The organism is uncultured Nostoc sp. (genome assembly GCF_964247315.1).
Lineage (GTDB): Bacteria > Cyanobacteriota > Cyanobacteriia > Cyanobacteriales > Nostocaceae > Nostoc.
In genome coordinates, this window is record NZ_CAXTTT010000033.1 from 1 (window position 1) to 57671 (window position 57671).

The following is a 57671-nucleotide window of genomic DNA, read 5'->3' on the forward strand; positions in this document are numbered from 1 at the left end:
GGGTGCAGGGGGCAAAGGGGAAAGCTCTTCTCCCTTGCTCCCTGCTCCCTGCTCTCCACCCTTAAGCCGTTCTCACTGCCCCAGAATAAATCAAACCCCGTTGCAGATCCAGCGTTATAATCGCCCCATCTCGAATCACCTGCGTTGCCTGCTTCACGCCCACAATCACTGGTACACCGAGACGTAAGCCAATCACTGCTGCGTGACTTGTGAGACTTTCTTCTTCAGTAATAATCCCGGCAGATTTCCGAATTGCCTCCACAAAATCGGCACTAGTACGGGGTGCAACCAATATGTCTCCGGGATTAAAGTTACTCACATCCATGCCAGTACTTGCCACCCGTGCGCGACCACTCACTGAACCTTGTCCCAGTCCAATTCCGTGACCTAATACTGCCGTTACTACCTCTACCTTAATCAAATCTGTAGAGCCAGAAATCCCCTGAAGTGTGCCAGCAGTCATCACTACTAAATCTCCTTGGGACAGTAACTGAAGTTCCTGAGCCACGTTAATTGCAGCTTGAAATGTCTGACCAGTGGAAGGTAATCCTAGCACCAAGAGCGGTTTGACTCCCCACACCATCTGTAGCTGCCGCGCCACATTTACATGCGGTGTCACTGCCAAAATCGGTGTGTGAGGACGGAACTTAGAGACATTGCGAGCTGTTGCCCCTGTTTGGGTTAGGGTCATGATTGCCGCTGCGCCTAGTTGTTCGGCAATTTGACCAACAGCTTGACTAATCGCATTGGGAATGGAGCGGCGGGTATCTTTCAAGGAACGTAAGTTTAAGTGTTGGGCTTCTTCCTGCTCCATACGTTCGGCAATTCGCGCCATCGTCGCCACTGCTTCTACAGGGAAGCTACCCACGGCGGTTTCGTTGGAGAGCATCACCGCGTCCGTGCCGTCTAAAATCGCGTTTGCCACATCCGATACTTCAGCGCGAGTGGGACGGGGATTGCTCACCATACTATCTAACATCTGAGTAGCGGTGATGATCGGAATCCCCAAGCGATTTGCTGTCGCAATTAGCCGTTTTTGGAGTACTGGAACATCTTCTGCTGGCAATTCCACCCCTAAGTCGCCTCTGGCAACCATTACGCCATCACACAAAGCCAGAACCGCTTCCATTTGTTCAATGGCTTCATGCTTTTCAATTTTGGCAACCACTGGCACTTGCTTGCCTGTACTGGAAATTAGTTCTTTAATTTCGATCATGTCCTGCGGATTGCGGACAAAGGAAAGTGCCACCCAATCGACACCCTGATCTAGACCAAACATTAGATCCTCTCGGTCTTTGTCGGTCATTGCCTTAATTGACAGGTAAACGCCGGGAAAGTTTACGCCTTTATTGTTAGAAAGTTTACCAGGCACGGTGATGCGACAATGCAAATCACCTTTGTCCCGGTTAATTTCCTCCACCAGCATTTCTACTCGTCCATCATCAAGGAGGATTTTTGCCCCAACTGGGACTTCTTCGGCTAAATAATCGTAGGTGACACAGCTAATTTCTTGTGTACCGATCACCGGACGATTTGTCAAGGTGAAGCGATCGCCTTTTGCCAAAACTATAGACCCGTTGTCAAACTTTCCCAAGCGAATTTTTGGGCCCTGCAAGTCTTGGAGAATAGCCACTGGCTGATTTAGTTCAAAAGCGGTTTGCCGAATTAAGCGAATACTACGCTGATGATCGGCATGAGTTCCGTGGGAGAAGTTTAGCCGCAGCGTCGTGGCTCCCGCTTCAATAATCGCCTTAAGCATTTCAGGACTGCTAGTGGCGGGGCCAATAGTAGCGACAATTTTTGTCCGGCGCAGAGAATCTCTTAATTGCATAGGGGCTGAAGTTAGGGAGCTATCTGGGAAGTCATCGTAACTTAAGTGGCATCTCCTTTTCAGTCACTGCTATATCAATAAAATATAAGCAGTTAGAGAGGGTTTATGGGAGAGTAGGGGCTGTGGGATAGACTAGATATAGTACATCAATCTTGTATCCATCCTCCCAACGAAGGAGTTTATTCCATTAACTTCTTGCCGATTGTCATACCCCACTTATCAGTAAAGACTAGGCTTCGTCTGGAATCATAGCGTTATTCATCTGCTGATATGCAAAGCTGTGGATAAATCTTGCCATACAAAACTTTGCAAAACTTTATTATTCACTAATATTTATCGTATATTCGTAATGTCTGCTTAAGAAGGAGTCAATCTTAAAGATGATCGCATCGGAGGCACAAAAGCCACTGACAATCCCACCCAAGGAATTTTTAGCGCCTCCTGGTGATTTCAATCCGACGCTGCTGTTGTTTTCTGTAGCTGTGGCCATGCTGGTGTTATCCAACTTTGGTTACTGGCTTTGGGAATGGCCGCACTGGCTATGCTTTTGCGTGAACACGATTGCCTTGCATTGTGCTGGAACGGTAATTCATGATGCTTGTCACCAATCTGCCCATCGCAACCGGGTGATGAATGCGATGTTAGGGCATGGCAGTGCGTTGATGCTAGCTTTCGCTTTTCCAGTATTTACGCGGGTGCATTTACAGCATCACGGTCATGTCAATCATCCTAAAGACGACCCAGATCATTATGTCTCTACGGGTGGGCCGCTGTGGCTGATTGCAGTGCGGTTCTTGTACCACGAGGTGTTTTTCTTTCAACGGCGACTGTGGCGTAAATATGAGCTATTAGAATGGTTTATCAGCCGCTTAATTATCGGTGTAATTGTTTATATCTCAGTGCAATACCACTTTTTGGGTTACATTCTCAATTTCTGGTTTATACCGGCTTTTGTGGTGGGGATAGCACTAGGCTTATTTTTTGACTATTTACCCCATCGTCCTTTTGCAGAGCGCGATCGCTGGAAAAATGCTCGCGTTTATCCTAACGCGATTCTCAATATCCTGATTATGGGACAGAATTACCACTTAATTCATCATTTGTGGCCTTCTATTCCTTGGTATAATTACCAGCCTGCGTATTATCTGATGAAGCCCTTGTTAGATGAAAAAGGATGTTATCAAACTTCAGGATTGTTGCAGAAAAAGGACTTTTTTGAGTTTGTTTATGACATTTTTTTAGGGATTAGATTTCATCATCAAAAAGAATAGAATTATTCCATAAAGCGATCGCTTGCTCACGTTTGACACTGGGAAGTGAGCTAAAAACTCATCCAGTGAGTCACCCGCTTCTAGGTAATCGAGCAAGGTTTTTAGCGGTACACGAGTACCAATAAAAACAGGGGTTCCTCCCAATATATCGGGGTCGCTATGAACAACACGTGATGTGGATGTCATATAGTTAGCTTGTCTGCGACAGACTACTTTCAGATCCTAGCTCTCATCGTCTAGGATGTATAACACCCATTTCACTGTAATATCTATTTTTGTAGCAAACTGCGATCGCTATTTTTCTAACGATTTATCCCTCAAGGTACAACTTCAAAAGACTGATTACCACGAAATCGATAGATGTAGAAATCTCGATCAAGAGTAAAAATTCGTCTCTGATTTAAGGTTTCAGCAGTGGCTACCAATGAAGCATCTGCTAAATCCATTGGGATATCTCGATATTGCTCCATCAGCGATCGCATTCTTTCCTGTTCCTCTACATTATTATTGTGGTGCAACAAAAGAATTTGATCGGCAATATAGCCCCATAGTTCCTGCTGTGCAGACCATCCACCATAGCGACCTAACAAATACATGGCTTCTGTAAAACAAGACCAAGTTGTTAGTAAAAAGGCTAGTAGCTGAGGTAATATATGAACACAACGTTGGTGATTGGCATCGCTATGGTTAATTAAAGCAATCAGGGCAGTCCCGATGAAACAAGTTTCACAGCCAAGCATGAAAATGCGATGTAAGACTGATCTATATAGATACTCATCGAAGGAGCATTTTCAAGTCAGTATTGGATTTGATTGATTGAACCTGAAACCTGGTGAAGTGTGGCTAGCCGATTTTCCAGACAAACTTTAAGCGCCTAATCTGTTTCTCTAGCATTGCTGTAAGACTTGGATAGTTAGGAGAACTTGTATCAAAGTCAGCTTCATCAGTAACATAGAGTGTTGCAAGCTCTTGCTGCGTTTCTGGTAGAACAGTCCAGTAATATGTGCCCTCAAATCCAAATAAAGGCAGCACATGAACTATTGGAGTAAAATCTTGTTCCCATTCTTCTCCTAATTTCAGAGCGCTTGCCAGTGAGTAGAATTCTTGCTCGTCATAACCTGACTCTGCTGACGGGAACAGAGAACCATAACCTGTGCCATTGCGCCATTGGTAAAGTTCAATGATTTCTGTCGGCAGTGTGAAGGATTTGCCCTCAAGATAGCTCTGAATTTGTTCGAGAGTTAATCCACGATCTAAATTAACTTTGTGCAGTTCTTTTGAGTTGTACTGCTGCACCCATTCAACGATTTGATTTAGAAGCTCAGTCACTCTAGGCATGATTGACAAGGTTAAAATTTGAGATTTTTTCAGTTTTATGTGTTCTTTATCAACAGCTTGAGTTGCAAAAATCATTGGTCACAACTACTCAACTCAATACTGGCACAACACAATAACTTGAGCGCTAACTAGTTATTAGACTTAGACATAAATAATTTACACTTTTGACTTAACTGTTGGCTGTGATGTTTGTAAAGACTGGGGTAAACTCCAGTCGGGACGCAAGCTAGCGGCGTTGTGTAAATAAATATGATGAACCGAGGCGGAAGGTGGCAGATAAGCGTGGATAAAGAACCGAATACAGCGCTGTAAGCTTCCTTCGACATGCATTTGCTGCACATCCAACATGGCCACATTATCCCAACCAGGACGCCATCTTGCGATCGCATCTGGAAAAATAGCATTCAAATCGCGTGTCACTGAAAAAGTCACCCTAATCATGTCCGTCGGCTGAAATTAATTCTCAACAAAAAGAATAGAGTTGTTGCATAAAGCGATCGCATCAACATATCCTTTGCTAATTCTAGAGTGGCGCTCGCTTGTGCCTTTAAGTTAAATATTTAGTTAGAAGTTCAGAAATCAACGAGTTTTTAGTTGGGATCGAGCCTTAGTGGTTGGTAAAGAATTTTCGGGCAAAGTTTGACAGGTTGTCTTTTGACGCAACTATTCTTTTAAAATTATCGTTTCTAAATACTAGTGGAAAAATAGCATTAAAAATCTTTTAATTCTCCTTTAATTGCTTTTCCCCAGTTAGCTCGGTCTACTTCGCTTACTCTTAGAAACTCTATGTTCTACTTTACCCTAGAAAAGAATTTAGGATGGCTATTATTAATTTCGGTTCTGATTGCCACACCAGTTAATGCCCATACTGAAAAGGTATCACAAGATGTAGGCGGGATGCTGCATATTGAACCCAATGACAATCCTCAAGCTGGTAAAACTACTCATGCTTGGATTGTCCTCACCCGTAAAGGCGGGCAACTAATCCCCTTGACACAATGTAACTGTCAGTTGGCTATCTACCCTCAACCTCACAGTGAAACTGATATCCCATTGCTGAAACCAAGTTTACATAATGTATCAACCAAGCAATATAAAAGCATTCCCGGAGCCGAGATCGTATTTCCCAAAGTAGGAGCTTATGATTTGGAGTTAAGCGGTACTCCAAAATCTGGAGCTAGTTTCAAGCCTTTTATGTTATCTTACACTGTTACTGTCGGCTCATAAAAGCTTTGTAATTGCAGTGCGATCGCCTCCAAAGCGATAGCGATGCCCAATGCCCCATTCCCAATTCCCAATTCCCATAATTTAAAATCCTGCCAAACGATGTGAAGGGTTCAAACTCAGGGATGATGAGTAATTAGCAATTAAATTGACAAAATCACACTATAAAGAGTGATATTAAGCGATAGATAGCGCTTGTAAAGGACTAACGGGCATGATTAAATCTTGGATGGTGATTGGGGGCGTGGCTTTCTTGGTTGCTTTAGCAGCGAACGCGATTACGCCTAGCGATCGCCAATGGTTCAAGCGTTTACAACGACCAAGATGGCTAACTTTTGAGGGTGCAATTCCGATTATTTGGACTGTAATATTTATTTGCGGTGCTTGGTCAGCTTATATTGTCTGGGAAAAAGACCCAGGAAGCACCTCAACCTGGTTAATCATGGGTTTATATCTGCTATTAGAAATTGTTACCATTGCCTATACGCCTGTAATGTTTAAGCTTCGCAGTCTGAAAGTGGGCACAATTCTCGGTGGCACAGGTTTGATCATTAGTGCTTTATTAATACTTGCAGTCTTAGGGTTTTCTGGTTGGGCAGCACTATTACTAGTTCCTTATTTGCTCTGGAGTCCCATTGGTACTTATACCACTTGGCAGATGATCCGTCTCAATCCTCAAGATGCCTAGTACCGCAGGGCGGAAGTCAAAAGTTAAAAGTCAAAAGTCAAAAGTATTATGGAATTGCTTCTCTATTTGGATTTTGTGAATCTATTGGTCACAATTATTTTCAGATTGGTCTAAGAATCGCACCAGAGAATGATTAAACATCTAGTCTAAATTGTCAAACTTGCAGTATATGACTTGACAAAATATACAAAACCTGAGTGCATTATGATTCCATCTTGGATAATAATTGGGGCTGTAACTTTCTTCATCGCCCTTGGTAGTTTCTTGATTACGCCACGTGATGTTAAATGGTTTGCACGATTAAGTCGCCCTCGCTGGCTAGTTTTTGAACCGCTGATTCCGGTTATCTGGACTGTGATTTTTATCAGTGGTGCAGCTTCAGCTACTATTGTCTGGCAAAAAAATCCCGGAAGCCTAATTTCTTGGCTATTAATGGCTTTGTATCTCGTGGTAGAAATTATCACCGTCGCCTACATACCTCTAATGTTGAGATTTCGCAGTCTCAAAATCGGGGAAATTCTGGGGCTAATCGGTTTGATTTTAGCCGTTGTTCTGGCAATCTGCGTTTTACCGATTTCTCTAATGGCGGCGCTGTTACTCCTTCCCTATCTAGTTTGGACTCCTATTGGTACTTACACCACCGACGAGTTAAGAGAGTTAAATCCTCAAGATGCATAACGCATCTATGGAAGACGCCCATAACGTGCGGTGACAGGATTGGCTGGATTAGATTGATTATTCAGCCAAGCCCACATTTGATCGCCGATAGAAAAATGCCACCACTCTCTAGGATTGCGTTGAAAGCCGGTTTTTAACATTACATCTTGCAATAGCTGACGGTGAGCATGATACTTTTGCGTTTGTGAACGATCGCTATTGGCATAATAATCTGGGTGCGAGCGCTCTGACATTTCATCAATTGGCGAACCCATATTCACTATTTGCCCTGTATCATCTACTAGCGTTACATCCACCGCCCCACCCGTACTGTGAGGAGGCGGAGTTTTTTCATCCAAACTAGGTGCAGCCCAAATTGCATAAACCGCTTCCCAAATTTCTTGGCGTTGGTTTGGTGATAACTCCACCTCAGCCAGTCCTCTATCCTGCACTGCTTGGGCGAAGCTGTAATCTACCATAAACTGCTGAACTGCGATCGGTCGATAGGCATCAAAAATTTGGATATGCCAGTTAGGATGCAGGAGATTAAGATAATTTTGCGCTTGGAGTAAATTTTCGATAACGCTTTGACGGAGATAATAAGGGGAGCGATCGCCATAAGGCGCACCTAATTTTTCATAAGGATGGGGAGATTCCACCGCAAATAATTCTAAAGGAATTTTGATTAGCGGTTCACTACACTCAAAAATCGGGATTTGATGATAAGGTCTCATCTAGTCAGCTACACAGGATTTACGCATTTTAACGCAAGCATAGCATTGTGCGTAACGATTCTCTTCTTCCTCTGTGTCCTTTGCGCCTCTGCGTGCAATACCAATTTTTCTTAAATTAATCGTGCTGGAAAAATGTAACAATACCATATACCTTATTCCGATTATTTAGAAAGATACTTGCACGAAAAATTAATAGAAAAAAATGAAGTATGGCAGATAAAACCAAAATTATTTCCTTTCAACTTTCTGACGGCAAAATAATTAAAGTAGAGGTTACGCCTATAGGGGAACAACCCGTTTCTGATGAAACTAGAATTTTTAAACAAGCCACAGAAATTATTAAATCCATTGCTGAAGATGTCGCAGGTACATTAAAAGATATTAGCGAGACAGTCAAACCAGATAAATTTAGTGTCAAACTAGGTTTACAAATTGGAGTTGAGTCAGTAAAAATTTAGGCAATTGCCAAATCATAATGTAAAACTAAAATTTCATCTGAACTCAAAGTCGCCATTGCATATTCACAGCCTTGAGTATCAGCAAACTCGACTAAATAATGATATTCTTCTTGCTCATACACTTCTACAATTGTTCCAACTTGTCCACTGGGTAAGCTTTTAATAGAAGTATAATCTTCTTGCACTAGTTGTAATCTCTCAATGGGAATCGGCTTAAGTGTAGCAATAGTATCCAAAAGTTTAATTTTGTTCATTTAACTTCAAGAATGCAGTAATCAAACGTGGATAGGGGTTATTAGCGGTAGTTTCCCAGATTGTCCGCAGCCTGATTCCGTCTGTATCAGGTACTATCCAATCTACCTTAAACTGTTGACCAAATTGTGTAGTACTTTGCTGAACAACTTCACCTGCAACTGCTGCTGTTTGAATAAGTTCACGCAAAACATCGGCGTTTTCTAGTGTGATTCCTAGAATTGATGCAAAAACTCTGGCTTTATGTTTCCCACTTGGATGTTCTGGGTTTAGACAATAACCTATGAGCTTTTGCACAGAAATCTCTGCTTGCTCGCCGTTGGGTAATTTCATGGTCAATGAATATGCCCTAACAAACTTAGAATTCTATCATTAACGGTTTGTTTTATTTAAATGCTCAATCAAAACCAAACGCCTTTATTAGATGCCTTAAAAGCCAATGCAGCAAGACCTCATGCGCCTTTTTACACCCCAGGACATAAACAAGGTGAGGGAATTTCTCAACCCTTGGCTGATTTACTTGGTACAAAAATCTTTCGCGCTGATTTAACCGAATTAGCAGATTTAGATAATCTCTTTGCACCCCAAAGCGTTATTCAAGAAGCACAACAACTAGCAGCAGCAGCTTTTGGCGCTTCGCAAACATGGTTCCTTGTCAATGGTTCTACCTGTGGTATTGAAGCGGCAATTCTCGCTACCTGTGGCACAGGCGATAAAATCATTCTGCCTCGCAATGTGCATTCTTCGGCGATCGCTGGTTTAATTCTCTCCGGTGCTATACCAATTTTTCTCAATCCTGAATACGATCCAGTTTTAGATATTGCCCATAGTATCACACCTAATGCTGTACAATCTGCACTCCAACAACATCCTGATGCTAAAGCAGTATTGACAGTTTATCCAACATATTACGGCGTTTGTGGAGATTTGAGTGCGATCGCCAACATCACACATCAATATAATATCCCTCTACTCGTAGATGAGGCACACGGCGCACACTTTACCTTTCATCCCGAATTACCCACTCCAGCTTTAGCCGCAGGTGCAGATTTAACTGTACAATCTATCCACAAAGTACTAGGTGCAATGACACAGGCATCGATGTTGCACGTTCAAGGTAACAGGATTGATTGCGATCACATCAGTAAAGCTTTGCAACTCGTACAATCTACCAGTCCTAGTTATTTACTTTTAGCTTCTTTAGATGCAGCGCGTCAGCAAATGGCACTCCACGGAAAAATGTTGATGTCTCGCACTTTACAACTTGCTGATGAAGCTAGAACAAAAATTAGTCAAATTCCTGGATTATCAGTTTTGGAAATGCCTTGGTTGGAAGGATCTGCCGGCTTTGTAGCTTTAGACAAAACGCGACTAACTGTCACTGTTTCTGGTTTAAGTTTAACTGGATTTGAAGCAGATGAGATTCTCGATGAAAAATTAGGTGTTACTGCTGAATTCGCCTCACTACAACATCTCACTTTTATTATTAGTTTGGGCAACACCCTAGCCGATATTGAACAATTAGTGCAAGGTTTCACCACCCTCGCCAAAGAATATCGCCGAAGCAACTTGACTCTTAAAAACCAGGTTTGGCAAAATTTAGACAAAACACTAGATTATGCTTTACAACTTTCTCCCCGTGAAGCTTTTTTTGCTGTCAGTGAAATACTACCTTTGACACAAACCAATAAACGCATCTGTGCTGAAATCGTCTGTCCCTATCCCCCAGGAATTCCTGTTTTAATGCCGGGAGAAGTCATCACCAAATCTGTCCTTGAATACCTACAACAAATCCAGGTGCTAGGGGGATTTATTAGCGGTTGCAATGATATTAGCCTCAAAACTTTGAAGGTTGTGAAATAACGTTATAACTACTAAGTTCTTTTTCATAAAATTTTAATTGATGAAGTCAATAGTAAATGTGCGGTTTTTCGGATGATTTTGGGAAAAACATACAGTAGTTATACCAGTGTGAAACTTCAATAAAAATAGCGAGTAGACTAGTGCAATCTTTAATTTATACCCATAGGATAATGTTGATGATTGATAAACTAGAAGATGAAATCAAAAACATATTATAGGGTGCTAGTAACAGCTCCGATTGTAGTCACTCTAGCGCTGGGTTTCTCAGCAAGAGCGAATGCAGTTGAGTTAGGCGCTGCCTCTGATTACAATGTATTTGTTTTGGGAGATATCTCTCAAAAATATACAGATATCGAAGGCAAAGTTGCTGCTGGCGGTAACATAAATTTCGTCGGCGGACTTGGAAGCAGACTTTCTGATAATAGCGGTAACGTAGTCGTCGCTGGACAGAATTTAACTCTGAGCAACGGTCAAGTCTACCACGGTAATGCTGTCTATGGAGGCAGTGCCAATGTATCTAGCAATGTGGGATTTCCCCAAGGAACTCTTAGCAAGAGCACTCCCATCGACTTCAATGAAGCAGGGAAAGAACTGCGAGGGCTATCTGAATATTTGGCAACCTTAACTCCTACTGGTAACACAACAGTTCAACCTTGGGGTGCTATTAACCTTAGTGGCAGTGGTACTGCTTTCAATGTTTTTAATCTTGCAGGCTCATCTGTCTCCAAGACAAACTATTTTGAAATTAAGGGGGATGCAAATTCAACTATCGTTGTCAATATCAGCGGTAAGGATGTCTCGCTGCAAAACTTTGGGTTTAATATCATTGGCGCAGATAAACAAAAGGTAATTTACAACTTTTATGAAGCAACAAACCTAACTGCTAGTGGAATTGGTATCCAAGGTAGTATTCTTGCACCTTTGGCTAATTTCAATTTCAATAACGGTCAAGTTAACGGCAATGTAGTAGTAGCTTCTTTGACGGGAAATGGCGAATCTCACAACTATCTATTTAATGGCGATCTGCCAAATGTCCCAACTAAGTACTACACTCCGCCTCAGCCTCCGACTCATACTCAGGTTCCAGAGCCTGCAAATCTTCCAGGTTTAGGATTAATTGCTGTAGTATTTGGTTTGTTTCGCTACAAACGCAATCAACCAACTTGTTTAGAATAATTAAAAATTTTTGGCAGCATAGCGCATGACGCGAACTTATTTACAGATTTTCGCTCATGCGCTATTTCCTTGCTTTATACCTTCTACAATAAGGATAGACTTTATTGAGATTTGTATAGTTGGGGATCGGCTGTCATGGCTCCCGCCGTTTTCATTCAAAATTTGCAAAAGCGCTACGGCACAGTGGTTGCCGTCCAAGATGTTTCCTTTCAGGTAGAACCAGGAGAAATTTTTGGTTTACTTGGCCCTAACGGTGCTGGTAAAACTACAACCTTGCGTGCTTTGTGTACGCTGACCACACCGGATGCTGGCAAAATCGAAGTATCTGGCATCTCTGTGTTAGATAATCCGAAAGTGGCAAGACAACGACTAGGCTACGTAGCTCAGGAAGTCGCTATAGATAAGGTGTTGACTGGAAAAGAACTGCTGCAATTGCAAGCAGCACTTTATCACCTCCCAGGCGCAGTAGCCAAACAGCGTATTGAAACGGTATTAGATTTACTCGGTTTGCAAGAATACGCCAACAAAAAGACAGGAACTTACTCAGGCGGTTTACGCAAGCGCCTAGACTTGGCTGCTGGATTGCTCCATGCACCGGATGTTTTGGTGTTGGATGAGCCAACTGTAGGACTTGACATAGAAACCCGTTTTGTGGTGTGGGATTTCCTCAGAAAATTACGCGCCTCTGGGACGACGGTAGTAATTACCAGCCATTACTTAGAAGAAATTGACGCTTTAGCCGATCGCGTGGCAATTATAGATCGCGGCGTTGTAATTGCAAGTGGTACACCTTCACAATTAAAAGATCAAGTAGGGGGCGATCGCATCACCTTGCGAATCCGCGAGTTTTCCCCGATTGAGGAAGCTGAAAAAGCCAAAAACCTCCTGAAACCTTTGCCCTTTGTCCAAGAAGTCATCATCAACAGCGCTCAAGGTAATTCGCTCAACCTGGTAGTGACACCTGAGAATGATGTTCTGATTAACATACAGCAAGCGCTGAATACTGCTGGCTTGCCCATATTTGGCATCGCCCAATCTCGCCCTAGCCTCGATGACGTTTATCTCGCTGCCACAGGACGCACCTTATTGGATGCAGAACTGGCAGCCGTCGCCACCCGCGATCCCAAAGCTGAGAAAAAGCAGAATATGAGATAAGGGGCATAGCGAATGGGGCATGGGGCATGGAAATAATTACAATGCCCAATGCCCAATGCCCAATTCCCAATTCCCAATTCCCAATGCCCAATGCCCAATTAATCCAAAATTGCTATGAGTGTTACTCCTAAATCTGATATCAATTGGCAGCCGCTAGCATCACCACAAGCAGATGCTAATGCTGCACCTAACTTTTTCGGCGAATTGGTACAAGAGACGTTGGCTTTAACTCGTCGCTTGTTCATTCAGTTGCAACGCCGTCCCTCATCTTTAGTTGCTGGAATTATTCAGCCAGTAATGTGGTTAGTCCTATTTGGTGCTTTGTTCCAAAATGCTCCCAAAGGTATATTTGGCAATACAACAAATTACGGTCAATTTTTGGCGGCTGGCATCATTGTATTTACAGCTTTTGCTGGGGCGCTGAATGCTGGTTTACCGGTAATGTTTGACCGCGAGTTCGGCTTTTTAAATCGTTTGCTGGTAGCACCGTTAGCATCGCGGTTTTCCATTGTTTTTGCTTCGGCAATTTTCATCATTAGCCAAAGTTTGTTGCAAGCAGCCGTAATCGTTGCAGCAGCAGCATTTTTGGGCGCTGGACTACCAAATATAGCGGGTTTAAGTGCGATCGCTCTAATTGTCTTACTGTTAGCTTTGGGTGTAACAGCCATTTCTCTCGGTTTAGCTTTCGCTCTACCCGGACATATTGAATTGATTGCAGTGATTTTCGTCACTAATCTACCATTATTGTTTGCTAGCACTGCTTTAGCACCTCTATCCTTCATGCCTCAGTGGTTACAGGTTGTGGCTACCCTAAATCCTCTCAGCTATGCGATCGAACCAATCCGCTATCTCTATTTCCACAGTAGCTGGGAATTAGGTAGTGTAGTGATGCAGGCTCCTTGGGGCAATGTTACCTTTGGGGGAGCGTTGCTGGTGTTGTTTGGCTTTGCCCTAGTCGCCTTAGTGAGTATTCAACCCCAACTGCGGCGGACTCTGGCTTAAAGAGATAAAATAGATAAATTTTAGGTAGGGTCAAAACCCCATGAAAAAACCATTTTTACAAATTACTAGACTCTTTGCAGCTACGGCAGCAGGAATTAGCTTTGCTTCCTTGCTCATGGCTCAACCCAGTTCCGCTCAAATCAGCAGTCCAACGGATGCTTTCCCCAGTAATAGTACAACAGACCAAAATACCGATCCTTTCTCCCGTTCCAACTCAGACAATTTCAATATGTTTGATCTGATTCATCGGGCAAATTTCGGGACTCTCAACTGGGATTCTAACCAACAGAACCAAGAACTAGACTCAGCAGCAGCAGCCTTTAAAGCAAGGCAACAAAGACTAATTCAAGGTCAACAACAGCAACCAACCCCCAATTTGCCAACGATTACACTACCATCAGTTACATCGCCATCGGTGACACCACCATCAGGTAACTGAATTCAAATAAAGAACCCCAAGCCTTTAAGACTTGGGGTTGAGACTATTGAAAAAATCTTGAATTATCAGCTAAAAAACTACAGTCCAAGTGTAGCTAAAATATCGCTAGCATGGTTGCTGGTATTTACATTAGCGTCAACATGGGTAATTTTGCCGCTGGGGTCAATTACGTAGGTGACGCGCTTGGCATAACCGCCGCCATCCACATCAAAAGCTTTGATAAGGGATTTATCGCTGTCAGCCAGTAGGGGAAAATTCAAATTATATTTTTGGGTGAATGCTTGATGGGAAACTTCATCATCTGCACTCACTCCCAAGATTGCAATATCTTTACCTTGATATTGAGACTGGGCATCCCGGAAACTACAGGCTTGTTTGGTGCAGCCTGGCGTGTCATCTTTGGGGTAAAAATACAAAACAACCGTCTTTCCGGCAAAATCAGATAAGGAGACTGTGTTGCCGTTTGTATCTTTGGCGGTAAATGCAGGTGCATCCGTACCAACTGCTAGAGGCATAATAAACTTTTCCTGTTTCAGATTGTTGATGCACTTGAAATTTTACATTAATTTATAATGATTAAATAGAATTACTAAAAAATAGCCTAAATATACTTTAGGTAACTAATTTTGGTTTAATGGGGTATTTGGCACAAGAAAAAATATATTCTGAAATTAATCTTTGTTAGAAGAAAAATTTCTCCCAATACACAATGGCTGCTGTTGATTCCCAAAACCCAAATATTTTTGTCTATCCTCAAAGCACAGTAGAAAGAGCCGAGCGATCGCTAGTGTGTTCACCCTTCAATTTATCTTTATTTGAAGTGATGGGACACCAGAGTGTATCAATAACTGCGATCGCCCTAGAAAATGGACTCAAGCAGGGCTATACTAAACGCCCTTTATCAGAATTAGCCTGTGATAACGCTTTGGGCTGGTTGATTGAAGTAGGTGTATTGCGCCGAGAAGTCGATGGGCAGGGGATTACAGATAGTTTTCGTCTCACTCCCTTGGGACGCCAGTTAGTAGAACAGTACCAGGGAAAAAATTGGCGTACTCCTTCATGGCGCGATCGTTTCTCTGATGCTGTGATTCGTTGGTTGCGGATACCTTTTTAGAATAAAAAATCCAAGAGTTAGGATTAGGGAATCAAAGGGAACAATATATACGGAAACATCACATCTATTTATGAAGTCTTTACCATAACCATCTAACTGCAATTTGTGATGGTTATAGTGGGCATTGGGCATTGGGCATTGGACACAAAAGCTAGAGGTGTAAAGGGGCAGAGAGGAAAACTTACTGCTTTCTCCTCTGCTCCCCTGCTCCCCTGTTGTTCGCTCCTAAAAATTAACTCTGTATCTTGAAAAACTAAGTGATAGCAACTATGAAATCAATTATGGTAGTGGGGACAACATCCCATGCAGGGAAATCACTTTTAACTACAGCTATTTGTCGCATTCTGTCGCGGCGTGGTTGGCGAGTGGCTCCCTTTAAAGGTCAAAATATGGCTTTAAATGCTTATGTCACTGCCAGTGGTGGAGAAATTGGCTATGCCCAAGCAGTGCAAGCTTGGGCGGCGGGAGTCGTACCTTGGGTAGAAATGAACCCAATTTTACTCAAACCCCAAGGGGATATGACTTCACAAGTAATTATCAAAGGTAGGTCTGTAGGTAAAGTGAGTGCCTCAGATTACTACGAGCAATATTTTGAATTGGGGTGGCGGACAATTGAAGAATCGCTACAGCATTTAGGAACAGAATTTGACATGCTGGTTTGTGAAGGTGCTGGTAGTCCAGCAGAGATTAACCTCAAGCACCGCGACTTAACTAATATGCGGGTGGCAAAATATTTGAATGCACCAACTATGTTAGTAGTTGACATTGACCGAGGTGGTGCTTTTGCCCATGTCGTTGGCACATTAGAATTATTGGAACCAGATGAACGCGCCTTAATTAAGGGTGTAGTAATTAATAAGTTCCGAGGACAGCGATCGCTCTTAGATCCGGGGATAAAATGGTTAGAAGAACGCACAGGTATCCCCGTTATCGGTGTTATACCCTACTTACAAGAAATGTTTCCAGCAGAAGACTCCCTTGACCTGCTAGAACGTCAATCATCGTCGAATAAAGCTCATACTGACCTCAACATTGCCGTCATCCGCTTACCAAGAATTGCCAATTTCACCGACTTTGACCCACTGGAATCAGAAAGTACAGTTTCAGTGAAATACCTCAGTCCTAAGCAAGATTTGGGACATCCTGATGCCGTGATTATCCCAGGTACAAAGACCACAATTGCTGACTTGCTACTGCTGCAAAAAAGTGGTATGGCAGAAGCTATTCAAAACTACGCTGCTTCTGGGGGAACAGTTTTAGGTATCTGCGGTGGCTATCAAATGCTCGGTCAAATCATCGCCGATCCAGAAGGAATAGAGGGACAAGCTGGCAGATTTCAAGGGTTAAATCTTTTACCAATCAGAACTGTAATTACAGGACAAAAAATCGCCCGTCAGCGCCAAGTTAGCTCAAATTATCCCCAACAAGGCTTGCCAGTTAATGGCTTTGAAATCCACCAAGGGCGATCGCGCATCGAACAGCAAGGCATAGATCCTCAATCGTATCATGCCCTGTTTGACGATATTAATTTAGGGTTAGTAGATAGTTGTCAATCGGTGTGGGGAAGTTACCTCCACGGGCTTTTTGACAATGGGCCTTGGCGACGCGCTTGGTTAAATCGCCTCCGTCAACAGCGGGGTTTAAAATCTTTGCCCACCGGTGTTGCTAACTACCGAGAACAGCGAGAGCAGATTTTGGACTCTCTAGCCATTGAAGTTGAAAGCCATTTAGACTTAAGTGCGTTTTTGTCTTAAACTAAAATGCGTTGAAATATCATTAGTCATTGGTCATTTGCAAAGGACAAAGGACAACTGACAAATGACAACTCTATTAAATGCGTAACATTGATGATTGTTCGTGTCCGTTTTTTACCAGATGATGTCACAGTAGATGCCGAAGTGGGAGAAGCCCTTTTAGATGTAGCAGACCGGGCTGGGGTATTTATTCCCACCGGTTGTCTCATGGGATCTTGTCACGCTTGCACCGTCGAATTAGAGGATGGAGAGATCGTCCGCGCTTGTATTACCGGAGTACCACCACGCGAGGAATTGACAATTAATTTGTTTAGCGACCCAACTTGGTAGTTTGTAACCCTCTAAGTTCAAAATATCAGATCAGGAAGTAGAGGAGAAGAAACAAGATGAGTAAGCTTAAATACCAAATGCTTATTCAATGGTCTGAAGAAGATAATTGTTTTTGGTAGTATTTCCTGATTTTCCAGAACAACGCTGGCGGACTTATGGCAATACTTATGAGTTGGCTGTAGCAAATGGAATTGAAGCTTTAGAGTCTCTAATTATTGCTTACGAAGCTGTCGGTAATCCACTTCCAGAACCAACAGTAATTAGAGTGCATTAACGCAATTTACTAGGTGGGAACTAATGCTGCACTTAACGCACCTTAGTAGCTAGTGACTAATGCTGTACAATTTGCGCGCTGGGAGTTTATTTTGATTTCAATAGGATTTTTACGTGTTATTACTGGTTTTTTGAATTTAGAGAATTTTTATAGTTAAGGACTAGAAATTTTGTTGTAATAGCAAGTAATACTTAATATGTCAAATCCAAGAGTTGCAAACATTATAAGACGTAGAATTGCAAGAACTAAATTATCAAGAAATATACAGCAATACCAAGACTTTGTAAATAATGGCTACAACTACATCCTTAATCCAGAAAGTGGGGAATTACATCTCGTTGGTCTAAATAATTTTCGTGGTTCTCATGGGCTTGCATCGGCAAATTTAGAAGAGTTCTGGGGTATTTATAATTTAGATGATGATATCCCGATTCACTTTTTTCCAGACGGTACAGAAATCTCGCTTTACTGGTATGACACTGACGAGTTGATTGGAAATTATACACTCAAAAAGTGTAAATACTGTTTTCCAGTGTAGTGTTAACTATCAAAACTATTCAGAATTAGAGTTTACATTTACTGAGCAAAGCTACAACCAACCTATAACCCCTACCCGATCGCATCTCCTTCAAACCTTAAAAATCCATATTTTCCCTACTCAGACAGCAAGAAACTTTTACACCTTGTTTCTTACTGCCTGTTTTTACTATCTATATCAATTACCTTTAACATTCAACGCGTATTCTTTAAACCTTTCCAAATCAGCTTGAATCGTTGATTCAACTATCCGCCCCAAAAATAAGTTATCCATAATTTTGCCAAGAAGTCCGGGGATGGCATAGGAAATGGTCATTTTGACAATGCTACTATTCTGGCGATCGTAAAAGCGAATCGCTCCCTGATTCGGCAAACCATCAACCGATTCCCATTGAATAATTTGGTTGGGAATAACTTTGAGAATTCGGGATTGCCAAGTAAATTCTAGACTGCCCGTCTTTAGTTTCCAAAGAGATATATCTGGATTATCTGGCGGAATTTTCACCGAATCAATCCACTTCATCCACCGGGGCATTTGCTCCAAATCAGACCAGAGGCTCCATACTAAATCTATGGGAGCCTCTACTTCTACCTGCACAGTATGCTCTAACCAGTCTGACATTTCTTTTGTTCCTTCTCTACGAGATGCTTTGCGATCGCGTTATTTGCACTCTTTGGAGTTCGTTATTTCTTTAAACTCTCCAAAATCACTTTTGCCGCACGTCGTCCAGAAATAGTAGCACCTTCCATGCTGTCGATATAGTCTTGCTGAGTATAACTCCCGGCAAGGAAGAAATTATCTACTGGTGTTTTTTGGTTGGGACGGTACGCATCCATCCCTGGCGCTTCCCTGTAAAGAGACTGAGCAAGCTTTACAACACTGTACCAAGTCATATTTAGCTCCCGCGACGAAGGAAACAGTTCATGGACTTGCTTGAGAACATGGTGTGCGATCGCTTCATTACTTTGGGCAATAAACGGATCTCCCGGTGTCAGCACTAGCTGTAACAAAGACCCCTGTCCTGGGCGATAATAATCCGCAGGGCTAGTCAACGCTAAATCGGCAAAACAAGAAAAGTCAGCATCGGCTGTGTAAAGTAAATTATCGATTCCAGCCGCATGGTTTAGCTGTTTGCGTTGCTCTCCATCGTTCAGTTCTGTTACCCAACCATCAAAGCGTAACTGCACTGTAGCCACTGGCACTGCATCCAGTTTGTAGATATTGTCAAATTCTGACCACTTACGCCACTCCTGGGGTAGGATGCGTTGAATTCCTGGAACATCACAGGCAAAAACGTAAGCATCAGCTGCGATCGTTTCTACTGCATCACCTTGGGAAACTACTATACCAGTGACACGGGTTTGTTCGGCTGACTCAGTAAACTGAATTTCTCGAACTTGTCGGCGCGTGTAAATTTTGGTGCCTCTAGCTTCCAGATATTCCAGAATCGGCTTGTGTAAATATTCAGATGGAGAACCTTCTAGCATTCGCAAAACTGAAGCTTCAGTTCTAACTGCAAATAGCTGGAATATGGTTAACATACAACGGGCAGACATATTTTCGCAATCAATAAATCCCAATGCGTAGGCAATCGGGTTCCACATCCGCTTGATGCTGCCATTACTTCCACCATGACTGCGGAACCAATCGGCAAAGCTAACTTTATCTAAATTGCGGATAGTTTTCATCGCCCCATTAAAGTCTACTAATCCGCGAACTATCGGACTAGTACCCAAAGCGATCGCATTTTGCAACTTATCCTGCAACGATAGTTGAGAAGTAGTGAAAAATGCCTTTAAGCCATTGAAAGGCGCACCTGTAAGAAAGCGAAAATCTAAAGCACCAGTGCGCCCCCCTTTATTAATAAAAGTGTGGGTATGTTCCTTGAGGCGTAAGTTTTCTAACACCCCCACTTTTTTCATTAAGTCAAATAGTTGGTAGTAGCACCCGAAAAATACATGCAACCCCATTTCTAGATGGTTGCCATCTCCATCAACCCAACTGCCAACTTTACCACCGACAAACGGACGAGACTCAAAAATCTCTACTTCACAACCAGCATCAGCTAGATCTACTGCGGTTGCTAGCCCAGCCAGTCCCGCACCTACGATTGCAACACGCATTCCGTCGTTCCTTTTCAGTTTCTTTACAGATTGTAACTGGGTTGGTGTCGGAATTTGCTACTTAATATCAACTCCAGCAGTATATTAAGGCTTGCCAATATCTATACTAAAACTTCTTTGATTACTTTTTTTAATTCCGGTAAATGACCAGACGCGTTTTTATCGCGTCTGTATCATCTAGACAAACTTTTGTCCATAGTGACGGACTCTCAAAAGTATCAGAGATATTTTTTTGGTGCCAAAGCAGTTTTTTGGATAAGTTGTGAAAGTAACTTCTTAGTTGTTTGCATCTTTATTGTCGTCAGAGACAGGCAAACTTCTAATCAGTTCACGAATCACGTCAGTTGCAGGTCTACCTGTTTGTTGGCAATATTTTTCTAGTTTTTCCGCTTCCTGTGTTGCAAGATTAACTGTTATGCGTTTAACGGCCCATTTTTTATTTGTCATTATCATGCTATCTGCTGTATATTTAGATGGTCGAAAGAGTCTAAATTAAAGAGGGAACCGATAAGGTTATCAGAGTTTGTCTCACGAAACAAGTAATACCATTAATATTAAAAATGTTTGTTTTGTCAAAGGATTGATCATTTTCTAAAAAAATTAAAATACTACACTTTATTTGTTACTCTTGTGACAGCATAAATAGCACATAGTTGCTTTTGAAGATAATAACCCTACTAACAGCATGAGTAAAGCCTGACAATGAAATTTTATAAAGGAATTCGAGACATCTACTGTTGACTCAATGAAGATTTCCAAAGTTATTCTCCATTGAAACCATTTGACCTTCTCTCTTCTCTCAAGTTTGTCAAACCCACTTGGGGAGAACATCTGCTAGAACACCAATAAAATAAAGCTTCAGAATCATTATCATGCTGAAATGCTCCCTTTACAGGTGGGTTAGAGTGGTGTATACAGAGCGTGAATAGTGACTTAGAAAGCGGGCAAATAAGCGATCGCTTTAAAACAAACACCCATCTCTAACCAAGAAATTAAGAGCTACTTGAACTGTTATGAATTTTGGTTTACCTGGATCAAGCTGATTGCTTTTCAGTGCCAAGATAGTAGCCACAAAAAAAGAGGACAAAACTCAGTAGACTGAGTTTAAATTGCCAAGCAATTTTGGTAAATTTTGACAGCAATACCTGTAATTTTACACAGACAAATTAACCCATCACAAATATGATGTTACTTGACTGTTGCCGATACTAATATTTTAGTTTTGTTTCATACTTTTATAATAACTTATCGTCACAATGGAATAAATTTTTGCATATTTTATCTTCCTTCCAGCGATATAACTTGCCTGAAAATCAGCATGTTTTTGCGATTTTTCCTATTCATCCATCTGGAGGTTATGTGAATCCTTTTTAGCCAAGTAGGGCACTATAATTTTGCCATAAAATATTTTCCTCATATTTAAGCCAAGATATAAAATACTGTCAATCAAATTGTAATTACAATTATTTCTTATTTGGTAAGTATACCTATAAAAAGAATCGTATATTTTAATTTTTTCGGCAGTGTGTTTATTATAGCTATTATTTACGTGCTTTAAATAATCTTCATTTAGACATTAGCAAAGCTGTTTTTTCTCCTTTATAAAAAAATTACAAAGAGAAAGATATATATCTGAACTTTTGCTTAATGATATTGATATATAACAGGATGCTAAACTCAAAAACTTGTTAAAAAAAAGCTTCCAATATCTAAGTGCATCAGTAAGTTTGATTCAAGTAGTCTTTGTAGACAATATTTTAAAGCTTTGTAGTTCTTTATACAGGAGAGCATTCGCATAAAAAGACTAGAAAACTATAAAAATACAGGTACTTCATGAAATTTAGATAAAGTTAGCTTTCAAGATTGGTACGCCTATCAGTATTGACATATACATGAATATTCATTACAAAGTGCCACGCCCTGATAGGTACGCGGATGACGAAGACTGAGTGGAACCGGAAACGCTCTGCCTCCGGTTAAAAGACTACATACAAGGGATGGGAGGGGTAAACGTTAACAGACAGACAAAGCGTTACCCTTTTCCTCTCTTAAATGCAATTTCAGTCAATATGCCAATCAAATAGACATCAACTTAATTTCTCATACCGAGAATTTTAGATTCAGGATTGCAGTAATTCATGCAATTAATCAAATTTAAGTTGGTGCATAAGTTGGAGAGTGCCAATACCTAAATTTTTTGGTGAAAGCGATCGCCCTTCAAACAAAGCCATCATATCTCGTAACTGAGGATTGCCACGGGAGGCTCCCGTTAGTCCTTTGGCAATGATTAAACCACAGTAGCCCTTAGTATTTTTACACCGCTGATTCCATTTTTTTCGGGCTTCGACATGAATCGGATCTTCATCTAAAAATTCACCGAATAGGAACAATTCGCCATTTTGAGTTTGCAATAAACCCAGGTCGTAGCGATCGCCATCAAAAGGATCAGCACCTGGATTAAAGCAAATTGCTCTCAATCCGCCTGCTGCTTCAATTCTTTCAATTACAGTCTTCGCCTTAGGCCGGGAGGTTTGAATTAAAATTACCGGCAAACCATCACCCACTTGTTTGATTTCACTAGCCTGGTGGTAGCTGACCCCCTTTCGTAGAGAATCCAACATTTCCCAGGACACTACACCTAAGCTGAGGAAGGAATCTTCTGGTATCAAGTCATCTCGCAATGATTGGAAATCAAGATTGTCAATCTCGCGATCGTCAATACCAAAGCCTGTCATTTCCTCTAATTCTGCTGCTAACTGCGGCATGGTAGAGACTGTCACAGCTACAGATTTAGTTGATTCTTCGGACTGCGGCAGAGAAATGCGATAGCGACGGCTGAGGGTAGGGAAGATGTCCTCATGAAATTGGCGACGGTGATCGCGAATAAAGCGACTCAGGCTTTCGATCGCAACCAAGATTACCAATGCTTCTTCGTCATACAAAAGAGACCGTAGTCCTTCTAAGGGGTGGATATTACCAAAAGTAGGGTCAATTTCTGATAATGGCAGATCCGCCAAATCATCTTCTTCGTCGTCATCTTCATCAGTTTCGTCAACGCTCTCAAAAGTGAGAAACAAGCAATCTTGCTTGAGGAACGCTTCTTCTAGATGCTCTGTTGATTCTTCATCTATTAGAACTGCGGCACGAAACTGTTTTAAAGACTCTTCTGAGCGATAAAACAAAATCCCATACTCCATTCCCAGCATTCCCATGACTGAGGCGTAGAGTGTGCCAACATCCCACTTATTAATTTCGATTGACAAAATTTGCTGTTCTTCCAAAAATTCCCAAGGTGCTGCTTGCCAAATTGCAAATGCTTTCTCTCGCAAGATTTGCGCGTACTGTGGGGGTAAATCGGGGGTTTGACTATCGAGGATATCAGCGAATCCACGAAATAGTTCGTCAATTAAAGGCAGTTCTGGCGCGTAGTCAATGGCGATATCTAAATCTTGTAGCACTCCCCGCAGGTAAAATTGGATCTCGCGGTCTTTGACTACAATTCTTTGGGGTCTAGCGGGTCTTGCTGGACTCTGAGGATGCTCCATTGCTTGCATTAAGGTGCGAACTATTGCTTCTGGGCCGATATCTGAAGCTACCACATCCATTCCTCGAACAACACCTTGGGAGTAATCTACCCAAAGAATGCATTCTCCCTTTGCCTCTGAATCTGACTGCTGGTTTGGTGATGACAACGGACGGCGATCGCCCTCCCATACAGAAGGAATTTGAGTTAATTTCTTCAACCGACGACTGGTAGAGCGATTAAAACTTGTCATAGAGATCAAAAGAAGCAATTTGGAAGTAAACTTTGGGGGCTAGCTAGCCTGGGATTAAATTTTTATGGCTGCACCTGAAGGGTGGTTGCTTCTCAGGCTGCCGCAAGGCTTGAATTTCAAAAATACCGAATGTATAAACACACTGAGTCTCTCAATTCTAGAATAGAAATCTTTGGCTACTTTTGACGGAGTGTTTACAATTTGGTATCTAGTAACATCTAAGCCGCTAGAATGAATACAAAAACACCAAGAGCAACCCAGAAGCATTAACAAGCCGATATAGGGTAAAGCTTATACTAATTAAGGAGTTGAAAAATCAGATGACACAAGCAATTGAGGCTCAACAACGCGGAATTCTGTTGAGCGAAGCCGCATTGCACCAGGTAAAATCCCTCCGGGACAAGCAAGGCACAGACTTGTGCTTACGGGTAGGAGTGCGTCAGGGTGGGTGTTCTGGGATGTCTTACATGATGGACTTTGAAGACACTAGCAAGATCGCCCCTCATGATGAAGTTTTTGACTATGATGGCTTCAAAATTGTCAGTGATCGCAAGAGTCTGTTATATCTCTACGGTTTGATGCTCGATTACAGCGATGCCATGATTGGCGGTGGTTTCCAATTCACTAACCCCAATGCTAATCAAACTTGTGGTTGCGGCAAGTCATTTGGGGTGTAATATTGTCAGTTGTCATTTGTCCCGGGTTATTGGACGAAAGACAAATGACAAACGACCCTTCGGGTGACGCTCGTGCCTCGCTAACGCTGCGCTAACGCCAGTTGCTCATGGGGGAAACCCCCAAGACCGCACTGACTCACCAATGACTAATGACTCATGATTAATTTACTATGACTCAAACAGTTGAATCCCTGTTTGATACAGGTTTAGAACGCTATAAAGCAGGAGAATCAGCAGAATCTTTAATCCCCGTGTTTAAAGAAGTGTGCGATCGCGCTCCTAAAACTAGTGCAGCTTGGGTTTGTTTAGCGTGGTTGTATCTACTCGATAACAAACCCAATTTGGCTTACAAAGCTGGACAGAAGGCAGTCAAGTTAAATCCACAAGATCCCCAGGCTAGAATCAATCTCGCCTTAGCAATGCTGGAAACAAAGCAAAAAGGTTTGCGCGAACACATTGACATAGCACAGCAATTGATTTTTGTCAACGAAGAATGGAGTGATGAAATAAAAAATAGTATTGAGGACGGTTTAAGTAGAAAACCAGATTGGCAAAGTTTAACAAAAGTCAAAAATTGGCTGTTTGAAAAGTAAAGGATAGGGAGTGGGGACAATAGGGACAAAGGAAAAATTATTGAATCAGTCTCTCTCTTGTGTACCTTGTTTCTTGCTAATACCAACTCCCCATTCCCAATTCCCATTCCCCAATCCCCAATCTTCCTCCATTCTCCACTCCAATCATGAAAGATAAATTGTTAAATTGGCTAAACATGGTTTTAGTCGCCGATGTTTTTTTGGTTTTGTTTGGCTTTGGCTGGTTAGCGATCGCAGCGATCGGTGATGCCGCAGGAGTAAACCTGGGTTTGGATTTGTGGCATCAACTGTGGCAACCCGTGTTTAACCCAGCAATTGGCATCCTCATGGGTGGTGCCATTCTCAGCGGTATTATCAGTTGGGTTTCCAAAAAATTTCTTTCTAATCAATAATCAAAAAATGGGACATGGGGCATTGGGCATGGGTTATTCTCCTTGTCTCCCTCATCCCCATTTCCCAGTTCCTTTTAATTAAGAATTTGTGTTAATGCCGATTGCAAATTAGGATATTTGTACTCAAAGCCAGTTTGCACGGCGCGTTTTGGGATAACTTGCTGACCTTCTAAAACTACTATCGCCCCGTCTCCTAAAAGAGCTTCTATCGCAAAACCAGGAACAGGCAACCAAGAAGGGCGATTCATCACTTGTCCCAAAGTTTGGCTTAAATCTGCCATTCTGACTGGGTTAGGGGCAGTAGCATTATATACACCTTCTATTTCCGGTTTAGTTAAAGCTTCCAGAATTAGGCTAACTAAATCGTCTACGTGAATCCATGAGAACCACTGCCTACCACTGCCAATAGGCCCGCCAGCAAAGAGTTTGAAAGGCGGAATCATTTTACCTAAAGCACCACCATTGCCCAGAACAATCCCAAAACGCAGAATTACCAGTCGCACACCAGCATCTTTTACTTTTCTCGCTTCAGCTTCCCAGGCTTGGCAGACCTGGGCAAGAAAATCGTTACCAGATAGACTGGTTTCATCAAAGGTAGCAGTTTCACTGGTACCGTAGTAGCCAATAGCCGAAGCATTAATTAACACAGAAGGGAGGCAGCGCGTTGCGGGGGTTCCCTCCGTTGTAGCGACTGCCGGTTTAGGATTAGCGTTGGCTATTGCTTCAACTATTTTTTGTGTACCTAACTTTCGGCTATTGAGGATTTGTTGTTTCCGTTCTGGTGTCCAGCGTCCTTCACCAATAGGTTCTCCTGCCAAATTAACTACGCCATCACAACTAGCGATGACCCTTTGCCAAGAACCCGATGCATTTGGTGTATAGGCAACAATTTCTACATTAGGCAAAGCTTCAGATGGAAAAACCTTTTGAGCAAAAGTGGTATTCCGAGTTAATACTACTATTTTATGACCTTCTTTGTGTAATCGTTTTACCAAACGACTACCGACAAATCCTGTTGCTCCAGTAATTGCGACTTTCATTTTCTACCTCAGCCAAACCTTTATTGTAAAGTTTTTGATCAAACTTTCAGCTTACCAAAGAAGGCAGGAGGCAGGAGGCAGGAGGCAGAAAATATATTTATTTTTTGCCCTCTGCCACTTTTTTCTAGATCGAGTAAATTTATTTATGTTCGCGGAGCGTGTCTTAGACAAGAAAGAATAAAATATATATTTCGAGCGGAAAGCGCCACAAAAAATACTGCGTCCTGATTGAAACCCCGTTCAGCTGACGCTCACGGAACGCCTAAATTTATTTATGGGGTTTACTTCCTGCCTCCTGCCTTCTGCCTCTTCATTGACTGATATCTGGTAGTACCTGCTCTCAAAAACTTTGATTTTTTAATGACTTTATATTTAGATACTTCGGTATTATAGGATGGACAGAGTGTTGCAAGGCTTGGGGCTATTATGGCTCGCTATACCTGTTCATTTATTGTTTCTGTTCCTAGTGACCATCTGTTGCCGTTACTTGTAGAACTTCTACAGGACTGTCAGTTGGATATTCAATATCACACAGCCGAATATATTATCGGTCGTGAGGTTCCTGGAAATGTTCCTTTTCCTAAATTAATAACAGTAGAAGTACTGATTGATAAATCAAAATCTACTGAAACAGAAACCCGGATGAGTATTGTGATTAAAAATGAAGAACTACCAATTCACTTAGATAATTACTGCCGACAAATGTTTGAGTTAATCAAGCAAGCTATTGAAAGTAGCCGCCATTGGCATTTGATTGAAAGTATTGCAGGATAGCTTTGGCGATTGAATTCATACTCCCACGGCTTAAAGCCGTGGAAGTGTCAGACTGTGATTGGTAGTTATAATTCACTCTCTTATTCCTCGAAATCCTCGGCCATACCGGGGTTTATTAGTGTAATGTCGTACTCACTCGAATCCGTTTGTCCTAAACGCTGAGTATTTCTTAAAAGGTAATAAATGGCACGTACTTGAGGCCCAAAAACGATCTCATCTTCATTTCTAAGCTCGTGGGCTGGTATCTTGCGTCCATTAATCATCAAGCCGTTGGAACTAGGTTTACCTTTGGCATCGCCATCTACAATCCGGTAATAGTAGCTATGACTATTATGCTCTCGTGGCAATCTCACTAATGTGGCATGGCGGCGGGAGACAAACTGCGACATTAAACGGATATTACATTCGCGGTCTCTACCAATAGAGTAGACGGGGTGCTCTAGAGAAAATTCTTTGCGACCTTGATCGTCTTCAATAATCAGTAGATGGTTTTCATTGGTTTCAGCTGCCATTGACAAATCGGTGGAACTGTAATTGATTAAAATTTGTTTTGTATCGTATCTTGCCATTTTCGCGCACCATCAGTCTGTGGTGCTAATCTAAATAAGCTTTAAAATTGCATAATACCTTGAAAGAGTAGAACATGGCCGTTCTACTCCAGTAGCTATGATAGCTTTGGTAAGTGTCTCAAAGAGCTTTATGAACTGATAAAAGTTGAATACCGACTCAGTTTAATCTACAGACGATGAGCGAATCGCCGTAATAATATTGAGTTGGTAACGACGCTAACAGAGCTAAAAGCCATTAATGCAGCAGCACCAGATGGGTTAAGCACAACACCCAGACTAGGGAATAAAACACCTGCTGCTAAAGGAATGCCAAGTGTATTATATGCAAAAGCCCAGAATAAATTTTGGCGGATTTTATTGAAGGTGGCGCGACTAAGCTGAATAGATTCGACAACATCGTTTAGGCGATCGCGCATTAGGATAATTTCAGCAGTTTCCATCGCCACATCTGTCCCGGAGTGTAAAGCAATTCCTACATCAGCTTGGGATAAAGCTGGAGCATCGTTGATTCCATCTCCAACCATTGCAACTACCGAGTGCTGAGTGCTGTTAGCGGTAGCGGGGCGTTTAGCCCGTGCTGAGTGCTGAGTTAGGAGTGAGAAGTTAGGAGTTTTCTTTATCCCCTTGTCTCCTTGTCCCCCTTGTCTCCTTGTTCCTTCTAACTGGAGAGATTGGATTGCCGCTGCTTTTTTAGCTGGGGGAACACCTGCGATTACATCAGCGCTATCTAATCCTAGTTGTTTGGCTATGGCGCTAGCTGCTTCTTTGCGATCACCACTGAGCAACATTACTCGTAAGCCCATCTGATGCAACTTGTCTACAGTGGATCGAGCATCCGATCTGAGGGTATCAGAAACACCAATTAGTCCGGCTAAAGTTCCCCCAATTGCTACACAAACGACTGTTTTACCATCTGTTGCCAAATCTTGTACTACCTGTTGTGCGGTTTCGTTAATGGCAATGCCGTGCCAACTCAACCATTCCCAGTTACCCAGCAATACAACTGTGTCCTCTACCACAGCAGATACCCCTAGCCCTGGTTCCGTGTGAAAGTCTACAGCCTCTGGAATAGATAACTGTTGCTGCTGTGCTTCTTGCTGAATCGCTTTTGCTAGGGGATGGTGAGTACCGCTTTCTACGGCTGCTGCTAGTTGGATTAGGGAGTAGGGAGAGACGCGATTAATCGCGTCTGTACTGGGGAGTTGGGAGTGGGGTTGACTACTCCCTATTCCCCATTGCCCCTTATCCCCAGAGGGGGCCCCGAGTTCCCCATTCCCCATTTCCTCAATTAACAGACAATCTGTGACGATGGGATTACCTGTGGTGAGAGTGCCAGTTTTATCAAATACTACGGTGTTTAACTGGTGTATTCTTTCTAAAACGTCGCCACCTTTGATTAACAGCCCCCGTTCTGCGCCCATAGCAGTCCCAACAAGAATGGCTGTTGGTGTGGCAAGTCCCAAAGCACAGGGACAGGCGACTACCATAACTGCGATCGCTAGTTTTAAACTTATTAATAAGGAAGAGTGGGGAGTTGGGAGTGAGGAGTGGTGAGCGTGGCTGATCATTTCCATGCCATCAGACATGGTGATATCAGTCCAGAAGTGAGTACCGAAAAAGTACCAAAAGACAAATGTCAATACAGATGCTGTTAGTACCCCATAGGTAAAGTAACCAGCTACTGTATCTGCTAATTTCTGTACTGGGGCTTTCCGAGTTTGGGCGGCTTCTACTAAGGCAACAATTTGAGCTAGAGTTGTATCACTTCCAGTCCGGGTTGCCTGGATAGCGATCGCTCCTGACTGGTTTAGCGTCCCTCCTGTCACCATATCTCCTGGTTTCTTGATTACTGGCACTGCTTCCCCAGTTAGCATTGATTCATCAACCGTTGTTTGACCAACCACTACTTCACCATCAACGGGGATTTTATCACCTGGCAGCACTTGTAAGCATTCACCGACACGCACTTGTTCAGCAGGAATCTCAACACTAGAAGAACCCATTCCGGCTTTCTCTGGGTTGGCAATCAATCGCGCTAAGAGTGGCTGGAGTGCTAGTAATTTCCTAAATGCAGCAGCCGCGCGACCTCTAGCTTGTTGCTCTAATGTCCTTCCTAAGAGAATGAAACCCAGCATCATTACTGGTTCGTCAAAGAAGCATTCCCAACCCAATTGGGGAAAAAGCAGCGCTACTAAACTAGCAATGTAGGCTGTCAGCGTTCCTAATCCCACCAGGGTATTCATGTTAGGCGCATTTCGCCGCCAGCCCAGCCAGCCATCTACTAAAATTGGGCGACCGGGTATTAACAGCGCTACTGTCGCCAGTCCACAGTGAAACCAGATGTTATTTAGCACTGGCAGCACTGAGCTACCAAGATTACCAAAATGTCCACTTCCCGACAATATCAGCAACACCGCAGCGATCGCCAACTGCCATAGAGAAGAACGCATTTCTCGGCGTTGTCGTTCTGCTGGGTTTGGTAAGGTCGATATTTCGCCTGCTACTGTGCCATTAGCTTTTCGGGGTTGAGTCGGGAATCCAACGGCTGTTAATCGCTGTGCCAGTTCATCTGCATCTACCGCACCAGTTTCTGACTCTACAACTGCTACCTCTGTGGCCAGGTTCACACAGGCACTCTTGACTCCTGGATGTTGGGTCAGTTGTCGCTCTACTGCGTTCACACACCCAGCACACTTCATACCCCCAACATCTAGAATAATCTTCTCTAGGATTGGGTCAAGTTCTTGGGCTGGCTTAGTTTTCGGGACAAGTTGCATGGCTTGTGTTTAGATTCGCTACAGAAATTCAACGCCTGACTAAAAGCGTCTCTAATTCGAGCGTAGGCGAAATATGGAACTATGACTCAATGTCAACCATATTAAAATTATTAATTTATAAGAAGAATTCAGTACGCTGAGTAATGAATATTGGTTTAAATCTTGCCCCTTGTAAGTGAAAGCGAATTCACAACCTATCGCCTTAAAACTCTATCCCATACTTACAAGACGCTGCACGAACATGGGTGAAGCAGCCAAAATTCAGAATTCTGGCTGCTTTTTCTCGTACTTTGTTGAGCATCAAGACTATCGCTGCACTTTAATTCAACGTTCCAAGTTCCCAGATTTATCTCTAGATTTCTGAATTTTGAATTTTAAATTTGGAATTTTTAATTCCCCTACAGGAGGTTGACAGTTCCAACGTCGATAAGTGACATAAATAATAGCTGCCACCTGTATTGGCGCGATCGCAATCAGATTTTTTAAGAAATAGTTGATTTCTAAATGAGACATAACACTAAAATATCCTAAGCCTAACAAGAAGAACATTCCCCAGTTAAGCTGTTTAGGTTTGAGAATGAGCATATCAATAAAAATAAATATAGGAGGTAGAAGTGCTGTATAACTTCTGCTAAAGGTAAAGGGTGAAGAGGAAGGGAAAAAGGATGTTTCTTTTGTCGCTGCCCTTTATCCCCACACTTTTGCTGCAATCCTAAGCTTGGAAGCGTGTATTCCCTCTGCTTCCAGTAAGAAGGCTATTCTTGTACTAAAACCAGCCCTGCTTATTTTCAAAATAGGTATTTACAAATCCTTCAGGGGATTTATTTAAGTAGATCATGCCTTCAATTAAACCTACAAGTTGCATAATTAACAAGGCAACCCCGTAGGTGAAAGAACCCCCAACTACAGAAATCACTAACATAATAAAGCCTTCCGAAGCGTATCCTAGAATAAACTTATGAACCCCAAACGCTCCCAGGATAATGCCACAGTAACCAGCTAGAAGTTGTTTGGTAGGGTGACTGGGGTTGAGATTTGCCATATAAGTGCTGCTCCTTAATAAGTGAGTATAAAAATAAAGTCTTTATTGTAATGGAAGCAAATACAACATTTACTTGCTTAATAAATAGATTTTTAATTTTTTCAGTACAAGTAAGTCCCAAGACGAATAACTAAAATCAGCTTCTATTCCAGAGGAGACGCCAAGATGTCTTGCAGTATATGCCGATCTGGCGCTCCTTGATGACTTTTGGTGGATTTGACGATCGCAAACCCTGATGCAGCAGTTTTGCAGATTTTTCGCTCAAGCGTTTATCTTGAGCAGAATCAATTTTAAATAATCAGCAAAAGCTGCTACATACACCACTTTTTACAAGTCCATCAGTATTATTTCCGGATTTTTTTGCATAGGCGTAGCCCGCCCTTAGAAATTGCTTCCAGCAGGCGTGAAACGCCATTGCACCGACAAGACAACTGTGTGGCTAGTGGGAATCTAGAAGAAGCGCAAAAGGCATCTTCCATATCTTTCTAACCGCTTTTTAGTTACCGATCCCACTTCCTATGAGCGCAAACCGGAATTGCATTCCAATTCATGACGGCTAAAAATGGTTCAAGAAGACAATTAATATCTCGAATAATGGCTAAAATCTATCCGAATGAGAATAAATGCTTAACTAGATAGTTTGTTGTCTACGTTAATAGCATTCTTTAATTTGCTTTTGCCATTATCTTGATTGGGTTTTCAGCTAGTATTTATGCTTGTAACCAATTATTACTAATAAATTGTCTCTACCTATGCAGATAAAATCAGATATTTTTGCTTTTGGCAACAGTACTCTAATTGTTTTAATTACTACCTAAAACAAACAAGCTTAATAGTGTACCACTATTCCAAAGACTGTGGAGGAGCATAGGAGCGAGGAGATTGCGCGATCGCGTGTAAACTACTCCTAAAACAATGCCCAATGCGGTTAGGGGGAGAATTTCTGATAAGCTGAGGTGAGCGATCGCAAATAATAAACTACTGATTAGAATCGATCCCCATACGGGTAAGTAACGAGTTAGAGAGGGTAACAAAAAACCGCGAAATAGGATTTCTTCAAAAAATGGAGCTGCGATCGCAGCTGTGGAGAAAAATATGCCTAATGCTACACCATCTTGGCTTTCCAGCGCTAGTTGCAACAGAGGATTACTCCCACCCTGTCCTTGCCATAGCTGTTGATTAATCAAAGATACCAGCACAACTACAGGTAAAGCCGTGCAATAGCCTCCCAGTCCCCACAAAAACCAGTTATCTTGAAAACGGAAGCGAAACCAGAATTCTGGTAGTGGAAAAAAGCGCTTGAGAGAGAAATACAGCACTAACAGCGCACCTAATGCTACCAAGAAGTAACTAACCAAGACAGAAAATGCCTGAAGTCGCACATCCACAATGGGACGCGGGATAGGTAGCAGTGATATTACCAAGGGCACAAAAATTTGCCCCATGAAGAAAAAGCCGATGATAAAAACCTGCAAAACCGTTTCACCACCCCAAGGCGTTGACCAAGGGATATCAGCATTTTGAGCTAATAACGAGGCTTTTCCTTTCAACAACCGTTGAGCAAATAATAAAATCAGCAGTATTAAACCAATTAAAGCTGCCAAAGTGGGAATAGTGCCAATAACCGCCAATTTCACCACTGCTTGATCAGAAGATTCTTGTTGTGCAGCTTTTACTGCTGATAACGCATCTTGTCGTTGCTGGAGTTGGTATAACTTAACCAAAACAGTAGAGCGAAACCAACCTTCTAAATTCTTTTGAATTGGTTCCTGAGCATTTGGGAGGATACGGGGAGGATTGCTCCACAGTCCAGTCAAAACAGCGGCGGTTTCCCCAAACTCTGGATTAATATCTGAGCGTTGTTGTAATTCGCTCCAAGTCTTGAAGGCTGTATCCGTCTGTCCTTGCTGTGCTTCTAAAATTCCCAAGCGCAGGTCTAATTCAGCCAGTAATTTTTGTAACTGCTTAAAAGACTGTTGTAACTGTTGCTGTCCCTGTTTAGACGTTTCAATAGTGGGAGGAGCGTCCGGTAGAGGTTTCGGAGGTGTGGGAGTTATTTCAGCTTGAGAGCGTAATTGTGCAAGTTTGTTGTTAACTTTGTCTAAATTAGCTTGAACTGATTGACGCGCCTCCTGATACTGCTTTGTAGCGCTTTCTAGGGGTTGCTCACCAAGTATTGCTTCTCTAATTCCTTGGAGTTTGTCATCACCGCTATCTTCTGATTGCCAAGCTTGAGCTTGTAAAGCAATATTTGTTTGGTATAGTTCCAAACGACTTTGAAATTGAGGTTCTTGCCAACTACCGAATAAAGCCGAAACTGCTAACAGAACTGCTATCGGCGTCATCACAAAAAATAAAACCAACCGCTTGAGTGTCATCTATCCCCCTTTGACTAACCTGTGGAGAGCGCGTCCCCCTTGGGAATTATCGCAATAAAAAGTCAGAGGTGGATAAATATCATCAATATTATAAGTTGGCGATGCCTGCGGTTTTTGCTAGCCTATGCACCCACGATGTTAAATTACAGTAGTGTTCTCCCACCTTGAGGAAGCTGATAATCTTTGTTTTGAGCAATGAATCACTGACTACGAACTAGGATTTTATTTTATGTTTAATTATGCCTACTATGCCTAGTTACTGAGTCTTACCAGTTTAACTTAATACAGCATTTCATTAATTCATAGCGAATTAAATTTGGCAATACCTTGCAATACCAATGCATCCCAATACAATGTTAATGCGTGCCTCTGCAATGCCAATGCATCCCGATACAATGTTAATGCGTGCCTCTACAATGCCATTGCATCCCGATACAATGTTAATGCGTGCCCCTACAATGCCATTGCATCCCGATACAATGTTAATGCGTGCCCCTACAATGCCATTGCATCCCCCTGCATTAAAAACGCTACGCTTTTACACAAAATTGTACTTAGAGGAATTTAGGATCGAGAAGTTGTTCTATAGTGAAAGGACACTCAAGGGGAAAAGTTTCTATTGGCTTTTGAGTCTCATTTGCTGCGTCTCTACGGGCGCGGCGATAATATTTCTGTATCCACTCCCAGTCTTCTAGAAGGTGCTGCAAACTGGGAGTATCTTCCAAGCAATCTTGAATTTGGTTTCGGCAGTTTGAGATTGTTTTAACCCAACTTTTGGTTTTTCGCTCTGGTTGATATTGGCATTTGAGTAAGTGGATTAAAAGCACCTGTAAATAACTTCCAAGTTCCTCTTGTTCGCTCCGGCCCAAAGCCTCTAGTTCCTCTACCAAATGTTCAACATCTAACTCAGCCCAGCGTCCTTTCTTCAAGCAGTCAGCTTGTTGCTGCGTCCACACCAGAAAGTCCTGATTGTAGAGTGTCGTTTTAGTCATCAACAGTTACCCCTTTGTTTTCAACGACATTTCTCATATTTTTGCTCAATGTTGACCCACGAATAATCTCACAAAAGGAATCTAGCAATTACTCCTCTCATCAGCATCGTCATCTTGCAGGTTGCGTTGGGCACAGCAACCGCTGATATCTGGGTTGAAGATAAATGCCTTTTTGAGTTGAGGTTCACCATGTACTTAATTAGGCGTGTACCCTGAATTATCGATCCAAGTTACAAATGGTTTTACGTATGGCTGATTTGCTGTCGATTTGTGTCCTTGGTTTTTATGAACAAGTGGAGTGAGCCAAGCAGGTAAATGAACAGCCTTGTCACCGAAGTAGTAGAAGTGTCGTGACATCAAAACATTTATACCGCCTAAATCTGTTTCTTGATTACTGATATCATGAACACTTGGTCGCAATAGTGGTTGTTCTCCTTGGCTGTAATCATAGATGCAATCACCAACACGATACTCAAATATTTCGCTGTTCCACTTTGGAATTTTGTGAGGACTATGAACTCGGCAATACTCGTCGTATTTTCGCAATGTCATTTTGTCCGTTACCTGCATTGCATATACAACGCAGTCGGCGATATCTCCAATTGGTGAGTTTTTAGAACCAAATCCTACAACCCAATCTCCAATGTTTGCGGCTCGTCGGATAACAGGCTTGCAAATTGCGAGAGTGCAAAGTTCCCAGAATGGGTTAGGAGCCGCGCCATCATCATAACGTAGGCAGTAAAAGAAGAGTCTCATCAGTACAAAATTACTAAAGCATCTAACTACTACACTATGGCGCACACTGCGGTTCGATACGCTTATTTATGTATTTTTTGTTACTGGAAATTCAAAAATAATGAAGAGTGAAGAATCAAAATTTTAATCCTTCACTCTACCTCATTCTATATTTCTAAGATTCTCTTCCTGATGCCCAGGTATCACGCCATTTGACAGTACCTTCTTTCGCAATCACCCAGCGGCGATTTACGAGATTTTCGCGCAGAGGCGATCGCCCTTCCCGCCACATGGCATATTTATAAGCAATCAGCTGGCCAGCACTTTCATCAAAGGGAATCTCAGCAAACCAAGTATTGGTGTTGATGTACTCTAGGGGATATGCTTTGCCAATATCCCAATTACCTAACTCTGGGCAATCTCCTGTCACTACAATAATTTCACCTGGTTGGGTTTCTACGCCATTGAGTTGGACGCGGACAATTGTCTGTGCTTTTATCCGTTCGCCAACGTGGCTGAAAACAAGCACTCCCCTTTCTTCTAGTACTAAGTCATAAATCTTGCCATCTTTCACCTCATACTTGTTACGAGTCACCACGCAGGTATGTTCTCCATCGGGCAATTCTGTTTCTACTTCTGGTAAAGTAACTTCTCCTCCTCGGTTTAAAGCGACAAAACACAGGGAGTCACGATAGCGGCGTACATAGCAGTAAACATCTGGTGTTAAGTATTTTTGCCAGTGGCTACCCAATGATACGGCTGGATTCAGTCGTCGTAAGCCAGACAGCAGCCTGATGGAACGATAAATCTCACTCTCAGTATCCCAACTTTCCATCATTGGGCGGTTATACGGGTCGTTACCGCCATCAGTGTCGTTATGCAGATACTGTTCTGTGCCGTAATATATGCAGGGAATACCGCGACAGGTCATAATTAAGGCGATCGCAACCTTCAGCATCGCTGGATCGGGGTTCAGCGATTGGAAGCGGCACATGTCATGGTTATCGATGAAGGTAACTAACTCTGTTGCCCCGTTGTAGCGATAATCTTGATCGAAAATGTATTGAATTGTTTGGAATCCGTTTTCTGAACCTTGTCCCAGTGCGGCGCGAATTGCCACGCACAACCCAAAGTCTAGAAGTGTCATACCTGAGTGGTTAACAAATTCCACTGAGAGATCGTCACTCGGATTACTATAAATCCACTCACCAAAAATAAATACATCTGGTTTGTGATTGCTCATATCGCCAGTGAATTCTTGCCAAAACCAAATCGGCATGTGCTTGACAGTATCCACCCGCAGGGCATCTACACCCCGGTCTAGCCATTGTTTAATTGCTGACTTGATATACTCTCGATATTCAGTATTATTTTCATTGAAGGTTGCTAGACCAGATAGTTCACAGTTCTGTACTTGCCAATCGTCTTCCCAGTTTTGTACTTCACCATAGTGATGATACCAATTATTAGCATCATCATTGAAGTCAGCAATTTTGACACCATCATCATACAATTCACCTTTACTACCGCTAGTATCAGGTGTACTATGGTTGCAGACAATATCCAGCACTAGCTTCATATTGCGCTTGTGCAGTTCTGTAATTAACCGATCAAAGGTTGTATTTTTTTCTTCTTGAGTAGCGTTTAAAGAAGGGTTTTCTCCGTCAGCAATGTATCGAGGATTAAGCCGTTTAAAGTCTTTTGTCCAATAGCCATGTATTGCTGCATTGCCAACAAATAACTCTTCAACCTGCTCGAACAGTGGAGTTAGCCAAAGAGCGGTAACTCCCATATTTTTGAGATAATCTAATTTATCGATGACACCTTGCAAGTCGCCACCCCAGTACTTACCCCAATCTTGTCTAGTTGAATCGTACAGTTCTGAGTTTGCACCTTCGCTGTTATCTTGATCGCCATCATAAAAGCGATCGACTACGAGAAAATAAATTGTTTCCTGACGAAATTCAATATCTCTGGTGTAAAGGAACTCTAGAGCAATCTCAATATCTAACTGTTGCGGTTCTTGTATAAGAGCTTCTACGTTTTCCTTTGCAGGATCTACTTTATATTGATCTGGTGAAAACTGAGATGGTGGGGTTTGTACCATAAAAAACTCGAAATTTCATGTAATTCACACTTGTAGAACAAACAGTACAACGTTTGAGTATTGTGTGTTACTACAAATTTCGGTATTGTGACATCCTGCCTATGGTGTATGTATCTATCGCTAGCTAGTTTATAATTCTATCGATAGATATAATTCATTTCCTGGAGGATAAAAATCAAGGGACATAGCAGTTATTTAGGATAATTGCTCGGTCACAAAAATTTACAATATTTAATTAAATTGACTTGCGGTAAATATTGAGTCTAGCTTGTGTTTAAGTGTATATTCGAGAACAGATTTTATCAGACCTCAACTCCTGGAAAATTAATTGTCAACAAGGTTTTGTTACACCCAATCAATACTGAGTCAACCACGTATAAGCTAACTTTTTCTCTTGAAGATTCGCTCCATTGGTAAACTGACCATTGTCACTTTCAATCCGTTATCACTATCAAGGAATTAATTTAGGTAGCATTTATGACCAAATATGACAAGGTTTTTAACTCACCAAAGACATCAGAGGAATCACTAAGTCCAGAGGAAGCAGTGGCGGCGATCGCAACTGTGACTGCGATCGCAGATTCATTGATTGAAGAGGTAGATGCAGAAAGTTTAGCGGGTATCCTCTGGGAATTCGAGGTTTTTGAAGAATACTCAGAAGATGAAATTGTAGAAATTGTTGATAGACTCATCTCCATTTCAGAAGAAGAGGGAATTGGGCCCCTGTTTAATGCTGCCAAAGTATCTCTCTCAGATGAATTAGTGCTAGATGGTTTTGCTGCTGGGGTAATAGTGCTTTTAGACGATGAACTGGCCATTCCCAAACCAAAACAAGCCTACCTGAAAAAGCTACAAGCAGCCTTAGAACTTGAGGATGAAGAAGCAGAGGAAATCATCAAGGAGGTAATTGCAGCTTTTAAAGAAGCAGAAGATGAAGAATATGCAGACGATGATGATGATGAAACAGTGGTCATCGAAGATTTTAGCGAACAGACATATCAATCCCCATTAGGTAATTTTACCGTGCCGATTCCGGTCGATCCGCAGCAGGGCGGTAGAATTCAAAGCCAGGAAGGAGTAGTTGGCTTTTCTGATGATACTGGTATTTTGCTGAGAATCGATTATTATCCTTTCCCCCTAGAACAGTTAGAGGAACTGGAGTCTGTTGGCCAAGAAGAATATTTACAAACAATTTTAGTAGACAAGTATGTACCCCAAGCGATTTTTGCCAATGTACCAGATGCTTCTGTAGAATATACCGAATATCTGAAAGATACTTTGCGAGGCGCTTACTACGTGTTAATCGATATGCCTAAAGGTTCCACAATTTCTAAGCAAGAAAATAATGGAACTGCAATCAGATTAGATGCGTACCGGGGCTTGCTCACCTTTATCAGTGGGGAATTTTTGTATATAGTTAGTAGTCAGCACAGCTTTATTAACGGTGAAACTCCCGATTCTGTTGAAGAAGAGGCTGAAGACATCAAGGACAGTATTTTAGAGTTTGTTGAGACTATAGAGTTCACTTAGTAAAGCTTTGCGTAAAAGCGTAGCGTTTTTAATGCAAGCCAATGCATTAACAATGCAAGCCGATGCATTAACAATGCAAACCAACGCATTAACAATGCAAACCAACGCATTAACAATGCAAACCAACGCATTAGGATTGCAGAGTATTGCAAAGTATTAATTCGCTACGAATTACAGATGCAGTGCAATATCCAAACACGCCATCGCTAAATGTCTCAAACCGATTCCGGCTCATTAATGACTTTATTGCTCTCCTTCCCAGCGCTCTGTACCATAGATAAATTGGGATTGCTCTCCCAATGCTTGACCGTGTTTCCATAGCCGCATTCCCAGCGCCAGCTGATCGCCTTCCCAAGCGGAGAGTGCTTCCGAGACATCCTGATGAGCCATGAGGGCATCGACAAGCGCGATCGCGTTTGCTGCCGCTTTTGAGGTACTCGCTGCGGTGTGCGGGCGGGGGATGAACGCTGCATCTCCCACTAAGGCAATGCGATCAAAAGTCATTTGGGGCACACCCAGATCCAAAATAGCTTGCACAAACGGTTCTTTTGTTGCTGCCACTAGCTTTTGAAATGGAGTAACTAAGACTCGATTCGCATACGATCGCATCTCTTGTTCTACAGATGGCGCGATTAGACCGGGTGGAATCGAGAAGTCTCGACGCTTGCCGTGCTTATCAGTCAAAATGTGTGGCAATTCAGTTGTTTGAGCGTAATTGACATACCACACCCAATTAAAGCGACGTTCTCCCGGCACAAGCGACTCATTCTCGCCTGGAATCACGTATTGTAAGATGTGTGAATTGGGAAACTGATAGAACACAAAGCGCTCGGTAAAAATGGCAGCCGTTTCAGGGTCTAGCTCCCATTCATCGACTAAGCCGCGATAACCGACATAGCCTGCATACTGGGGCGTGTAGCTAGGTAGCAGCAATTGACGAATGGTCGAATTCGGCCCATCGGCTCCTACCAATAAATCGCCCGTCTCACGCGTACCATCCCCAAAGATGGCTGTCACCTGATTACCGTTTTGCTCAATCTCGCTCAAGCATTTCCCTTGATGGTAATGCTCATCTGGAAACTGCCGCCGCATCAAAGCGTAGAGCAAGTTCCAGGAGGTCAAGGTTTGACGCATCGGCATTCGTTGAATGCTGCCATTCTGCTTCAAATAATAGCGCTCCTGTGCCACGACACCCAGGTTGTCCTGGGGAATGCTTGCGCGTTGAAACGCTTCAATCACATCATGCTGAAGCACAATGCCGCCGCCGCGACTGTCGAGCAGATGAGCCGATCGCTCATAAATATCGACCTGCCAACCAATCGATCGCAGCAGGGTTCCCGTAAATAGTCCCGCCAGCGATCCACCGATCACAATGGCACGATGATCAGTAGCGTTCATCTATTTTCCTCCAGATATTGATTTGAATTGTGATGGCAACGAGCGTGATTAAGCGCTGGCTAATTCATTAGACCTCTTGCACAAATGCAAAATTCACCCTCATCCCCCAACCCCTTCTCCCAAAATTAGGAGAAGGGGAGCCAATTTCAAAGTCCCTCTCCCAAGCTTGGGAGAGGGATTTAGGGTGAAAGCTCATTGATTCATACAAGAAGTGTATTCACTGCTTGTTGCAAAGCTGCCAGAAAGACTTCAACTGATTGCGCTCCAGATATGATTTCTCGACCAATGCGAATGGCCGGAACACCATGAACGCCTTGGGCAATCGCCTGTTGTTCCAAGTCTTTGACTTCTTGAATTCCTGCTTCTGACTCCAGAAACGCCTTCACTTGAGCAGCATCAATGCCGATCTCTGCTGCCAAAGTTGCTAGAGTCTCAACATCGCCAATGTTTCGACCTTCTGTGAAATAGGCATTGAGAATGCGGACAGCCATCTCAGTCGCTTTGCCCTGATTGCCTGCAAACCAAGTCAATCGATGTGCTTTCAAGGTGTTGGGTGTGACGCTCATCAAGTCGTAGCGGAAGTTAATATTATCAGCTTGTGTTGCTTGCACCGTTTTGGCGTCCAACCCTTGCGAGTATTCCCAACTGCCAAATTTGCCAGTGCGATAGGCTTTGCGATCCATTCCGGCTGCTGGCATTTGCGGATTTAGTTCAAAGGGAAACCAGAGGTACTTAATCTCAACAGCAGAATTTAGTTGCGCGATCGCTTGATTCAACCGCGTTTCTGCCACTAAACACCAAGGACAAATGAAATCAGAAGTAATTGCGATCGTCAGCGTCATCGTTGCCTCCTTTGAGACTGTTCTGCAACTGTTGATAGTTTCACTTTAATCTCATTTGAAAAGAATGTTAATCTACTAAATACGCTAAACACTTTTGCGTTTTTTGCAATAAATAGTTGAAGGAGATGCGATGGATCAACTGGCAGCAATGCGATCGTTTGTCAAAGTCGTAGAAACTGGTGGCTTTTCGGAAACTGCACGGCAGTTAGAGTTAGCCGTCTCCTCGGTGACGCGCCAAATCAATTCCCTAGAAGCGATGCTGAACACTCAGTTACTCAACCGCTCCACGCGCAGCATCACGCTCACACTACAGGGGCAGAAGTACTACGACAAAGCCGTGCAAATTCTGCAAGATGTAGAAGAAGCCAACCTTTGTGTTATGGAACAGGGTGATATTCCGCACGGCACTTTGCGAATCAGTCTGCCTGTGACGTTTGGGCGGCTGCACATTGCTCCGATTCTGAGCGATTTTCTGATTCAGTACCCAGAAGTAAAACTCGACCTCCAACTGAGCGATGGACTCGCAAACCTGGCAGAAGCCGATCTAGATTTGGTCATCCGCATTGGCAACCTCGATCGCTCCAATCCGAATCTAATGCTTCGCAAACTCGCAACCTACCATCGCCTAGTCTGCGGTAGCCCAGCCTATTTTAAGCAACAGGGTAAACCGAGTCATCCGAACGACTTAACTCAGCACAATTGTTTGCTGTTTGCTTATTCCACAAATCATCAAATCTGGCGCTTCCAGCGTGAGACAGAAGTGTGTGAAGTGAAAGTGAGTGGATCTCTAGTGGCAAACCATTCGGAGGTGCTGCGTCAAGTTTGTTTAGATGGCAGTGGTTTGGTCTTGATGCCAACCTGGTTGATCGGTGAAGATATTAAAGCGGGAAGATTGCAGGCAGTGTTGTCTGATTTTCAAATCTCTCCACAAACTGATCGAGATACAGGCGTTTATGCATTGTATTTACCCAATCGTAAGCACTCGCGACGTGTTCAAGTGTTTATGGATTTCCTGATTCAGCAATTTGGCAATCCGCCCTACTGGGAGACAAAAAGTTAGGCTTGTGGCACTTTGCACTCAGACAGTTGACCAAATAATTACTAATTCGTAATTCGTAATTCGTAATTGAAGAGGGTACAAGCCCCCACTGAATCAAAGATTTCAGTAGTCAACAATCAGGTTCTGGGTTCAATCCTGAACTGATTGCAACTACGAATTACGTTAGTGCAGCGGTAGCAAGTCCGCGTACTCTTTCAGAGAAGCAAGCTACGCTTTTAGCGTCTCGTAGAGAACGTCATTATCAATTACGAATTATGTTGACTTGAGCATCCTTGTACTTCCTCAATCATTAGCTACACCTGTTCTCAATTCAGTGTCCATAACTGTTCAACTCATGTGATGTACATTTGGAAAGGGCGATGTCTGACGACAAGCCCAGAGACGAAATGTCTCCAGTGTCTACGCTTGTAATTTTTCATGACAATAACCCTGCTGAACAATCGCTATCAAATTATCCAAGTAATCGGCGCTGGTGGGTTTGGCGAAACCTTTCTAGCAGAAGATGTCCACATGCCTTCTCGCCGTCGCTGTGTGATCAAGCAACTAAAACCGATAACCAATAATGACCCGCAAACCTACCAACTTATCCAACAACGGTTTGAACGGGAAGCTGCAACCTTAGAGTATTTGGGTGAAAGTAGTCACCAAATTCCGAAACTCTACGCCTACTTTTCTGAAAACGGACAATTTTACCTTGTCCAAGAATGGATTCACGGCCAAACCTTGACAAAAATTGTCGAAGCCAAAGGATTTGAGAGTGAAACTGCTGTTCGGCAAATTCTTTTGAGTCTGCTTTGGGTTTTAGATTATGTCCATAGCAAAGGCATTATTCACCGAGATATCAAGCCTGAGAACATCATTCTGCGTTCTGTTGATAGCAAGCCTGTTTTAATTGATTTTGGTGCAGTCAAAGAAACAATTCGTTCGGTGGTGAATTCTCCAGGATACCCCACGCGATCGCTTGTCATTGGTACGCCTGGGTATATGCCTAGCGAACAAGCCGTTGGCCGCCCAGTTTACGCCACTGATATCTACAGCTTGGGTTTAACAGCGATTTATCTGCTGACTGGTAAACACCCGCAAGAATTGCTAACCGATCTAAAAACTGGGGAAATACTTTGGCAGCAGCACGTCCCTAATGTCTCTTCCCAATTGGCGGCGGTACTCAATCAAGCAATTATGCCTCATGCTGGCGATCGCTACAGCACTGCCAGTAAAATGCTATATGCCTTGCAGTCAGCTACAAATACTTCTACAATCAGTTTTTCTCCCACTGCATCGACTCGACAAACCCAGCCATTATATTCCCCGCAAAAAAATTCTGCGATTCCAGTATCTTCCACTCCTGGAAACTGGCAAAAATCTGCTGTGATTGTTGGTAGTTTGCTGATAGGCGGCTTGATTGGTGCAGTAGCAATTCCTAGCATCATTCGTCAGCAACAACCAGAAACAACGATTGGCACAAGTCCCACCCCATCGCCAGAATCTTTTCCGACTTCTGCATCTACCGAACCGCCCGTTTTTTCCCAAACTTCTCCAGCTCCAGTTATCCCTAGCTCACCACCGCGACAACGACCAATCTTTAATCCCCCAGTACCCATACCACAGCCAGAAAAAGAGCCTGTCACTTCAGATACTCCAGCACCGATAGCAATATCCACACCACAGCCAAAACCAAAGAATGAGCCGAGTGCAGTTCCCAAACCAGAAGTTCGTTCCACACCACAAAACAGCGATCGGCCGCCTAGTAAATTAGCTACCACTAACCAAAGCGTTCCCGCATTTCCTACAGGTACATCAAGAAGTGACGTAGAAGCGACCCTCGGCAAACCAAATCAAGATTTAAGAGGTGCATGGGGTAAGACTCGTGCTGTCGTTTACAAATTAGTGCCCAACAAAATTGACCTTGGCTACTTATTCGATCGTAATTCTAAAGTGCTACGCCAAACTGAAGTATCTTTTGCCCAATCAGTAGACCCACAGGTAATGGAGACTACCTTAAATGGAATGTTAAAAGGGCAAACCACTGAAGAAATTAAGCAGGGACTCAAACAGGTACAACAGCGTCAATCTGATAATTTTAGTTTTACGAATGGCTCAGTCAAAGGTCAAATTATTCGTCAACAATGTGATTTTATTTACATCAGTATTTGGGATGTAGATTTACATGATTTTGTGAATCCATCTACAGCCAAACAATGTTAATATTCTGAGAAACATTGTTCTCAAAAGTTAGATTTTAAATCTACCTACTATCGGCCTTCATTGCATCAAAGATTGTGGCTCAAAAGCAGAATAAGTAATTTTGGATTAGTAAAGCAGGAGAAATTTGAGTGTGTTGTTTGGCAATAAAATGGCTTTTGCAAGATTTTGTATTTTATAAGACAATTCAGTATTTAATATAGTCCATAAAAAACGGGCTTTACTTGGGCTATAATCAACACAATTTCGGTATTTTAAAATACAAAAACCCAGTTTTTAGAATTAGTGTAAGTAAGTTGGCACAATAAAACCAAACTAAAACTATGTGAATAAAGAGAAACTAGGCTAAAACCCCTTTTCCTCCTACCTTCTACCTCCAGCAACAACTACCTTATCCCAACGACAAATTTTTACGCCGACCGACTTATTTGTTTTCTAGTTTTTGCAACTTAACACCCGAAAATCTATCCTTCCCATGTCCAATGCCCAATATCCATTTTTAAACTAAGTTTTAAATTCTTAATCTTCATAAAGTTATAAATACCATTATTAAGTTTTTAATAATACTTGTCTCAGCTTCTACATTCATGTCGTAAATTGCGATCGGAATTGTGTAATCTAAAGACAGCTAATAGCTCATTATTCAATCGAGGTCTGATGACTCCTACAATCATGCGTCAGCTTTGGTCAGTGGTTGAAACCGCGCAAGCCAAGCTCCTTTTACAACTGGATGATGCTAGCTTGGTGCAGTGGTTAGTGAAACAAACCGAAACGCAAGTGTTGTTAGATTCTAACGAAACTGATTTTCTTAGCCATTACATTCAATCTCGACTAGCCCTTATACGCGATCTTGCCCATGAACGTCAGTGATCGCGATGCCTACGGCGGGCTACGCCAACGCCAAATCAAGATAAATAGATCGATTGTCAAGTGTTATTACTGTTGACTATTAGCTTTTTGGGGAAAATAACCTTCCACTAAGCAGTCAGAGCCTACTACACGCCAACGAACGCGTTCTAAAGACAACGCCTCAGTCATGGTAGTAAAACCTAAATCGCCCACTGGTGTGGGAGCAATACTACCACCAATGATTTTTGGGGCAATAAATGCCAAAACTTTTTGCACTGCTCCTTGAGCGATCGCACTAGCAGCTAAGGTACCACCACACTCCCACAGCACGCTACAAAAACCTCGTTCATATAAGTACGCCATTGCCTTATCTGGTGTAAGTGATGTTAATTCCACCACCTCCACCCCAAGTTTTCGCAACAGTTCCTGGAAATCGGGATTAGCATCCTTCTGTGTCAACACCAAAGTTGGAGCATCCGCAGTTTGCCACAGATGGGCATTTTCCGGTAAGTTGAGATGGCGACTCATCACCACCCGCAGAGGATTATGTGCCTCTACCTGATGGCTGGTTAAGTAAGGATTATCTTGTCGGACTGTATTACCGCCGACAATTATCGCATCACAAGCCGCCCGCATTAGATGTACTTCACTGCGGGCTTCTTGACTTGTCACCCAAGCGCTATGACCAGAGGTAGTAGCAATTTTGCCATCTAAAGTCATGGCATATTTTAAAATTCCCAAAGGTCGCTTGTAGAGAATGCGATGCACAAAAGCTTCGTTTAACTGACGACAGGCTGCCTCTTCTACTCCTACCAATACTTCGATCCCCGCCGCTCGTAAACGGGCGATACCACCTCCAGCCACCAGTGGATTGGGGTCAACCATACCCACTATTACTTTTGCCACCCCTGCTTGGATCAATCCTTCCGAACAAGGCGGAGTGCGCCCGTAGTGGTTGCAAGGTTCGAGGCTGACATAGATTGTTGCACCACGAGAGCGATCGCCTGCTGCTTTTAAAGCAAACACTTCTGCATGAGGCTCACCTGCGCGAGGATGAAATCCTTCACCGACAATCTCGCCATCCTTGACAATCACTGCTCCCACTAACGGATTTGGCGAAGTCCGCCCTAAAGCACGGCGGGCCAGTTCCAAACACCGCAGCATCATGCGAGAGTCAAAGTCACTTCCTACCTTTTGCTTCGGTGGTGAATTCGAGCCAGCTGCTGACTCCACTATTCGTGTATTTTCCTGAGTGTAATTTGGTAAAGATGCATCTGCTTGAGCGACCACTGGGGAATTATCCATAATTTTAGGCAATACTGTAAATATTCTGCATGCGATCGCGCAGCCTCTCCACAAAAGAATCGCGCTTTGCTCCTGATAATTAAACAGTAATATCTAGGCGCTATTATTGGCTGTCTCAACTTACATGAGTCTGTAATATTCACACTTACAGTTCAGGGTAACTGAAAGTTTGAGACATTTCAAAACCCTTCATTTGGATCAAGGGTTAATAGCATCAGGTCAAAGGAATTATTTTACACAATTCCTGGAACAGTAGGTTTACGACTTTACTCATGAGCTTGCCTTGGATGTGCTTACCACCTAGCAGCTTCGGCTAAATGTCGGATTGTCGTTTGTCCGTTTTTGCGTAGCTTACCGCTGTAGGCATCGCGCTCGGTTCGCTTCATCTCTGGCACTTCGTATTCGATGACTGGCTTACCATTTACACCTAAGAATGACTCAAAAGGATAAATCCTGGTTAGTAAACGCGATCTCACTCGCAATACCTTAGCCGAACTTGTCAAATACGCTTGTGTAGCGCTTGAGGGGCGCGATTCAGGAGTAAACTGCATTCGGGCAACAAATTAACAACAGAAGTGCCGCGCATGAACTGTAAAACGCCACAATTCAGGAGTGCATTCACTGTGAACGCTGCACTTTCTCTAATTAACTTGCGGATGCTTTGAACACAACCCGCGACGGTGGCGCGATCGCAATTACGATTCATCAGGCGGGGTGATGTTGGTGAAATTAGAAATGGATTTATGGACTTCTGTTAAGAAAGACAGCAAACCATCGCGTGTAAAATTCGTGTAGTGCTATTTCAAATGTTCTAGCAGCAATAGGAATAGAATAGAAGCTAAAGTAATATTTATTCCTTACTTTTGTTTGAGTTTGATTTGTGAATTATCCGTTTGCATTAAAAGGATTTTATAAAACTATGACAATTAAAAAACACATTAATCTTAATCAAGGATGTTTCCTTCATCCTGTAAATAAACAAATAGTTGTCAATTTAGCCACTGAAGATATTTTAAATTTAATCACGCAAGAATTAAAAACTCGTTACTCCCCAGAAAATCAAAAAAACATACTTGATGAGAGTTCAAATTTATTACCTAATTTTGTATTTCAAGAATTATTACAACGCCAACAGCAGATAGTAGATATTAACCCAGATAGTTTAATTGTCGTTAGCTGTCAGATAGCAGAGGCAGAAGTCGATGATTTAGGATTTGATTTAAATGTAAAAGTATATTTTGTAGTTGGAGATACAAAAGGTCAAAACCATTTTCGGGCTAATCAAATAGTCCTTTGGTCGAATATATGGGGTGATGAAGAACAGCCTTTTGATTTAGAAGATGAACTAGGTGAACAATTCTGGACGAGTTATCAAATTCAGTTGCTTTTTGATGAAAAAGAGCAGCAACCAATTGAACTGGAACTATCACAAATAGATGATTATGCCGCGAAGTTAGAATTTTCCCCATCACTAAAAGGATTTTCACCATCCATAGTTCCCTTTACGGATAATGATTTATAAAAATTACTATCCGCACATACAGTGAATGCAAATTAATCATTTATATTCACTGAGAATTTTATTTTTTGGAAGTTCCCTTTTAAAACGATGAAATCTTCAATCCCTCTTACCTCCTCATTGTGGTTCGATAATTGAACCCATAAACAAAACGTTTCCCGTCTGATTATCCCTGATGGCACAGAAGAAGGGACGATCGACAATCATTCGGAATGGTTCTGGTTCCTGTCTCATAGATGTTGCTACTATTCCCACTGAAGTAGCCGCAGCCGCTTCAGTACCTTCTTCATTTACTTCGACAAAAGTTTTATGTTTAACTTGGCTGATGGCAAAATTTTTACCCATGCCAGAAAAATTGGCTTTGTTGCTGAAAGCCTCCCCCATACCTAAAGTTTTTAAAGCATCATTGAGTGTAATCTCGTAATCTGTTTTGAAGCGAGGTAAGCGAATAAATCCTTTTTGGTTATTGAACTGAGTCATCCATTTTTCCCAGTTCTCAACATTCAATTTTTGATAAAACGCTTTGAGGTTAGAATTATTTTTAGGTAAAAATATATAAAAACTTAGTTTACCATCTTTACCATAAGGTAAACTAACTGCCTGAAATTTTTCGCTTTCATAATATCTATAATCACCCTCCTGTGACATCATTGGGTGTTGTTTTTGCCTGCCAGATGTGATGTAAAAAGGATATGGAGCAGTTTGCTTTTTGTCAAACTCTTTACTCCAATTGCCTTTAAAATATATGGCATTAATCAGAAATAACACCTGATTTGGTTCAATTTTTTCAACTATTTTAGTGATTTTGCCGTTAGTATTTTCTTTGACCCAGTTATTTATAATACTAGATGCAGCGGCATCTTTAAAGTTTAAATTGCTGACTTTGGCTTGATAGAAGTCCTGGGTTCTCTTGAGAAAGTTTGGCGCAAAGCTAACATCTTGATTTGCCCAAAGTGAGTTAGCAATTTTCAATTGCACTTTCGTATCTGAATTATCTAAAAGCTGTTTTAATACCGCCGCATAAGAAGAGTTAATTTCTCGTAGATCCATCCCCTGTAATTCCAGGGTTTTTGCCATTGCTTGTTGAGTCGAGCCGCTAGCGCCGTTGTAAGTCATAGCAAGAGCGATCGCAACACTCGAAGGTGAGATAAAAATATTCTTCTCACCCCGATCGTTTTTCAGAACTTCTGAAAATAGTTTAAAGCCAAACTTATTGCTAGACTCAACGATTTTTGTCTCAGTTTTGGCTGTTTTTTTTTGCAATGGAGTTTCTGGCTGAGGTAAACTAGATTGGGCAAGGGCACTTTTATTACTATCGACTTGAGAACATCCTAATACACTGAATAAAACAACACTTGCAGCAGCCAGAGCATAACGTCTGCCCAGACTAACACCGTAACGTCTTTGCAGGAAATTTTCTTTCGCATCACTCAATTTCTGCCGATTCATTCTGCTACCTCACTTGCCAAAGATTCCCGATCTGTGCTCAGAGTTGACGCAGATACTGTGTCAATGACTAACTATTGCATTTACTCCAATGCAAAAATGGGACTGTTACAGTTTTCGTAACAGCAAATTAGTAGCTTAGAGGAATTAAACACAACTTGTGGTGTTGCTAATTCCTTATTGAGAAGGCTATACAGACGAGTTATAAAAAATTTTGATTTTTAAGAATTTTTATCTTTACGTATAAACGTATTGTAAGCTACGTAATCATAAAATAATTACTTTTGTGAGGTTTTTATAGATCGAATAACGTTTCTCAGAGGCACGAAATCTCGTTCCCATACTCGATATGGGAACGAGAAGAACGCTGTAATTTTACACAGATATTTGTGCTAATGTATTTCAATTAATAGGTACAGTCCACCAAGCTAAACTGTAGGGTTGAGTTGCTTCATTCAGCTTTTGACGAAACTGGACACGGATTTTGTAATTGCCAGTAGCACTAACGGGGCAGAAAATGTGTTCTACACTATCAATTTGGCTAATTGAGGAGCAAACAGCATCAGCATCAGAATTTTGAGCATCAGCTTTTACTAAGTAGAGGTCAAGATTATTCAAACCGCGATCGCGAAAACTTTCGCCTACGTCATATTGCTGGTTTTTATTTTTATCGTTGAGTTCTACCAATCGATCCCAACTCAGGGTGACAGCAACAAAACTTCCCTGCTTTAACGGTTTTGCTAATATATAGTCAACAGTTGCTCCAACATCAACTGTGCGATAATCCCAACCAATAGCCGGCACTGTAGCTGATGCTTGCCATTGACCAGCACTAAATTGCTGATAAGCGCGAAATGCATTCAAATGACCCGCTCCCATTTGGGCATCTAAGGGAATCTTTGGATCTTTGTAAGCATCAGAATCTAGCCAGTTTTGATTTTGTTTATCTATTAATGTTCGGGTCATTCCCAACCGTAAGCCATCACCGCTATCTTGGATTTTGTCTGCTGAATTCAGCAATACAGCTTTCATCACTTGATGACGCCGAGCATGAATGCTCCAGTGGGGTTGTTTTGTCCGCATCTGTCGGTCAGCAAGTTCTTGTAACAGAGCAACAGTAGCTGTAACTTGAGGTGCCGCAAAACTTGTACCTGTAACCTTATTCAATTTGCCATCTGGATTGAGCAAAGGAATATTATTCCCAGGAGCAACTAAACTGATAGCGCGACGCCCATCAAGGTCAAATTCCCTTCCAGCGAGTCTTCCATTCACCCCTTGGTTAACACCCGCCAGATTAGCCACGTCTACTTTGTTAAAAACTCCCCCTCGGCGGGATGAAAAAGCCACGTTTATTCCGTTAAAATTGTCTGTAGGAATAGGAATACCGCCTTTCCCCTGGTTGCCAGCGATCGCATACAAAACATCATGAGCGCGACTAGACCAGTCAACACATAAAGTTAGTAAAGCATTACCGTCTAAAGTAGCTTCCGGTCGAGGATCGCGGCTCAGAGGTTCCCCAAAGCTAAAGTTAATCGCACGGACATCGCCACTATTTTGTAGCGCTATATGCTGTGCCGACAAGCACTCTTCTGGTTGACCCATATTTTTAGTGGAACCCACCGCTGATGAATACAATCGCGCTCCTGGAGCAACTCCTGGCAAGGCTTTATCTTGACTCACCATCACACCAGCGACATTGTAGGCGTGGGGGTCAACACCAGTATTAGACTTAGCTGGTCCATCGCGTAAGAAAACCGCCGCTAAAGATATGGCACGATTTTTAGACACCGTTTTATCCCATCCAAACATTCCCGGTCGGCCAATTTCTACTTGACCAATAGCAATCTTACGACCGATTAAATTATATGGAGATTTGTGTAGCTTCAGAGCATCAATACCGTTAGTTCCTAGTCCAGATTCTAGAGCTGAAGCAATTACTGGCGCACTCAGACAAGAAGCAGTTAATCCCCAAAATATCCAGATTAGTTTTTTAGTCATTAGTCATTAGTTATTAATCATTAGTCATTGGGTATTGGGCAAAACAGTTCTGTTAGCGGAAGCGGGGCGTTTAGCCCGTTTCGAGTTCATCGGCAAGCGAGTAAAGAAGTAAGATTCCCCACTCAGCACTCAGCACTCAGCACTCCTGAAGGGCATTGGGCATGGTGAAGAGGACAAGGAGACAAAAAGAATTGGCGACAAGGGGAAAGACTTGTTGCAAGTTCTAAACTTTTGTCACCTTGTCTCCCCTGCCTCCCCAGTTCTCAATCCCCAAAAAACCGGGATCAAAATTATGAGTCTTGCTCAATGTTTTGTTACAATGCGTACAGACGAGGACGCTTAAAAATCCACTAGCCATGACCCAAAACCTATCTCAAAAGCCCATTGTAATTGCTCCATCTATCCTATCAGCCGATTTTAGTCGTCTGGGTGACGAAATTCGCGCCATAGACGCGGCTGGAGCAGATTGGATTCATGTTGATGTAATGGATGGTCGTTTTGTACCTAATATTACGATAGGTCCTCTGATTGTGGAGGCGATTCGTCCGATTACGACCAAGCCACTGGATGTCCATTTGATGATTGTGGAGCCAGAAAAGTATGTAGAGGATTTTGCTAAGGCTGGTGCCGATCATATCACCGTACACTGCGAACATAATGCTTCTCCACACCTGCACCGCACCTTGGGGCAAATTAAAGAGCTTGGTAAGAAAGCTGGAGTTGTACTTAATCCTGGTAGCCCTCTAGAACTAATTGAATACGTTTTAGATTTGTGCGATTTAGTACTGATTATGAGCGTCAACCCTGGTTTTGGTGGTCAAAGCTTTATCCCTGGTGTATTACCCAAAATCCGCAAGCTGCGCCAAATGTGTGATGAACGTGGTCTTGACCCTTGGATTGAAGTAGATGGGGGACTTAAGGCAAATAATACCTGGCAAGTTTTAGAAGCGGGAGCCAATGCGATCGTCGCCGGTTCAGCTGTGTTTAACGCTAAAGATTATGCTGAGGCTATTACAGCAATTCGCAACAGCAAGAGTCCTACTCCAGAATTAGCTAAGGTTTAATTCATTTTTGAATTAACCATTAAACAAGAAATGTAGCAGTGCTACGTCTCTACAAGACTTCTAGATTAATTTCACCAGATGTCTATTCTCAACAAAAAATAAGGTGGGCAAATTGCCCGCCTTATTTATTTTTATATACAGATAAAAAACTGGAAGCTATTCAAGTTTTGAACTTCCAGTCTTGCTATATAAATTGAAAGTTTAGAAACCAAAGATAATCCAGGTTGGGAGGACTAGGATTACAATAGTCGAAAGAGAAGCGTATAAGCTACTAGTTCTACCAGCCAAGGACAACAATTTCACCGTAACTTTTCTATTTCTGTTCCTGGAATTGATGTTAAGCGTTTGCTTTATTAACTAAAGCAACAGCAACCACAGGATAGAAAGTTTTATCAGCATTACTCGCACCGTCTGCAGTCAGTGAAAGCTGTGTAAAATTTGGCTTGGGGGAATCCACCTCCTCAAATTCTCTTTGCTCAGACTTTCTCAGGAAAAGAACCACCAGTAGCAACGGTTGGATTATTGGTCTTGGTCTAGGAGTTATTTACTCCATGAAATGCTGACTACTTTTGTAATCAGTTTGATTTATTTCATAGTCAGAACTAATCGTTGATTTTATTTTTTAAATTAACTTGCTTGCCAAATCACCTCTATTTTGGTTTAAGTTGTAGTTGTTATTAGTTTACCAATATCATTAGTATATATTTGCCATTTTGGCAGATTTTTGCCAAATACTATCAAATTAATCACTGCTATAGAAAACCCGCCATGCTATAAATTTTCAATTAGCATCGCAGGCTTTCAGATAATCAATCAACTTTAGAGCAGAATCTATTGATTCCAAATACTTTTTAATTGAATCCACAGGATTTCAAAGAAACGTTTTGAACGTTTTCTGGTTTTAATGGTGATTTGCTTGATTGATGTTCGTTAATTTGCTGTGTCAATCTCTGGTATAAACTCCCATCAAAGATTTATGCTTTTTGCTTTCTAACTACTTCTAGATAAGCTACGTCTTTAATTTTGCTTAAGCAGCTTGATGACACATTATTATCAGACCGGGAATCATGAGCATGTTTCAGCATTTTTAGATTTTCACCTTGCTGTTGTTTTGTCCTATCGGCTTGAGAGTTCTCTTTAAGCAATCGATTGTAGGTGCGATATGGAATGTAATGCAGAGGATTATAACCACCAAATCGCAGCATTAAAACACATGCCCAGGAATATTTTCCAGCAAGAATTGCTTCAACTACTTTGTCAAATTGTTGAGCTTTCACTGTTTTATCTAAGTTACTACTAATACCAGCAATGTCTTGATTCATCATAGCGTTTAGTTATTTGGGGTGAAGTAAACTGTTTTTTTCTCTGCAATTGTTGATGTTTCAATTGAAGTGTACAGACTGCACTAGCCTTTTGGCAAATCTTGAATTGCTAATGGCAAATTATCAGCAATGGAGCGGTTTTTTATGTTTTCAAGGGATAAGAATCCATAAGTAAATGAATTTTCTTGGTTCACACGCTTATATTTATTACTACTGTTGAATTAGGCAATTTCCGGGAAGTTTGCATTTTTTCTGAGACTACAATAGAAAATATATTTATCTTTGAGTGCTAACAACACCATTCGCATTTATACTGTTTTTTGCCCTTAACGCCATTTACTAATCTAGTATATTTATAGGTCAAATTTACTGAATATATTCCGATACTTACTTGTGTATTGTGCAGCTTTGAGTTTTGTCCTATTTTGCTAATTCTTGAGGGGTAAGACCCCTCACCCGATATCATTTTTAAACCTTTATTATTGTTGAGTAACTAGAAAACGATACCATTAAATAGAATGTAAAACAACTAATAAAAATATTAGGCGACGGAGAATCAAACCGTTGACAGCTATAGGATTAACCTATTTTTCAATAGGTTCGATTAGACAATAATACTTATCTTAATTGGTTTGCAAAAACTACAGCTTTAGCGTATCTATATAATCGCTGTCAACTGCTGGCAAATATTTCATACCAACCAGTCAGTAATCATAAGATAGACCAGTTGAAATAGAAAAATACTAGTTATTGATAATATAGATAGTTATAACGAGCCTTAGCTGAGTCAAGAAAAAGATCCGCAAATGGATAACTTTACTCAAAACAATGTAGCAGGCTAAATCTGTATAATATTAAAGAATTTCAGGATAGATATAAAGTTAATCAACACAAAATATTATTAAGTTGATTCAACAGTGATTTATATATGTATGAATATCTAACAAATTTATCTTGAGATTACAAATGTAGTAATAATTGAGCTAAATGGTGATACAAGATCAAAAATCAATACAATATACGATCGCCTTTATCTCTCTAGACAACTACACAATCAATTACTTGACAATCAGCTATCCAAGGGTTATAGTATGAGTCCACCTTCATAAGAACTAGTCCTCACTGATACCGCTTCATATACTGCAAATTTGGGCTACTTCTACTAAAGGCTGGTGAAATGCACCTGTAAGATTTACTGGCGTTAAGTTACGCAAAGTGTAGAGGTTTAAGCGTATGCACCAGTGTTGGCTAATCATTGCCAAACACGCAGCGCCACAATCTGATGAAGTTTGCTGTTGAGTAAAGGAATAGGCACGTCATAACCTAGCTTTTGATTGTGAACGTAGTCTAGGAATTATCAGCAATATTGATAGCTAAAGCTAGTAATATTTGCATTTTTTGAAACATTAGTCTTAAATTCTCAATGCTTCAACTCTTACCATTACTGAAATTTTCCTTCGCTTCCGGAAACACTCGGAAAATAAAATCGCAAATCTAAACTTTGCTTTTTCAGACGAAGACAGGTTAAATTTGGTAACGTGGAATACGAGCGATCGTAGAGACGCACATCTGTCATAGGTGTCAACTTAAGGTAGAAGTTAGGTAAGAATAAGGGTTCCTATGCCCTCATCCCCTAACCCCTTCTCCCAATATGGGAGAAGGGGAACTAGAGAATTTGCTCCCTCTGCCAATTTTGGGGAGCAGGGTGGTTTCATACGAAAAAAGAAAAATACATAAGTCTTGATTTCTCGTTTTGTGGCATGGTTTTTTCCCTCACTTCCATTCCTCTCCCCCCGTGGGGGAGAGGCTTTGAAACCCAGTTTTAGTTTTTCTCTGCTTGTCTGAAACCACCCTGCTCTGCCAATTTTGGGGAGAGAGCAAAACTCATACAGTCAGAAGATTTCAGCTGAAGTTGACACCAATGACATCTATGTGTATTGCATCAAAACGAGAACTGTTTTGATAGTCAATCAATTAATAACTAAGTAAATTCCCCAAATCGCCATTGGCCGTAGGTAAGTGCTAGCACGAAAAGTACCAGTTGCGGTGATAGCTTCTGGCGTGCGAAATTGCAGACCATTTTCATAAATTTGCTGCACTACAGCTTGCGTCAACCTCAACGCTTCATCCTTCATTCCCATCTGCACGAGAAAAGCCGCCAGCCCAAAGTTTATCCCCGTCCAAACTTCTAAAGGATGAGTAGCTTTGGGATTTTCTGGTGAACCATCACGACGAACACCATTAGCAGCACCAAACTCACCATTGCTGAATTTCAAAAAGCAAGCATCATAAACAGTTTTCAGAGCAGAAAGGGCGCGATCGCTCGGTACAATATCAGGTAAATCCAGCAGACGGGCGTAAAATTGTCCGCACAATTGATCTGCCATCACCACATCAGAACCACTTTTACTATCAAGTAGGTAATATTCCCCATTCCAGAGTTTTTGATCGTAAATGGGGCGGGATTGTTGTAACCAAGTTTCATAAGTGGATTTTTGCGCCGCCAACTCTGTTGTATTACTTGTCTGGTAAGTTAATAAAATATCGCTGATAGCGATCGCAGCTTCTAACGCTGCCAACCACAACCCTCCACAATAGGCGCTGACACCCTGTAATCGCCAATCATCAAAGGTTTGGTCAGGCGCACCAGAATTTTCCGGAATCCCATCGCCATCAAGGTCAAAAGTTTTCAGGTAGTCGAGGGTTTGAACGATCGCATTCCAACAATCTGCTAGGAATTCCACATCGTCAGCACCAGTGAGTAAAAAATCACGATATACTTGCAAGACAAAATCACTACCTAAATCTTTCCATAAATTACAGTCTTGATAGCTGGTGTAATTAGTTTTCTCCCAGACGTGTTCATTCGGTGCGCCTAAATCGTGGGGTGTTGCACCTGCAACTTTGCGAACTGCAATTGGGCTTTCTGCCTTAATTGTCATGTAATAGCCAATGATTCGGGGAGTATCATCACCTTGAGGAATCGCCCGTGCAAATGCCCGAATTACCGATTTTTCTAATTCTGGAAATAGCATTAGCAGGGCAAAAGAGCCATACAACCGC

The 57671-nt window shown here is 42.1% G+C and carries 55 protein-coding genes and 3 pseudogenes (1 of these 58 running past the window's edge); 26 read left to right on the forward strand and 32 right to left on the reverse strand.

What is annotated here, in order from left to right:
* Positions 1–61 precede the first annotated feature (61 nt).
* Complete coding sequence (gene pyk / locus ACFE93_RS12075) at positions 62–1831, reverse strand: pyruvate kinase (protein WP_375473521.1); 1770 nt, start codon at positions 1829–1831, stop codon at positions 62–64.
* Between the two features lie 380 nt (positions 1832–2211).
* On the opposite strand from pyk, the gene crtR reads away from it, so the two are divergent.
* A complete protein-coding gene (gene crtR / locus ACFE93_RS12080) occupies positions 2212–3102 on the forward strand; it encodes a beta-carotene hydroxylase (RefSeq protein ID WP_375473522.1) in 891 nt (296 codons plus the stop codon).
* On the opposite strand, the pseudogene ACFE93_RS12085 reads toward crtR, so the two are convergent.
* From ACFE93_RS12085 to aroH, 4 genes and pseudogenes are all read right to left on the reverse strand, one after another.
* Positions 3077–3288 (reverse strand): annotated as a pseudogene (locus ACFE93_RS12085) (DUF433 domain-containing protein). The gene crtR and the pseudogene ACFE93_RS12085 overlap by 26 nt on opposite strands.
* 131 nt (positions 3289–3419) lie before the next feature.
* Positions 3420–3842, reverse strand: a complete 423-nt coding sequence (locus ACFE93_RS12090; protein ID WP_375473523.1) for a type II toxin-antitoxin system VapC family toxin — start codon at positions 3840–3842, stop codon at positions 3420–3422.
* Positions 3843–3945: 103 nt separating this feature from the next.
* A complete protein-coding gene (locus tag ACFE93_RS12095; protein ID WP_375473524.1) occupies positions 3946–4515 on the reverse strand; it encodes a hypothetical protein in 570 nt (189 codons plus the stop codon).
* Between the two features lie 81 nt (positions 4516–4596).
* Positions 4597–4893 (reverse strand): annotated as a pseudogene (gene aroH / locus ACFE93_RS12100) (chorismate mutase); the annotation flags it as partial.
* Positions 4894–5226: 333 nt separating this feature from the next.
* Between aroH and ACFE93_RS12105 the strand changes: the two are divergent.
* From ACFE93_RS12105 to ACFE93_RS12115, 3 genes are all read left to right on the forward strand, one after another.
* Positions 5227–5667 carry a hypothetical protein gene (locus tag ACFE93_RS12105; protein WP_375473525.1) on the forward strand — a complete coding sequence of 147 codons (441 nt, stop codon included), beginning with the start codon at positions 5227–5229 and terminating at the stop codon, positions 5665–5667.
* A gap of 211 nt (positions 5668–5878) precedes the next feature.
* Positions 5879–6352 carry a TspO/MBR family protein gene (locus tag ACFE93_RS12110; protein WP_375473526.1) on the forward strand — a complete coding sequence of 158 codons (474 nt, stop codon included), beginning with the start codon at positions 5879–5881 and terminating at the stop codon, positions 6350–6352.
* Between the two features lie 204 nt (positions 6353–6556).
* Entirely contained in the window at positions 6557–7030 is a 474-nt protein-coding gene (locus ACFE93_RS12115) for a TspO/MBR family protein (protein WP_375473527.1), read from the forward strand.
* A gap of 5 nt (positions 7031–7035) precedes the next feature.
* Here ACFE93_RS12115 and ACFE93_RS12120 read toward each other — a convergent pair whose 3' ends face one another.
* Positions 7036–7743: a M15 family metallopeptidase gene (locus ACFE93_RS12120; RefSeq protein ID WP_375473528.1), complete on the reverse strand. Its 708-nt coding sequence runs from the start codon at positions 7741–7743 to the stop codon at positions 7036–7038.
* A 209-nt stretch (positions 7744–7952) separates the two neighbouring features.
* Between ACFE93_RS12120 and ACFE93_RS12125 the strand changes: the two genes are divergently transcribed.
* Positions 7953–8201: a CU044_2847 family protein gene (locus ACFE93_RS12125; protein WP_375473529.1), complete on the forward strand. Its 249-nt coding sequence runs from the start codon at positions 7953–7955 to the stop codon at positions 8199–8201.
* Here ACFE93_RS12125 and ACFE93_RS12130 read toward each other — a convergent pair.
* Positions 8198–8455 (reverse strand): DUF4926 domain-containing protein, encoded by a 258-nt coding sequence (locus ACFE93_RS12130; RefSeq protein ID WP_375473530.1) that lies wholly within the window; start codon positions 8453–8455, stop codon positions 8198–8200. The two genes, ACFE93_RS12125 and ACFE93_RS12130, sit on opposite strands and share 4 nt — an antisense overlap.
* Entirely contained in the window at positions 8442–8786 is a 345-nt protein-coding gene (locus ACFE93_RS12135) for a DUF6883 domain-containing protein (RefSeq protein WP_375473531.1), read from the reverse strand. The genes ACFE93_RS12130 and ACFE93_RS12135 overlap by 14 nt, the downstream gene beginning before the upstream one ends.
* A 60-nt stretch (positions 8787–8846) precedes the next feature.
* Between ACFE93_RS12135 and ACFE93_RS12140 the strand changes: the two genes are divergently transcribed.
* The 5 genes from ACFE93_RS12140 (at position 8847) to ACFE93_RS12160 (ending at position 14088) form a co-directional block, all read left to right on the forward strand.
* The gene (locus ACFE93_RS12140) at positions 8847–10316 is read left to right on the forward strand and encodes an aminotransferase class I/II-fold pyridoxal phosphate-dependent enzyme (protein WP_375473532.1); all 1470 of its coding nucleotides are present in this window, start codon (positions 8847–8849) and stop codon (positions 10314–10316) included.
* A gap of 219 nt (positions 10317–10535) precedes the next feature.
* The gene (locus tag ACFE93_RS12145) at positions 10536–11492 is read left to right on the forward strand and encodes a choice-of-anchor A family protein (protein WP_375473533.1); all 957 of its coding nucleotides are present in this window, start codon (positions 10536–10538) and stop codon (positions 11490–11492) included.
* 135 nt (positions 11493–11627) lie between these two features.
* Entirely contained in the window at positions 11628–12647 is a 1020-nt protein-coding gene (locus ACFE93_RS12150; protein ID WP_375473534.1) for an ATP-binding cassette domain-containing protein, read from the forward strand.
* A gap of 114 nt (positions 12648–12761) precedes the next feature.
* Positions 12762–13649 (forward strand): ABC transporter permease, encoded by an 888-nt coding sequence (locus ACFE93_RS12155; RefSeq protein WP_375473535.1) that lies wholly within the window; start codon positions 12762–12764, stop codon positions 13647–13649.
* Between the two features lie 40 nt (positions 13650–13689).
* Positions 13690–14088, forward strand: coding sequence for a hypothetical protein (locus ACFE93_RS12160; protein ID WP_375473536.1), 399 nt, complete (start codon positions 13690–13692; stop codon positions 14086–14088).
* A 77-nt stretch (positions 14089–14165) separates the two neighbouring features.
* Here the strand turns inward: ACFE93_RS12160 and ACFE93_RS12165 are convergent, their stop codons facing one another.
* Positions 14166–14603: a peroxiredoxin gene (locus tag ACFE93_RS12165; protein WP_375473537.1), complete on the reverse strand. Its 438-nt coding sequence runs from the start codon at positions 14601–14603 to the stop codon at positions 14166–14168.
* Positions 14604–14797: 194 nt separating this feature from the next.
* Between ACFE93_RS12165 and ACFE93_RS12170 the strand changes: the two genes are divergently transcribed.
* From ACFE93_RS12170 to ACFE93_RS12190, 5 genes and pseudogenes are all read left to right on the forward strand, one after another.
* Positions 14798–15202: an Npun_F0494 family protein gene (locus ACFE93_RS12170; protein WP_375473538.1), complete on the forward strand. Its 405-nt coding sequence runs from the start codon at positions 14798–14800 to the stop codon at positions 15200–15202.
* A 269-nt stretch (positions 15203–15471) separates the two neighbouring features.
* Complete coding sequence (gene cobQ / locus ACFE93_RS12175; protein WP_375473539.1) at positions 15472–16956, forward strand: cobyric acid synthase CobQ; 1485 nt, start codon at positions 15472–15474, stop codon at positions 16954–16956.
* A 93-nt stretch (positions 16957–17049) separates the two neighbouring features.
* The gene (locus tag ACFE93_RS12180) at positions 17050–17286 is read left to right on the forward strand and encodes a 2Fe-2S iron-sulfur cluster-binding protein (protein ID WP_289798882.1); all 237 of its coding nucleotides are present in this window, start codon (positions 17050–17052) and stop codon (positions 17284–17286) included.
* Positions 17287–17342: 56 nt separating this feature from the next.
* Positions 17343–17560 (forward strand): annotated as a pseudogene (locus ACFE93_RS12185) (type II toxin-antitoxin system HicB family antitoxin).
* Between the two features lie 196 nt (positions 17561–17756).
* Positions 17757–18098 (forward strand): hypothetical protein, encoded by a 342-nt coding sequence (locus ACFE93_RS12190; protein ID WP_375473540.1) that lies wholly within the window; start codon positions 17757–17759, stop codon positions 18096–18098.
* A 177-nt stretch (positions 18099–18275) separates the two neighbouring features.
* On the opposite strand, the gene ACFE93_RS12195 is transcribed toward ACFE93_RS12190, so the two are convergent.
* From ACFE93_RS12195 to ACFE93_RS12210, 4 genes are all read right to left on the reverse strand, one after another.
* Entirely contained in the window at positions 18276–18719 is a 444-nt protein-coding gene (locus tag ACFE93_RS12195; protein ID WP_375473541.1) for an SRPBCC family protein, read from the reverse strand.
* A 62-nt stretch (positions 18720–18781) separates the two neighbouring features.
* On the reverse strand, positions 18782–20221 hold the full coding sequence (gene zds / locus ACFE93_RS12200; RefSeq protein ID WP_375473542.1) for a 9,9'-di-cis-zeta-carotene desaturase: 1440 nt from the start codon (positions 20219–20221) through the stop codon (positions 18782–18784).
* Between the two features lie 276 nt (positions 20222–20497).
* A complete protein-coding gene (locus ACFE93_RS12205) occupies positions 20498–20674 on the reverse strand; it encodes a CopG family transcriptional regulator (RefSeq protein WP_289798878.1) in 177 nt (58 codons plus the stop codon).
* 1691 nt (positions 20675–22365) lie between these two features.
* Complete coding sequence (locus ACFE93_RS12210) at positions 22366–23997, reverse strand: DUF6930 domain-containing protein (protein WP_375473543.1); 1632 nt, start codon at positions 23995–23997, stop codon at positions 22366–22368.
* Between the two features lie 320 nt (positions 23998–24317).
* On the opposite strand from ACFE93_RS12210, the gene ACFE93_RS12215 reads away from it, so the two are divergent.
* From ACFE93_RS12215 to ACFE93_RS12225, 3 genes are all read left to right on the forward strand, one after another.
* A complete protein-coding gene (locus tag ACFE93_RS12215) occupies positions 24318–24674 on the forward strand; it encodes an iron-sulfur cluster assembly accessory protein (RefSeq protein ID WP_292857252.1) in 357 nt (118 codons plus the stop codon).
* A gap of 170 nt (positions 24675–24844) precedes the next feature.
* Positions 24845–25267 (forward strand): hypothetical protein, encoded by a 423-nt coding sequence (locus ACFE93_RS12220; protein ID WP_322674253.1) that lies wholly within the window; start codon positions 24845–24847, stop codon positions 25265–25267.
* Between the two features lie 146 nt (positions 25268–25413).
* Positions 25414–25659, forward strand: a complete 246-nt coding sequence (locus tag ACFE93_RS12225; protein WP_375473544.1) for a hypothetical protein — start codon at positions 25414–25416, stop codon at positions 25657–25659.
* A 74-nt stretch (positions 25660–25733) separates the two neighbouring features.
* Here the strand turns inward: ACFE93_RS12225 and ACFE93_RS12230 are convergent, their stop codons facing one another.
* Positions 25734–26699 carry a TIGR01777 family oxidoreductase gene (locus ACFE93_RS12230; protein ID WP_375473545.1) on the reverse strand — a complete coding sequence of 322 codons (966 nt, stop codon included), beginning with the start codon at positions 26697–26699 and terminating at the stop codon, positions 25734–25736.
* 426 nt (positions 26700–27125) lie between these two features.
* Here ACFE93_RS12230 and ACFE93_RS12235 point away from each other — a divergent pair, with 426 nt between their 5' ends.
* Positions 27126–27473, forward strand: coding sequence for a hypothetical protein (locus tag ACFE93_RS12235; protein WP_292786887.1), 348 nt, complete (start codon positions 27126–27128; stop codon positions 27471–27473).
* 80 nt (positions 27474–27553) lie between these two features.
* On the opposite strand, the gene ACFE93_RS12240 is transcribed toward ACFE93_RS12235, so the two are convergent.
* The 8 genes from ACFE93_RS12240 to ACFE93_RS12275 all read right to left on the reverse strand — a co-directional run bounded on the left by ACFE93_RS12240 (position 27554) and on the right by ACFE93_RS12275 (position 38073).
* Positions 27554–28042, reverse strand: coding sequence for an FHA domain-containing protein (locus ACFE93_RS12240; RefSeq protein ID WP_375473546.1), 489 nt, complete (start codon positions 28040–28042; stop codon positions 27554–27556).
* Positions 28043–28209: 167 nt separating this feature from the next.
* A complete protein-coding gene (locus tag ACFE93_RS12245; RefSeq protein ID WP_375473547.1) occupies positions 28210–30819 on the reverse strand; it encodes a heavy metal translocating P-type ATPase in 2610 nt (869 codons plus the stop codon).
* Positions 30820–31143: 324 nt separating this feature from the next.
* Entirely contained in the window at positions 31144–31404 is a 261-nt protein-coding gene (locus tag ACFE93_RS12250) for a hypothetical protein (RefSeq protein ID WP_375473548.1), read from the reverse strand.
* Between the two features lie 181 nt (positions 31405–31585).
* Positions 31586–31861, reverse strand: a complete 276-nt coding sequence (locus ACFE93_RS12255; protein WP_322731440.1) for an NINE protein — start codon at positions 31859–31861, stop codon at positions 31586–31588.
* A gap of 803 nt (positions 31862–32664) precedes the next feature.
* Entirely contained in the window at positions 32665–34239 is a 1575-nt protein-coding gene (locus tag ACFE93_RS12260; protein ID WP_375473549.1) for a lysostaphin resistance A-like protein, read from the reverse strand.
* A 554-nt stretch (positions 34240–34793) separates the two neighbouring features.
* On the reverse strand, positions 34794–35231 hold the full coding sequence (locus ACFE93_RS12265) for a DUF29 domain-containing protein (RefSeq protein WP_375473550.1): 438 nt from the start codon (positions 35229–35231) through the stop codon (positions 34794–34796).
* A gap of 195 nt (positions 35232–35426) precedes the next feature.
* The gene (locus tag ACFE93_RS12270; protein WP_375473551.1) at positions 35427–35987 is read right to left on the reverse strand and encodes a hypothetical protein; all 561 of its coding nucleotides are present in this window, start codon (positions 35985–35987) and stop codon (positions 35427–35429) included.
* A 154-nt stretch (positions 35988–36141) separates the two neighbouring features.
* The gene (locus tag ACFE93_RS12275) at positions 36142–38073 is read right to left on the reverse strand and encodes an alpha-amylase family glycosyl hydrolase (protein ID WP_375473552.1); all 1932 of its coding nucleotides are present in this window, start codon (positions 38071–38073) and stop codon (positions 36142–36144) included.
* A gap of 477 nt (positions 38074–38550) precedes the next feature.
* On the opposite strand from ACFE93_RS12275, the gene ACFE93_RS12280 reads away from it, so the two are divergent.
* Complete coding sequence (locus ACFE93_RS12280; RefSeq protein WP_375473553.1) at positions 38551–39603, forward strand: hypothetical protein; 1053 nt, start codon at positions 38551–38553, stop codon at positions 39601–39603.
* A gap of 31 nt (positions 39604–39634) precedes the next feature.
* Positions 39635–39763: a hypothetical protein gene (locus tag ACFE93_RS12285; RefSeq protein WP_375473554.1), complete on the forward strand. Its 129-nt coding sequence runs from the start codon at positions 39635–39637 to the stop codon at positions 39761–39763.
* Between the two features lie 83 nt (positions 39764–39846).
* On the opposite strand, the gene ACFE93_RS12290 is transcribed toward ACFE93_RS12285, so the two are convergent.
* Positions 39847–41001, reverse strand: a complete 1155-nt coding sequence (locus ACFE93_RS12290) for an FAD binding domain-containing protein (protein WP_375473555.1) — start codon at positions 40999–41001, stop codon at positions 39847–39849.
* A gap of 200 nt (positions 41002–41201) precedes the next feature.
* Positions 41202–41843 (reverse strand): DsbA family oxidoreductase, encoded by a 642-nt coding sequence (locus ACFE93_RS12295; protein ID WP_375473556.1) that lies wholly within the window; start codon positions 41841–41843, stop codon positions 41202–41204.
* Positions 41844–41973: 130 nt separating this feature from the next.
* Between ACFE93_RS12295 and ACFE93_RS12300 the strand changes: the two genes are divergently transcribed.
* The 3 genes from ACFE93_RS12300 (at position 41974) to ACFE93_RS12310 (ending at position 45975) form a co-directional block, all read left to right on the forward strand.
* Positions 41974–42903 carry a LysR substrate-binding domain-containing protein gene (locus ACFE93_RS12300; protein WP_375473557.1) on the forward strand — a complete coding sequence of 310 codons (930 nt, stop codon included), beginning with the start codon at positions 41974–41976 and terminating at the stop codon, positions 42901–42903.
* A 417-nt stretch (positions 42904–43320) separates the two neighbouring features.
* Positions 43321–45108, forward strand: a complete 1788-nt coding sequence (locus ACFE93_RS12305) for a protein kinase (protein ID WP_375473558.1) — start codon at positions 43321–43323, stop codon at positions 45106–45108.
* Between the two features lie 654 nt (positions 45109–45762).
* The gene (locus tag ACFE93_RS12310; protein WP_375473559.1) at positions 45763–45975 is read left to right on the forward strand and encodes a hypothetical protein; all 213 of its coding nucleotides are present in this window, start codon (positions 45763–45765) and stop codon (positions 45973–45975) included.
* 66 nt (positions 45976–46041) lie between these two features.
* Here the strand turns inward: ACFE93_RS12310 and ribD are convergent, their stop codons facing one another.
* The 3 genes from ribD to ACFE93_RS12325 all read right to left on the reverse strand — a co-directional run bounded on the left by ribD (position 46042) and on the right by ACFE93_RS12325 (position 47965).
* Positions 46042–47259: a bifunctional diaminohydroxyphosphoribosylaminopyrimidine deaminase/5-amino-6-(5-phosphoribosylamino)uracil reductase RibD gene (gene ribD, locus ACFE93_RS12315; protein ID WP_375473560.1), complete on the reverse strand. Its 1218-nt coding sequence runs from the start codon at positions 47257–47259 to the stop codon at positions 46042–46044.
* Between the two features lie 293 nt (positions 47260–47552).
* Entirely contained in the window at positions 47553–47735 is a 183-nt protein-coding gene (locus tag ACFE93_RS12320) for a hypothetical protein (protein ID WP_375473561.1), read from the reverse strand.
* Positions 47736–47758: 23 nt separating this feature from the next.
* Complete coding sequence (locus tag ACFE93_RS12325) at positions 47759–47965, reverse strand: hypothetical protein (protein WP_375473562.1); 207 nt, start codon at positions 47963–47965, stop codon at positions 47759–47761.
* A gap of 213 nt (positions 47966–48178) precedes the next feature.
* On the opposite strand from ACFE93_RS12325, the gene ACFE93_RS12330 reads away from it, so the two are divergent.
* On the forward strand, positions 48179–48781 hold the full coding sequence (locus ACFE93_RS12330) for a hypothetical protein (RefSeq protein ID WP_375473563.1): 603 nt from the start codon (positions 48179–48181) through the stop codon (positions 48779–48781).
* 114 nt (positions 48782–48895) lie between these two features.
* Here the strand turns inward: ACFE93_RS12330 and ACFE93_RS12335 are convergent, their stop codons facing one another.
* Positions 48896–50227: a serpin family protein gene (locus ACFE93_RS12335; RefSeq protein ID WP_375473564.1), complete on the reverse strand. Its 1332-nt coding sequence runs from the start codon at positions 50225–50227 to the stop codon at positions 48896–48898.
* 399 nt (positions 50228–50626) lie between these two features.
* Positions 50627–52222 carry a S8 family serine peptidase gene (locus tag ACFE93_RS12340; RefSeq protein ID WP_375473565.1) on the reverse strand — a complete coding sequence of 532 codons (1596 nt, stop codon included), beginning with the start codon at positions 52220–52222 and terminating at the stop codon, positions 50627–50629.
* A 356-nt stretch (positions 52223–52578) separates the two neighbouring features.
* Here ACFE93_RS12340 and rpe point away from each other — a divergent pair, with 356 nt between their 5' ends.
* Positions 52579–53286, forward strand: a complete 708-nt coding sequence (gene rpe / locus ACFE93_RS12345; protein WP_292863437.1) for a ribulose-phosphate 3-epimerase — start codon at positions 52579–52581, stop codon at positions 53284–53286.
* A gap of 974 nt (positions 53287–54260) precedes the next feature.
* Here rpe and ACFE93_RS12350 read toward each other — a convergent pair.
* The 3 genes from ACFE93_RS12350 to ACFE93_RS12360 form a co-directional block, all read right to left on the reverse strand.
* Positions 54261–54611, reverse strand: a complete 351-nt coding sequence (locus ACFE93_RS12350) for a HetP family heterocyst commitment protein (RefSeq protein WP_375473566.1) — start codon at positions 54609–54611, stop codon at positions 54261–54263.
* 1130 nt (positions 54612–55741) lie between these two features.
* Complete coding sequence (locus ACFE93_RS12355) at positions 55742–55864, reverse strand: hypothetical protein (RefSeq protein ID WP_375473567.1); 123 nt, start codon at positions 55862–55864, stop codon at positions 55742–55744.
* Positions 55865–56578: 714 nt separating this feature from the next.
* On the reverse strand, positions 56579–57671 hold the 3' portion of the coding sequence (locus ACFE93_RS12360) for a GH116 family glycosyl hydrolase (protein WP_375473568.1). 1316 nt of this gene lie beyond the right edge of the window; the window shows 1093 of its 2409 coding nt (coding positions 1317–2409); its start codon lies off the right edge, out of view — the gene reads right to left on this strand; the stop codon is at positions 56579–56581.

Excerpts from the sequence above, each read along its gene's own strand:
- pyk (WP_375473521.1), bottom strand. The coding sequence starts at position 1,831 with ATGCAATTAAGAGATTCTCTGCGCCGGACAAAAATTGTCGCTACTATT.
- crtR (WP_375473522.1), top strand. The coding sequence starts at position 2,212 with ATGATCGCATCGGAGGCACAAAAGCCACTGACAATCCCACCCAAGGAA.
- ACFE93_RS12090 (WP_375473523.1), bottom strand. The coding sequence starts at position 3,842 with ATGCTTGGCTGTGAAACTTGTTTCATCGGGACTGCCCTGATTGCTTTA.
- ACFE93_RS12095 (WP_375473524.1), bottom strand. The coding sequence starts at position 4,515 with ATGATTTTTGCAACTCAAGCTGTTGATAAAGAACACATAAAACTGAAA.
- ACFE93_RS12105 (WP_375473525.1), top strand. The coding sequence starts at position 5,227 with ATGTTCTACTTTACCCTAGAAAAGAATTTAGGATGGCTATTATTAATT.
- ACFE93_RS12110 (WP_375473526.1), top strand. The coding sequence starts at position 5,879 with ATGATTAAATCTTGGATGGTGATTGGGGGCGTGGCTTTCTTGGTTGCT.
- ACFE93_RS12115 (WP_375473527.1), top strand. The coding sequence starts at position 6,557 with ATGATTCCATCTTGGATAATAATTGGGGCTGTAACTTTCTTCATCGCC.
- ACFE93_RS12120 (WP_375473528.1), bottom strand. The coding sequence starts at position 7,743 with ATGAGACCTTATCATCAAATCCCGATTTTTGAGTGTAGTGAACCGCTA.
- ACFE93_RS12125 (WP_375473529.1), top strand. The coding sequence starts at position 7,953 with ATGGCAGATAAAACCAAAATTATTTCCTTTCAACTTTCTGACGGCAAA.
- ACFE93_RS12130 (WP_375473530.1), bottom strand. The coding sequence starts at position 8,455 with ATGAACAAAATTAAACTTTTGGATACTATTGCTACACTTAAGCCGATT.
- ACFE93_RS12135 (WP_375473531.1), bottom strand. The coding sequence starts at position 8,786 with ATGAAATTACCCAACGGCGAGCAAGCAGAGATTTCTGTGCAAAAGCTC.
- ACFE93_RS12140 (WP_375473532.1), top strand. The coding sequence starts at position 8,847 with ATGCTCAATCAAAACCAAACGCCTTTATTAGATGCCTTAAAAGCCAAT.
- ACFE93_RS12150 (WP_375473534.1), top strand. The coding sequence starts at position 11,628 with ATGGCTCCCGCCGTTTTCATTCAAAATTTGCAAAAGCGCTACGGCACA.
- ACFE93_RS12155 (WP_375473535.1), top strand. The coding sequence starts at position 12,762 with ATGAGTGTTACTCCTAAATCTGATATCAATTGGCAGCCGCTAGCATCA.
- ACFE93_RS12160 (WP_375473536.1), top strand. The coding sequence starts at position 13,690 with ATGAAAAAACCATTTTTACAAATTACTAGACTCTTTGCAGCTACGGCA.
- ACFE93_RS12165 (WP_375473537.1), bottom strand. The coding sequence starts at position 14,603 with ATGCCTCTAGCAGTTGGTACGGATGCACCTGCATTTACCGCCAAAGAT.
- ACFE93_RS12170 (WP_375473538.1), top strand. The coding sequence starts at position 14,798 with ATGGCTGCTGTTGATTCCCAAAACCCAAATATTTTTGTCTATCCTCAA.
- cobQ (WP_375473539.1), top strand. The coding sequence starts at position 15,472 with ATGAAATCAATTATGGTAGTGGGGACAACATCCCATGCAGGGAAATCA.
- ACFE93_RS12180 (WP_289798882.1), top strand. The coding sequence starts at position 17,050 with ATGATTGTTCGTGTCCGTTTTTTACCAGATGATGTCACAGTAGATGCC.
- ACFE93_RS12190 (WP_375473540.1), top strand. The coding sequence starts at position 17,757 with ATGTCAAATCCAAGAGTTGCAAACATTATAAGACGTAGAATTGCAAGA.
- ACFE93_RS12195 (WP_375473541.1), bottom strand. The coding sequence starts at position 18,719 with ATGTCAGACTGGTTAGAGCATACTGTGCAGGTAGAAGTAGAGGCTCCC.
- zds (WP_375473542.1), bottom strand. The coding sequence starts at position 20,221 with ATGCGTGTTGCAATCGTAGGTGCGGGACTGGCTGGGCTAGCAACCGCA.
- ACFE93_RS12205 (WP_289798878.1), bottom strand. The coding sequence starts at position 20,674 with ATGATAATGACAAATAAAAAATGGGCCGTTAAACGCATAACAGTTAAT.
- ACFE93_RS12210 (WP_375473543.1), bottom strand. The coding sequence starts at position 23,997 with ATGACAAGTTTTAATCGCTCTACCAGTCGTCGGTTGAAGAAATTAACT.
- ACFE93_RS12215 (WP_292857252.1), top strand. The coding sequence starts at position 24,318 with ATGACACAAGCAATTGAGGCTCAACAACGCGGAATTCTGTTGAGCGAA.
- ACFE93_RS12220 (WP_322674253.1), top strand. The coding sequence starts at position 24,845 with ATGACTCAAACAGTTGAATCCCTGTTTGATACAGGTTTAGAACGCTAT.
- ACFE93_RS12225 (WP_375473544.1), top strand. The coding sequence starts at position 25,414 with ATGAAAGATAAATTGTTAAATTGGCTAAACATGGTTTTAGTCGCCGAT.
- ACFE93_RS12230 (WP_375473545.1), bottom strand. The coding sequence starts at position 26,699 with ATGAAAGTCGCAATTACTGGAGCAACAGGATTTGTCGGTAGTCGTTTG.
- ACFE93_RS12235 (WP_292786887.1), top strand. The coding sequence starts at position 27,126 with ATGGCTCGCTATACCTGTTCATTTATTGTTTCTGTTCCTAGTGACCAT.
- ACFE93_RS12240 (WP_375473546.1), bottom strand. The coding sequence starts at position 28,042 with ATGGCAAGATACGATACAAAACAAATTTTAATCAATTACAGTTCCACC.
- ACFE93_RS12245 (WP_375473547.1), bottom strand. The coding sequence starts at position 30,819 with ATGCAACTTGTCCCGAAAACTAAGCCAGCCCAAGAACTTGACCCAATC.
- ACFE93_RS12250 (WP_375473548.1), bottom strand. The coding sequence starts at position 31,404 with ATGCTCATTCTCAAACCTAAACAGCTTAACTGGGGAATGTTCTTCTTG.
- ACFE93_RS12255 (WP_322731440.1), bottom strand. The coding sequence starts at position 31,861 with ATGGCAAATCTCAACCCCAGTCACCCTACCAAACAACTTCTAGCTGGT.
- ACFE93_RS12260 (WP_375473549.1), bottom strand. The coding sequence starts at position 34,239 with ATGACACTCAAGCGGTTGGTTTTATTTTTTGTGATGACGCCGATAGCA.
- ACFE93_RS12265 (WP_375473550.1), bottom strand. The coding sequence starts at position 35,231 with ATGACTAAAACGACACTCTACAATCAGGACTTTCTGGTGTGGACGCAG.
- ACFE93_RS12270 (WP_375473551.1), bottom strand. The coding sequence starts at position 35,987 with ATGAGACTCTTCTTTTACTGCCTACGTTATGATGATGGCGCGGCTCCT.
- ACFE93_RS12275 (WP_375473552.1), bottom strand. The coding sequence starts at position 38,073 with ATGGTACAAACCCCACCATCTCAGTTTTCACCAGATCAATATAAAGTA.
- ACFE93_RS12280 (WP_375473553.1), top strand. The coding sequence starts at position 38,551 with ATGACCAAATATGACAAGGTTTTTAACTCACCAAAGACATCAGAGGAA.
- ACFE93_RS12285 (WP_375473554.1), top strand. The coding sequence starts at position 39,635 with ATGCAAGCCAATGCATTAACAATGCAAGCCGATGCATTAACAATGCAA.
- ACFE93_RS12290 (WP_375473555.1), bottom strand. The coding sequence starts at position 41,001 with ATGAACGCTACTGATCATCGTGCCATTGTGATCGGTGGATCGCTGGCG.
- ACFE93_RS12295 (WP_375473556.1), bottom strand. The coding sequence starts at position 41,843 with ATGACGCTGACGATCGCAATTACTTCTGATTTCATTTGTCCTTGGTGT.
- ACFE93_RS12300 (WP_375473557.1), top strand. The coding sequence starts at position 41,974 with ATGGATCAACTGGCAGCAATGCGATCGTTTGTCAAAGTCGTAGAAACT.
- ACFE93_RS12305 (WP_375473558.1), top strand. The coding sequence starts at position 43,321 with ATGACAATAACCCTGCTGAACAATCGCTATCAAATTATCCAAGTAATC.
- ACFE93_RS12310 (WP_375473559.1), top strand. The coding sequence starts at position 45,763 with ATGACTCCTACAATCATGCGTCAGCTTTGGTCAGTGGTTGAAACCGCG.
- ribD (WP_375473560.1), bottom strand. The coding sequence starts at position 47,259 with ATGGATAATTCCCCAGTGGTCGCTCAAGCAGATGCATCTTTACCAAAT.
- ACFE93_RS12325 (WP_375473562.1), bottom strand. The coding sequence starts at position 47,965 with ATGAATCGTAATTGCGATCGCGCCACCGTCGCGGGTTGTGTTCAAAGC.
- ACFE93_RS12330 (WP_375473563.1), top strand. The coding sequence starts at position 48,179 with ATGACAATTAAAAAACACATTAATCTTAATCAAGGATGTTTCCTTCAT.
- ACFE93_RS12335 (WP_375473564.1), bottom strand. The coding sequence starts at position 50,227 with ATGAATCGGCAGAAATTGAGTGATGCGAAAGAAAATTTCCTGCAAAGA.
- ACFE93_RS12340 (WP_375473565.1), bottom strand. The coding sequence starts at position 52,222 with ATGACTAAAAAACTAATCTGGATATTTTGGGGATTAACTGCTTCTTGT.
- rpe (WP_292863437.1), top strand. The coding sequence starts at position 52,579 with ATGACCCAAAACCTATCTCAAAAGCCCATTGTAATTGCTCCATCTATC.
- ACFE93_RS12350 (WP_375473566.1), bottom strand. The coding sequence starts at position 54,611 with ATGATGAATCAAGACATTGCTGGTATTAGTAGTAACTTAGATAAAACA.
- ACFE93_RS12355 (WP_375473567.1), bottom strand. The coding sequence starts at position 55,864 with ATGATTAGCCAACACTGGTGCATACGCTTAAACCTCTACACTTTGCGT.